This is a genomic window from Sorangium sp. So ce385 (genome assembly GCF_051474135.1).
GTDB lineage: Bacteria > Myxococcota_A > Polyangia > Polyangiales > Polyangiaceae > Sorangium > Sorangium cellulosum_D.
The window spans coordinates 8,709,708-8,767,378 of the sequence record NZ_CP150337.1; the positions used below are offsets into that span (position 1 = coordinate 8,709,708).

Below are 57,671 nucleotides of genomic sequence, written 5' to 3' on the forward strand. Positions count from 1 at the left end.
AGCGAGGGCACGGGGGGCTGCTGGCCGATGAGGTACGCCAGCGCGGGGAGGACCTCGCAGATCACCTGCGCGTTGTTCCCGAGCCCCTGGATCATCGCCGCTCGCCAGCGCGCGATGCGCTCCTCGCTCTCGGACAGGATCTGCCGGAGCAGGGCGTCGAACGCCTGGAGCACCGGGCCGAGGGGCCGGTCGCGGTTGTACTGGTCGTATTTGCCGCTGATGTAATAGCCCTTCTCGCGCGCGAGGGGCTTCAGGATCTCCTGCACGAGGGACGACTTGCCGATGCCCGAGTAGCCCGACACGAGGACGACCTTGCGCGCGCCGCCGAGGACCCCCATGAAGGCCTGGGTGAGCCGCTGGATGCTCTCCTCGCGGCCGTAGAGCCGCTGGTGGATCTGCAGCAGGTACGCGGCGTCGCGCTGGCCGAGCTCGAAGCGATCGAGGCGGCCCTGCGCGAGGCGCCGCCGGCACTCGTGGAGATCGGCGAGCAGGCCGAGCGCGGACTGATAACGGTCCTCCGCGTTCTTGGCGAGCAGCTTCATGACCACATCGCCGGACGGGGCGGGCACGCCGGCGCTCCGCTCCGTGGGGTGCTCGGGGATGAGGGCGATGTGGGCGTGGATGAGCTCGAGCGGGTCGATCGCCTCGAAGGGCAGGCTCCCGGTGAGCATCCGGTAGAACAGCACGCCGAGCGAGTACAGATCCGAGCGGTGGTCGACGCTGCGGTTCATCCGACCGGTCTGCTCGGGCGAGGTGTAGGGGAGCACGTCGGACAGGACGGCATCGCTGTAGAGCAATGCGCCCTCCTGGGTGACCGCGGCGTCTACCCCGTAGTTCAGGATCCGCGCCTCTCCAGCGCTGGAGACCACGAAGCTCTTCGGCCGGATGGCGCCGTGCACGACGCCGTGCCCGTGCAGCACGCGCACCGCCTCGGTCATCGAGATGGCGAGATCGAGGCACAGGCCGAGCTCGAGCCTGCCGCGCGCGGCGAGGAAGCTCCCGAGCTCCTCCCCGGCGGCGTCCTCGAACACCACGACGAGGTTCCCCTCGTGCTCCTCGACGCCGTGGACCTTGACGACACGCTCGGACTCGATCCGCGCGATGTGCTTGTATTCATGCTTGAGCCGGGCGCGGTCGACGACGCGCGACTCGGCCGCGCCGAGCACCTTGAGCACCACGGGGGCGCCGTCGCTCGCACGGACGGCGCGATAGCGGGCGGTGTCGCCCGTGGGATCGAAATGGATGACGGAGTGGTAGCTGGATAGGTTGAGCATCGATGGGTTCGAGAGAGCGTCGCGAAGGCAACGAGGCCCACGCGGGACAGCGCCCCTCCTGGAACCGTACAGGCTCACGGTGGAGCAGAGCAACGGCCTTGCGACGAGGGGAGCTGACGCTGGCAGGCGGGCTGCTCAGGAGGCACGGAGGAGGAGAGCACACCTCGACTGTGTCGCAGCCGACACAGCCACCTCCTCCCACAGGCCATTAGTTAATGGTATTTAACATGGCGGAATCCAGCCGGGCAAGCGAGAACGTGGGCGGCTGCGGGCGGGGTTCGTGGCGTGGTTCGCCGCTGGTCGGCCGTCGCGCTTCAGCGCTTGAGGAAGGCCAAGAGCTCGGCGTTGAACTCATCCGCGCGGGTCTGCGCGAGGCCATGGTCGGCCCCCTGGAAGACCTTCAGCGTCGCGCCCGGCACGAGCTTCGCCGCCTTGATCGCGGAGGCCTGGATCGGCACGATCTGGTCGTCGTCGCCGTGGACGAGGAGCGTCGGCACATCGATCTTCTTCAGGTCCTCGGTGTAGTCGACCTCGGAGAACTCGCGGATGCAGTCGAGCTGACCCTTGATGCCGCCCATCATGCCTTGCAGCCAGAAGGACTCGCGCAGCCCCTCGGAGATCTGCGCGCCAGGGCGGTTATAGCCGTAAAAGGGGATCGTCAGGTCCTTGAAGAACTGCGAGCGATTCGCGAGCGTGCCCTTGCGGATGCCGTCGAACACCTCGATCGGCGTGCCCTCGGGGTTGCCCGCCGTCTTGAGCATCAGCGGCGGGACGGCGCCGACCAGGACCACCTTGGCGGCGCGGCGCGTGCCGTGGCGCCCGACGTAGTGGGCGACCTCGCCGCCGCCCGTGGAGTGGCCCACGAGCACGAGATCGCGGAGATCGAGCGCCTCGATCAGCTCCGCGAGGTCGTCGGCGTACTGATCCATGTGGTTGCCGTCCCAGGTCTGGTCCGAACGACCATGGCTGCGCCGATCGTGGGCGATGACGCGATAGCCCTGCTGGCCGAAATAGGCCATCTGGACGTCCCACGCGTCCGCGCTGAGCGGCCATCCGTGGGAGAACAGGATGGGCTGGCCCTTGCCCCAGTCCTTGTAGAAGATCTTCGTGCCATCTCGGGTGGTGATCGTCGCCATGGTGGACTCCTTGTACGCTCCGCCCGCGCCAGGCGGGCGACACCGAAACACGACCGAAACACGGACAACTTGCAACGCGCAACTTGCAACGCGCAAGGCCGACCTGCCAACGGGTAGGCGGGACTTCGCTCTTGGCTTCTACGGAGCGTGGCCATAGAATACCCGATCGGAGCAGAACGCCCACCTCCAGACGTCCTGAAGGGACTCTCAGAACGTAACCTGTACCTGCGCTACCGAGCGCGTGGCGCCGGGATAGCCCTCCCCGCGCCTCCCCGGCGTGACCCGAAGCGCGCGCCCATCGTCAGAACGCGAAGCACTCGCACCCGCCGTCGAGCAGCCCGCGCAGCCCCGAGAGCCACCGCGGGAGCTCCGTCGAGCACCGGCCGGCGGCGGCTCGCGCCTGCGCCCGGGCCGCGGCCGGCGCGCCGGCCGGCGAGGGCCGATACGCGCCGGGGTAGCGGTGCAGCGGCGACCAGTCGGGCATCACGGGGAGGTCCCCCGGGTCGAGCGGCTTGAACTCGCCCGCGGCATACACCGGCTCGCCGCCGAGGATCGTGAGCACCGATTCGAGCCACTTAATCTCCTCGTCGGGAACACGGAAGTAGTCGCCGCTCAGGACGGCCATGTCGGCGAGCTGGCCGGCCGCGATCGCGCCGCGCTTGCCCTCGTCCCGCGACATCCACGAGCTCCCCTGCGTGTACAGCCGCAGCGCCTCTTCCCGCGTGAGCCGCGCCTCCTCGGGATAGAGGGAGAGCCCTCCCAGGGTCCTCCCCGTGGTCAGCCAGTACAGGGCGACGAACGGGTTGTAGCTCGCCACGCGCGTGGCGTCCGTCCCTGCCCCGACCGGAATGCCCATCTCGATCATGCGCCGGATCGGCGGCGTGCGCTCCGCCGCCTCGGCCCCGTACCGATCCACGAAGTACTCCCCCTGGAAGGCCATCCGATGCTGAACCGCGATGCCGCCGCCGAGGGCCTTCACGCGCTCCATGCTGCGGTCGGAGATCGTCTCGCAATGGTCGAAGAACCAGTGAAGGTCGCCGAGCGGCACATCGGCGTTCACCCGCTCGAAGACGCGGAGGAAGCGCTGGATCGACTCGTCGTACGTGGCGTGGAGCCGGAACGGCCAGCGGTTCTCGGCCAGGAAGCGCACGACGCGCTCGAGCTCGGCCTCGAGCGTCTGCGGGAGATCCGGGCGCGGCTCCAGGAAGTCCTCGAAGTCGGCCGCGGAGAAGACGAGCATCTCCCCGGCGCCGTTGCAGCGGTAGAGGTCGTCGCCCTCGCCCGGCCTCACGGCCTTGGACCACCGGACGAAGTCCTCGAGCTCCGCGCCGGGCTTCTGCGTGAAGAGGTTGTAGGCGATGCGCAACGTCATCTCGCCGCGCTCGTGGAGCTGGCGGATGATCTCGTAGTCCTCGGGGTAATTCTGGAACCCGCCGCCGGCGTCGCACACGCTGGTCACGCCGAGGCGGTTCAGCTCCCGCATGAAGTGGCGCGTCGAGTTGTATTGATACTCCGGCGGCAGCTTCGGCCCCTTCGCCAGGGTCGCGTACAGGAGGGTCGCGTTCGGCCGGGCGATCAGGAGGCCGGTGGGGTTGCCGGCCCGGTCGCGGGCGATCTCGCCGCCGGGCGGGTCCGGCGTCTCCTTCGTGTAGCCGCACGCCCGCAGGGCCGCGCGGTTGAGCAGGGCCTGGCCGTAGAGATGCAGGATGAAGACCGGGGTGTCCGGGGCGGCGGCGTTGATCTCGTCGAGCGTCGGCAGGCGGCGCTCGGCGAACTGGAACTCGCTGAAGCCGCCGACGACGCGCACCCATTGCGGGGCCGGCGTGCGCGCCGCTTGCTCCCGGAGCATCCGCAGGGCGAGCGACAGCGAGGGCACGCCCTCCCAGCGCAGCTCCATGTTGTAGTTCAGGCCGCCGCGGATGACGTGGAGATGGGAGTCGTTGAGCCCGGGGATGACCCTGCGGCCGCCGAGATCGACGACCTTCGTCTCCGGTCCGCGGTGAAAGTCCGAGGCGTTGTCGACGCCGGCGATCCGCCCGTCGACGACGACGACCTCCCGCGCCTCGGGGCGCCGCGGGTCGAGGGTGGTGATGCGTCCGTTGAACAGGATGAGATCGGCGATCATCGTGAATCTCCTTGGTCCGGATGGAGCCACCCCGCCGCCAGCTTCACGAGGAGCGGCATCGCCGCCCACGTCAGCGTCGCGACGATGCCGGCCGCGATGATCCCCGCCGAGAGCGCGCGAGGGAGGCGCGCTCCGAGCAGGGGCAAGAGCGCCGCCGGCACCGCCATGCTCACCGGCCAGACCGCGATCCACGTCAGCAGCGCCATCTTCCAGCGGGGCGGGCCCGCCGCGTGACGCGGCGGGAAGAAGGCCTCGAGGCCGCCCAGCTCCCGGGTTTGGGGCTCGCCTTCGACCATCGGCTCGATGGTCGCGAGCCACTCCTTGTAAAGAGGCGTCTGGTAGAACGCCTCTCGATCGGCGGCGCTGGCGAAGCTGCGGAGGATGCCGTACTCCGTCGAGCCGGAGCCCGGCGCGGGGCGCAAGAGGTGCACCCCGAGCGCTCCGTGCTCGGCCACGGAGCGGCGCGCGAACTCCGCCAGGCGCCGCTCGAACGCCTCGGCGTGCTCCCGCCGGACGCGCCGGGTGATGGCGACGTGGATGGTCGGACTCATGGGCGGCCGCCTAGTGACCGCCCTTCTTCGGCACGATCTGCGGCTTCGCCGCGGACTGAGGCGCGCGGTGGACCATACTGTAGGCGTACTCGACGCCCACGCCGTAGGCGCCGGCATGCTGCTTGAGCAGGCCCATGAGGTTGTTGTAGTGCTCGCGCTTCGCCCAGTCGCGCTGCCACTCCAGCAGCGCCGGGATCGTCGTGAGGCGCACCGCCCCGGCCTGGACCATGCGGGACAAGGCTGCTTCCTGGGCCGCGGGCGAGGTGGCGCCGCAGCAGTCCTCGACGACGTAGACGTTGTAGCCGGCGCCCAGCATCTCGATGGTCGGCCAGGTCACGCAGACCTCGGTCCACAGCCCCGTCATGAGGATGTTCTTCTTGCCCGTCGCCTCGATGGCGGCCCGGAACGCGGGGTCGTCCCACGAGTTCATCGAGGTGCGCTCGATGACGGCTTGACCGGGGAACACGTCGAGGAGCTGCGGCCACACGTAGCCGCTGAACGACTCCGTCTCCACCGACGTGAGGACCGCGGGCACGTTGAACTCCTTCGCCACCTTCGCGAGCAGGGTGACGTTGTTGATCAGCGTCGCGCGGTCGATGCTGGCGACGCCGAACGTCATCTGCGGCTGATGATCGATGAAGACGACGGCGGTGTCCTGCGGCGTGTACAGCTTGTGATACGGGTTCATGTCTTACCTATCGCTCCTGCCATGGACGATCGCGTCGGCGAGCTCGCCGACCGCGAGCAATGCGCCCCCCTCGGGCCGATACGCGTGGAACATTACGCGCCCGTGGTGAAGCCGTCTTGAACAAACGTGCCAGAGCTCGATCGGCCGGCGCGCTCGGGATCGCCGGTGATGGCGCGACGAAGAGGACAGGATTGTTCTAGCCGGCGCCGGCGGTCGACGGCGCTTCAACGCGCCCGCCCGAAGGGTCTGCCCTGCCCGGGTCGGCGCACCCTCGCTGTCGCGCGGGCAGCGAGCGCCGCGGGCGGCTCACTTGACGGGGAATTGCTCCGCGACCCAGCCCTGCCAGCCCGGCGGCATGCGCGTGGCCTCGAGGTAGCGGCGGAGCTGCTCGGCGTCGTCGAAGGCGGACATTCCCCACAGGCGGAACGCGTCGACATAGCCCATGTCGTCCTCGAAGGAGTCGGCGAAGTCGGCGAGCGACAGGCCGAGCTGCCAGGGCGCGTCGACGTGCCCGGCGCAGAGCAGCTGGGCGAGCGACAGGAGCCCGCGCTGCGGGTCGATCGCGCCCGCGTCTCCGGTCTCGAGCGCCCGCGCGCACGCTCTCCAGGACGCCGGCACGGCGGGGGGCGCCCATCCGCGGTCTCTCCGGAGCTCGGCGACCTGGCGCGACCAGAACCAGAGCTCGCGGGTGTCGTAGCGGGCCGCCTCCTCGGGGACGGGCTGCCGTTCCCACGGCCAGCGCAGCCCTCCCTGCTGGCCGAGCCAGGTGGTGAATGCGACGTCGGACGCGATGAGCCCCTGTTCCAGGAGCGCGGAGCGGCGCTCGGCCGCCGCGCTCGGGTCGTCCTCGTCGCCGTCATCTTCGTCGCCGTCGTCGTCGCCCCGCGCCGCGGGGTAGAGGACCTCGTGAACGGCGTCTGCCCAGCTGATGGGAGCGGGCGGGTGACGCCGCAGATAAGCGATGCGGGTCTCGGGCTCCGGGGCGAGCTGCTCGAGGAAGACGCTCCACATCCCCATCCAGTCTTCCCCGGCGCCCATGCGCCAGCCGAGGGTGTGGCGCTCGTAACCGGGGAAGCGCGCCCAGGGCGGGGCGAGATCGCCGCGCGCGTCGAGGTGCTCGCGGAGGCGCGAGCGACAGCTCTCTTTCCAGCTCATGACGGCAGCATACGCGAGGACGCGCCAGCTCAGCCCGCCCGAAGCCGGGTCAGAGACAGCCGGACATCGGCGCCGCTTCGCGGCGGCCTCGCGCGGGCGGACCTCGCCTCGTCTCCTCGGGGCTCCGCCCCGCTCCGCACCCCGGCGTCCGCTCCGCGGCCGCCCTCGACTTCCTTGTCCCCGCGAGGCACCAGGCGCCGACAAATTCGCTCGACGCCGCCCTCGAACCGCGGCACGTTCACCGACGGTCGTTTCGGTACGTCCTCCGGACCCATGACCCTGAAAACGAGCGGCCCATGCGGGTGAGGACCGGCGTGCAACAGGCCGCGGACCGCTCGGGCGACATCTCCGATCACGAGCGACGCGACGTCCCCGAAAGCGAAGGAGATCTCATGAAGAGAGCGGCCAATCGTCCTGCAGCAGGCCTCGGACCGAGCTCGCCGGGGGTGGTCTTGCTGTGCGCCCTCCTCGCAGGGTGCGGTGACGGCGAGATGGCGTCCAGCTCCTCGTCCATGTCTTCAGGCACCGGAGGCGGCGGCGGAGGCACGAGCGGCGGAAGCGGTGGTGGAGCAGGAGGCGGCGGCGCGCCGAGCGCCAAGCGCTACCCCGATCGCTTCACCGTCGGCGCCCCCGGCGTGGGCCCCTACGCCCAATCCGATCCCCAGCTCCCGGTGCCGCCCGGGTACACGGAAGTGTGGCCCAGCGACGACGAAAGCAAAGAGTGGGATCTGTACGATTGCGACGGCACCGTCAATCTGGACCACATGTATTTCCACGCGTTCATTTACATCGGCACCAGCTGCCACGGCACGGTCAACATCACCAACTCGATCATCGCGCCGCCGCCCGGCTCCACGAACCGCAGCATCCTGGTCAACGCCGACGAGTCCGCGCCGCTCACCTTGAACATCAGCGATACCACCATTCGCCCCGAGCCGGTCGGCCTCGGAGGTACGAACGCCGCCCTCACCGAGCATGCCGTGAACGCCTGTGCGACGTGCACCATCCGCTTGACCCGGGTGGACGTGGCCAACACCGGCGGCATGTGCCTCTGCGGCCAAAACACCGTCATCGAGCAGAGCTGGCTGCACGACAACTACATCGCGCACTTGGCGGACCCCTCTCTCGCGCATACGGGCGGCGTCTTCCCGTACGGGGGCAGCGGGCCGCTCGAAATCGGCCACAACCGGCTCGAGCCGGGCGTCGACGCCGCTACGGGCGACGAAGTGCCCAACTATTGGCAAGCGATCACCGCCGTGCTCTTCACCCAGAGCGTCGATGGCTCGACGCTGCGGAACTACGATGTCCACGACAACTTCGTCTCGCTCGGCGCCTACGATTTCTACCCCGAGAACGGCGAGGACATGATCCTGCGCAACAACGTCTTCGGCCCGAGCCACTGGGGTTACACGACGTCGTGCGCGACGTGTACGTACGCGGATTGGTCCAACAACGTGGTCGGCGACATCGACGGCAACCCCACGGACGAGGTCGTCCCCCAGCCATGAGGACGCGCTCTCGGCGGCGCCGAGGGGGCGCGCGGCGCTCGCGAAGCCGCTGCGGCCGCCGCTCCCTCGAGGCTAGCCGCCCGGGCGGCGGAGCGCGTACGCGATGCCGCTCCGCAGCGTCCCCATCGTGACGAGGTCGCCGAGGTCGATGTCCAGCGCGACGAGCGCCTGGGCCACCTCGGCGCGCACCCCGGTGAGCACGACCCGGGTGCCGAGCAGCCGGAGGGCCCCCGCCGCCCTGAGCAGCGTGCTCGCGACGCCCGTGTCGACCGCTCGGATCCCCGTGATGTCGATGATCACCACCTCGGCCCGATGCGCCGCCGCTCCCTCGAGCGCCGTCGAGAGCATCTGCTCCGCGCGCTCTGCATCCATCTGGCCGATGAGGGGCATGACCAGGATCCTGTCGGTGATCGGAATGATCGGGCTCGACAGCTCGAGCAGCCTGGCCCTGTGCGCGCGCAGCACCTCCTCCTGGAGCGCGGCCCGCTCCCGCTCGGCCCGCTCCCGCTCGGCGAGCTCGCGCGTGAGCTGCTCGTTGGACGCGCGGAGCTGCTCGGTCTGGGACGCGACCTCCCGCGCGAGCGACGCGTTCGAGCGCTGGAGCTCCTCTCGCATCGCCTCCACGCGGGCATAGAGCTGCGCGTTCTCGATGGCGCCCGCCGCCTGCGACGAGAGCGCCCGGAGGATCTCCAGCCGCGCCGGCGAGAAGGCGTCGCCGAGCGCGTCGTGCTCCAGGTAGAGCACCCCCGCGAGGCGGCCCTGGTGCGCGAGGGGCAGGCAGAGGATCGACCTCGGCCGCCTCGCGGCGATGTGAGGGTCGTCGGCGAAGCGCCGCCCGGCGGCGGCGTACCCCGTGATGACCGGCTCCCGGCTCCGCTGGACGTGGCGCACGACGCTCATGGCCAGCGCGTCGCCCACCCGCGCCGCCGCGTCGGGGCCGACCGCCCGCTCCTCCGGAGCCACCGCGATCACCGCCTCGACGCGCAGCGCGCCCCCCTGCTGGAGGAGCAGGATCCCGCGCTGCGCGCCGGTGTTCTCGACGAGGATCTCGACGAGCCGCTCGAGCAGCCGGTCGAGGACGATCTCGCCCGAGATCGCCTGGGCCGCGCGGAGGACGGACAGGGCGTCGAAGCCGAGCCCCCCGGTGCTGCTGGACGAGCTGGAGACGGTGGCCGACGGGACGAAGCGCGCCGCCGGCTCGCCCGACAGGAGGAGGTGGGCGTGGCGCTGCGCGAGCCGCGCCGCCTTGGCCGTCGCCCCCCACTGGAGGTAGCCGTAGTAGGCGTCGGTCATGTAGACGCGCGCGAGCTTCGGCCTGCCTCGCTCGAGCAGGAGCCTCGCGCACAGCTCGCTCGCGAGCGCCGCGTGGTGCGCGAAGCCGTTCTGCCGGGCCGCCTCGATCGCCTCGTCGTAGAGCGGCAGCGCGGCGTCGAGGCCCTCGCCCGACGCGCGCGCCGCCTCGGCGCGGACGAGCGCGTGCTTGTGCTGGAAGTTCTCGGGGCAGCGCGCGGCCCACGCCGCGACCTTCGCGCGGTGGCGCGCGAGCGCGTCGGCGCGCTCGGCCGGCGCGGCCGGCTCGGGGGGCGCGCCCGCCGCGAGGATCGCGAGGCACACGTAGAACGAGAGCTCGGTCAGGAGGTAGAGGTTGTTGCCGCTCGCGCTCCGCGCCTCGGCCTCCGCGGCCATCGCGAGCGCGGCCTCGTGCTCCTCGTGGAGGTACGCGAGCTCGGCCTTCAGCAGGTAGTAGGCGCAGGCGATGAACTCGGCGTCCGGCCCCCGGTGCGCCTCGACGAAGGCGGCCTCGTCGAAGCCGTCGCCGTTCAGGCTGAGGGGCCCCTCGGTCTCCCCGGCGAGGCTCGCGGCCGCCTGCTTCATGAGGAGCAGCCCGGCCGCGCAGATCGCCACCTGCGTGCGCCGCGTGAGCTCGACGCCCCTGCCCGCGTCCGTGCGCACCGCCCCGAGCTCGTCGCCCGCGCAGAGCCGGATCGCGACCGCGTGGAAGAGCGCGTACGAGAGGTAGAGGAAGTCTCCGGACTCCAGGCCGGCCTGCTGCGCCCGATCGAGGTAGGCGAGCGACGCGCGGACGGGCCGGAAGAAGTGGCTGAAGACGCCGATGAGCTCGTTCAGCTTGCACGCGAGGCCGTCGTTCCTGAAGCGCTCCTGGAGCGCCAGGCCGAGCTCGCTGAACGCGCGGGCCTCGTCGTGCCGCTCCAGGACCATCGCCAGCATGAACCCGAAGGAGATGGCGCCGTACGCCGACAGCTCGGTGTGGCCGTGCTTCAGGAACAGGTTGATCTGCGTGACGTTGAGGAACCCGTAGAGGACGGGGCCGATGAGGGGCCCCGGCTGGATCAGGGTCGAGAGGATCTCGCAGGCGGCGCGCGCGTCCGGATCGGTCATCTCCGGCGCAGCGGCGAGGTCGCTGGGGCTCCGGCCGGCGAGGTTGCGGCTCACCTCCTCGAGGCCCGCGGCGAACGCGGCCCCGAGCGCGCCCTCGCCGTTCGGCACGGCGATGCCGAAGAGCGCGAGGGCCTCGACCCCGGCGCTCACGGCGTCCGCGAACCGGCTCGAGGTGAGGTAGAGGACCGCGCGGAGCCTGAGCACGCGCGCCCGCTCGACGCGGGTCCCCGCGCGCGGCAGGAGCTCCTCGAACAGGCGCTCCGACGCGCGGTGATCGCCGGCGAGGTACTCGCACTCGGCCCGCTCCAGCCGGAGCGCGAACGCGAGGTCGGGCTGAGCCTCCCAGCCCGCCTCCCCCAGCGCCGCGATCCCGGCGCGCAGGTAAGCGGCGGCCGCCTGGTAGGCGGTCGCCGCCTTGGCCTTCCGCCCCGCCGTCAGGTTCCAGGCCGCGAGGCGCCGCCGCTCGTGCGGCGCGTCGAGCCGCGCCGCGACGAGGTTCAGGTGGCGCAGGGCGGCGAACAGGTGGTCCTCGTCGACCTCGCGGTCGCCGCTCGCCAGCAAGAGGCGGCCGATCGTGAGGTGCGCCTCCTCCCGGAGATCGCCCTCGATGAGCGCGTACGCGGCCTGATGGATCCGGTCGTGCAAGAACCGGTACGAGACGTCGAACGACGCCGCGGTGCGATCGTCGTAGAGGAGGCGGTACTCGGGATCCCTCGGCAGGACGAGCCCCTCGCGCAGCGCTCCCCAGAGATCGCGGCCCGTCTCGACCGGGGACTTCCCGTGCAGCGTCGCGAGCAGCTTCAGCGTGAACTCGTGGCCCACGCAGGCGGCGAGCTTCAGCACGCGCTGCGTCTCGGGCGCGAGCCGCTCGATCTTGCTCGCCATGAGCGCCACGACGTCGCCCGCGGGGCCGCGCTCCCGGAGGCGATCGAGGTCCCAGGAGAAGGCGCCCTCGCGCTCGTCGAAGGCGAGCTCTCCCGCCTCGTGGAGCGCGAGCAGCAGCTGGCTCAGGAAGAACGGGTTGCCCCCGGTCCGCTCGAAGACGAGCGCGGCGAGCGGCGCGGCCCGCTCCTCGCCGCAGGCCAGGGTGTCGGCGACGAGCCGGGTGACGTCGGAGAGCGGCAGCGGGCCGAGCTCGATCGTGCGCACGGCGCCGCCCGCCTCGCGCAGCGCCTCGAGCGCCGCCGCGAGCGGGTGCGCCGCGTCGACCTCGCCGGCGCGGGTCGCGCCGATGACGAGCAGGTGCCCGCCGTCCCGCTCCGACGGGCCTCTGGTCCGGCCCGCGAGGAGGAGCGGGAGCAGCTTGAGCGAGGCCGGGTCGGCCCACTGCAGGTCGTCGAGGAACAGGCAGAGCGGCCGCTCGGCGGTGAGCGCCTGGAAGAAGCGCTGCACGACGAGCGCGAAGCGGTTCTGCGCCTCGGTCGGGCCGAGCTCCGGGACCGGCGGCTGGGGGCCGAGCAGGAGCGCGAGCTCCGGGACGAGGTCGACGAGCACCTGGCCGCCCTGGCCGACGGCGCGCAGCAGCGCCGCCCGCTGCCGCGCGATCGCCTCCGCCGGCTCCGCCAGGATCTGCCGCACGACGTCCTGGAGCACGCGGGCGACGCCGACATACGGCGTGCCGCGCGAGAGCTCCTCGAACTTGCCGGCGGCGAGGAGGAACGAGCGCCGCTCGCCGGTGAGGATCCTGGGCAGCTCGCCCACGAGCGCCGATTTGCCGACGCCCGCGTGCCCCGAGATCAGGACGAGCTCGGGCGCGCCCGCGGCGGCCCGCAGGGCGGCGGACGCGAGCGTCGAGAGCTCGGCGTCGCGGCCGTAGAGCTTCTGCGACAGGCGCAGCTCGCCCGACGCGTCCCGCTGGCCGAGCGAGAACGGCGCGGCGCGCCCGGTCGACTCGAGCTTCGCGAGGCATTCCGCGAGGTCGTGCTCGAGCCCCTGAGCGCTCTGGTAGCGGTCCTCCGCGGCCTTCGACAGGAGCTTCATCACGATGTCCGAGACCACCTCGGGCACCTCCGGCGCGAGCGCGCGCGGCGGCGGCGGCGTCCTCGCGATGTGGCTGTGCACGAGCTCCAGCGGGTCCGTGACCGGGAAGGGCGGTTTTCCGGTCAGGAGCTCGTAGAGCGTGGCGCCGAGCGAGTACAGGTCCGTCCGCCGGTCGACGACGCGGTTCATCCGCCCGGTCTGCTCCGGCGCCATGTAGAGCAGCGTGCCCTCGAGGGCGTCGGGCGCCTGGGCGCGCTGGATCTCCTGCGACAGGCGCGTGGCGATGCCGAAATCGGCGAGCTTGACCGAGCGCGGCTCGTCCATCCGGACAAGGATGTTGTGAGGTTTGATGTCCTTGTGGATGACGTTGCGCTGGTGCACCGCGCCGAGGGTGTCCGCGAGCGACACGGCGATCCGGAGGACCGTCTCCAGGCCGAGGCGCTCCCGGGCGATGACCTGGGCCAGCGAGCGGCCGCCCGTGTCCTCGAGCACGAGGGCCACGCCGTGGTGGTGCTTCTCGAGCGCGTGGGCCAGCACCACGCCCGGCAGGACGAGCTGCTTCAGGATGGCGAACTCGTGCCTCAGCTTGGCGATCTCCCGCGGCTCCGGGTACTCGCTCCTCAGGACCTTGGCCACGATCGGGACGCCGTCGGCGCTGCGGCGCCCCCTGTACAGAATGGAGGATCTGCCTTCGTGGATCGGCTCATCGAGCGTGTATCGGGAGAGTAGGGCCATCGTCTCTGCCTGAGGAGCTCTGCCGGGGCGGGGGTGCGCACGAGGCGCCGCTCGCGTCGGACAAGCGGTCTCGTGAGGTGTCGAGCGGCGCGACGAGAGAGCGCAAAAGGCCCAGGAGATGACGGAACAAGGTGCTTCGCCTCTGCCCCCCGCGCCTTCCGGATCACTGTCTCGCCACTTCTATCGCATGCGGCTCGCGGGACCAACCGGCGACGAGGAGGGAAGGGCGCGCCGGCGACGCGCCGTGAGCCACATGCGTATGGCCCAATACCAATTCTGCGGCAGAGCGGGAGCTCTGGGATGATGTGCTGTGGTGTACGGAGCCCTCACCGGCCTCGACGGGCTTCGGGGCGCGCCTACCGGACGCGCACCACCCGCGTGCCGCCCGCGAGCCGGTCGTGCTTGCCCTGGCGGAGCGGGCTCGAGCGGATCGTCTTGGCGATCCACGTCCAGACGGCGAGCGCGAGCAGGGGCCCGAGGACCGGGATCGAGCCGACGAGCGTGAACGCCTCGCGGATCAGCGCCTGCTTCAGCGACGGCCGGCCGCCATCCGGGCCGACGACCCGGAGGCCCAGCGCGAGCTTGCCGGGCGTCGTGCCCGCCGCGGCGTCGAGCAGGGTGAAGTACGCGAGGACGAGCGCGGAGCCGAGGAGCAACCAGTCGAAGCCGTAGCCGATCAGCTGGCCGAGACCGACGTCCATGGCGGCGAGGACGAGGACGTCGATCCCGCGCGCGGCGATGCGGGGGGAGAGCTCGGCGGGGACGGGCGAAGCGACGGACGAGACAGCGGACATGGTGGCCTCCGGAAAAGGGCGGCGTCGAAGCCGTCCGGAGGTAGAGACCCGGCCGCCGGGCGAGACTCATCGGTCCGCGCTAGAAAAAGGAAGAGGCGCAGCCGCCGATGCGGGTCGAGGCCCTCTGCGCCGCGACCGCGGGCGCGGCGCTCCGTTCGATCACGGCGTCAGCCAGTTGCGTGAGACGCACAGCATCGACAGCAGCTTGAGCGTGTCGCCGTAATAGTCCTCGGTGGGCGCGGTGGAGACGATCTCGTTCCACAGGCTGTCCAGCCACGCTTGACCGCCGGCGTCGGTGGTGGCCGCGACCGCGAACGGGGCCATGAACACCATGTCGTTGTAGGGCTCGATGGCGCGGCCGGCGAGGGTGTATCCGGCGCGGATGTTGCTCGGATTCCCCCCGGTCTTGCCGCGGATCCAGCGGCTGATCCGGCTGGCGGCGTTGCGCGAGCGCGCGTCGCCGCTGATGGCGGCGTCGATGCCGAGGCGCCACGGCACGCGGGCCGCATTCCAGGAGTAGCTGCCGTCGTGCGGCGCCTCGAGGAAGTTGGCGTCGGCGGGGCGAGGCGTGGTGTGGGTGTTGACGATGAAGTCGGGCAGCAGGCCGGTCGAGCTGGCGTACCGATTCTGCATCGTCTCGATCAGCGTCTGGTGCGCGCTCAGCACCTGCGACCAGTCGGTGCCTGCGCGGCCGATGAAGCTGCGGAAGTGGCCGAGCATCCAGTCGGAGCTGCGCGTGGCGTAATAATACGTCGGATCGTCCGGCCACCTGGCCCAGTCGCCGAGGTTGACCAGCCGCGTGGTCGGGTTGACGTTGCTCGCCGCGATCGCCTTGAGCACGCGGGTGGCCTCGGCCGCGTAGTCGACCGCGCCGCTGGAGCCCCATTGCGCGTCCGCGAGCAGCAGCGCGTAGGCGATGTCGAGATCGCCGTCCGTGGCCGAGTCGTGGTCGAGGATGTCGCTGCAGCTGGAGTCCTGCGCCCACGCCATCAGGTCGGGGTTGTTCTGGCTGGGGTGACGGCGGTTGTAGCGGTGCAGGCCGTCGAAGATCGTCCGAGCCTGGGCGTCTTGCCCGGCCATCATCGCGGCGATCAGCATGCCGTATCCCTGGCCCTCGGACACGACGTGAGCGCCGTCGCCCGTGCTGGCCCGGATGCGGTATTCGTCCGGCCGACAACCGGGCTCGACGTAGCGACTCTTCCACTGCCAGTAAAAATCTGATGTCGCGCTGTCGGCCGTGGCCTGGCCGGCCGACACGCGCAACGTCGACGCGTGGTAGGCCTGGTGGTGGCTACCGAACGGGTGGTTCTGGGCGTGCGCGCTGCCGGCGATGCAGAGCAAGCTCAGCGTCAGCCCTTGCAGGGCCCGCTTCGACGCTCCGGTCCGTCGTGACGATGAGACCGTCGAGGGTGACATGAACATGGAAGCAGCCTCCGATCGGAGAAGGGTTGTCCGAAACGACAGCGTGAGCGGCGGCGAACGCGATGGAACGGCCGGCGCAGGGCCGTTCCGCTTCGTCAGCCATGTTCCGGGAGAAGCCCAGGAGTCACGCTGCCAGGCTGAATGCCGCCGGAGGCGATGTTCCTTCGGAAAATCTGCCCCTCAATCCACGATCGCGAGCGCTCGCTTCGGGCACGCCCGCACCGCGCGCTCGATCTTCGGGCGCAGCGCCGGGTCCACCTCGGTCAGGAGGACGTGGAGCCGGTCCTCCTCGTCCACGCGGAAGGCCTCCGGCGCGGCCCGCATGCAGGCCTGGTTGGCCTCGCAGAGATCCCGGTCCACGACGATCCGGCTCATCGGGCCACCTCGGGCCGCGCCGCGGGCGTCACCGCCGCGCGCAGCGACGCGAGCTTGCGGAGGGTCGGATGCCCCGCGTACGCCGGCTCGCCGACGACCCGCATTGCCGCGTAGCGGCGGAGCAACGTGCCGACGGCGACCTCCCCCTCGAGCCGCGCGAGCGACGCGCCCAGGCAGTAGTGGGGCCCGAGGCCGAAGCTCAGGATCTCCTCGTGCTGCCGCCGCGGGTCGTAGCGATCCGCATCGGGGATGGCGCGGGGATCGCGCAGCGCCGCCGGGAGGATCGCGACGATGATCGACCCCCTGGCCATGTTCACCCCGCCGATCTCGACGTCCTCCGTGCAGTACCGCACGACCCCTCCCTTGCCGAAATTGTCGAAGCGCAGGAGCTCCTCCATCGCGCTGCGCAGGAGCGCGGGCTCGGCCCGCACCGCGGCCGCGCGCTCGGGCACGCAGAGCAGCGACATGACGCCGAAGCAGATGAAATGCACCGTGGTCTCCGAGCCGGCAGCGATGATGGCGGCGACGAGCCCGAGCATCTCGTCCTCGCTCAGCCGGTCCCCCTCGGCCTCGGCGCGGATGAGCGTGCTCAGCAGATCGTCGCCCAGGCGGCCGCGCCGCTCGGCGATGAGCTCGCGGAGGAGCGCCATGCCCGCGGGCACCGGGGCGACGACCGCCGCATACGCCTCGGGGGTGAGGCGCGGATCGACGGTCTTGATGAGCGCCTCGCCGAAGTCCCGGAAGGTCTTCTCGTGGTCTCCCGGGATGTCGAGCATCGCGGAGATGACGCGCAGGGGGATGAAGTCGGCGAACTCCGCGACCTCGATCTCGCCCTTGCCCTCGAAGGGCGCGAGCGCCTCGTCGACGATGCGCTGGATCATCGGCCGCAGGCGGTCGCACGCGCGCGGGGTGAAGGCGGGGCTCACGGCCCGGCGGACGCGCGCGTGGTCCTTGGGGGCGAGGCGGAACAGCGACCGCTCGAACGGCCCGCGGATCGCCTCCGGCAGCGCCGCGTCCGGCGCGGGCAGCCCGGCCGCCGCGGGGTCGGTCGCGAGGCGCGGATCGCGCAGCACGGCCGCCACGTCGTCGAAGCGGCTGACCACGTAGGACTGCGCGTCCGGCCAGAAATACACCGGCGCGGACTCGCGCAGCTCCGTGTATGCGGGGTAAGGGTTCGCGTCGAACCCGGGCGCGTCCGGCTTGAAGTGGAGCACCGGACATCCCTTGGCGGCTTGATTCGGCGTCATCATCGTCGCTCCTTCGCCTGCAGAGACGGGCGCCCTCCGGCCTCCGCCGGCGCCCCTCGCAGCCAGCGTGGCCGGCGAGCGAGCCCGCCGTCCCGGCGGCCAGCATACTCAGGAATCGAGCGGGGAACGCGGCTCGAAGACCCCTGAGCAGCGCTTCGACGCGGCACGGCAGCTGTCCTCCCACAGGAGATTTCTCCATGGGCGGAGCGAGCGGATGGCGCCCGCCGGCGGAGGGCCGTGCCCCTCGCGGACGCGGGGGGTCGTGCCTCGCCTGCGCGGCGCGCGGCGCTGCGTCACCAGCTCTCCCATTGCTGGTTGCTGCCGCCGTTGCAGGCGTACTGCTTCACGGCCGCGCCGTCGGCGGTCGAGCCGCTGACCACATCGAGGCACTTGCCGCTGTGCCGCGCGACCATGCGGTAGTAGCCGCCGCCGGCGTCCTGGAACTGGAACTGCTGGTTGCTGCCGCTGTTGCAGGTGTACTGCTTCACGGCCGCGCCGTCGGCGGTCGAGCCGCTGACCACGTCGAGGCACTTGCCGCTGTGCCGCGCGACGACGCGGTAGTAGCCGCCGCCGGCGCTCTGGAGCAGCCACTCCTGGTTGCTGCCGCCGTTGCAGGTCCACTGGTGCACGACCGCCCCGTCGGCGGTCGAGGCGCCGTTCACGTCGAGGCACTTGCCGCTGTGCCGCGCGGCGAACCGGTCGTACGTGGCGCCCGAGCCCTGGACGACCCCGGTGGCGGCGTCGATCGTCACCTGGTCCGAGTAGCTCATGGTCATGCTGGTGTTGCTGGGGAACTGGAGCGGCAGCCAGACGTACTGCGAGTCGTTGACCGGCCCGCCCCACGCCCCGGCCCAGCGGTCGCCCATGTACAGGTACGAGGTGGTCGACGAGCCCTGGATCGGCAGCACGAACGCCGTCTGCGAGCCGTAGGCGGTCGCGTCGCCGATGTTCTGGAGCGCGCTCCAGGTGCCGCCGATGCTGGTGGCGGTGGCGTATTTCTGCTGGTTGGGGTCCCAGCCGGTCGCGCCCGAGGTCAGCAGGAAGTAGACGCCATTGCGCTTGAACATGGCCGGCGCCTCGCGCCACGAGCCGGGCCAGAGGATCTGGACGAGGCTGCTCACGTTCAGGTAGTCGGACGTGAGGCGGTAGATGTGCAGATCGGCGTTCTCGCGCGCGGCCGAGATCATGTACGCGGTGCCGTCGTCGTCCTTGAACAGCGTGATGTCGCGCGACATGTGCCCGAGCGGGCGGAAGCTGCCGCGGTAGGTGTAGCTGCCGTCCACCGTGCTGGAGGTGGCCACGGCCGCGCGGGCCTCGCCGTAGTCCGTGGCGTTCTCCTTGTGCATCCACATGACATACTGGCCGGTCGAGCTGTTGTAGATCACCTTGGGACGCTCGATGTTGGCCGAGCGCAGCTCGGCGTGCGCGCTCGGCGTGAGCACGTGGTTGCGGAACTGCCAGCTCTTCAGATCGGTCGAGCGGTAGACGTCGACGTACTTGGTGGCGCGGTTCTCGCCGAACCAGTAGTAGTAATCGCCGACCTTGATCACGCCGCCGCCGTGCGCGTGGACCACGTTGCCGGAGGTGTCCCGGAACTGCGTACCATTGGTGATCGTCTGGGGCGCGGCGTGGGCCGTGCCGGGGAGCCCTGGATGCGCCAGCGCAGCCAGGCCGAGCGCGAGCGCGAGCGCGAAGCGGACCGAGTCGACATAAGCAAGCTTCCTTGACACTGCGAGTCTCCTTCCCTGCTCGTCCTTCAAAAATACACAGCTATTCTGGACAGAGCCGCAGGATCCAGGAAGTCAGATGCGTTCCGAAAGTCAAGCTCATCGTGGTGGCCATTCCACCGAAAGGGCGCGTCGCAGACACGCAGGTTGAAAGATCGAGCCTTGTGCGATCCGCCGTCATGGCAAAGCGACGCCGTGTCGACGCGTGGGGTGGCCCGGGGGACGCACGTACTGTGCCGGATCGCGAACTGGGTCGTCGGGATCGGTGCCCCCCACCCCAACCTGGGTCGGTCGCCTCAACCTGGGTCGGTCGCCTCAACCTGGGTCGGTCGCCTCAACCTGGGTCGGTCGCCTCAACCTGGGTCGGTCGCCTCAACCTGGGTCGGTCGCCTCAACCTGGGTCGGTCGCCCCGCCCAACCCGGCCCCTCTCGACCTGGAAGATCCGAAAAATCTCTATTGTCCCCAGAGCGCACGCGCGTCACCACAGTCCCATGGAGGTGAAGATGACCGCGAGCGGACGGCGTGAGAGCGAGGCGATTCGCGCCCACGTGGCCCAGACCTCCCCGGCCCTCCAGGCCTTCTTCCAGGCCGAGCTCGCGCGGGCCAAGGAGGTGCTGGCGGGCGGCGCGGCACCCCCCAGCGTCCTCGGCGTGAACGCGGCGGCACGCGTCGCGCACCATCTGGAGCAGCTCGCCGTGGCCAACGCGCCGGCATGCGCTCCCGGTTGCTCGTGGTGCTGTCGCGGGCGCGCGGTCGAAGTCCTGGCTCCCGAGGCGGTCGCGATCGCAGCCTTCCTGGCCGGGACCCGATCCGCCGACGACCTGGCGGGCCTGCAGGCCCAGATCGCCCGCGCGTCGCACGGGACGCGCGCGCTCGACGAGGCGCAGCGCTGGCGTGAACAGACGCCTTGCTTCTTCTTGAACGCCGGCACCGCGGAGTGCTCGATCTACCCCGTGCGCCCGCTGGTCTGCCGCCTCCACAACTCGGTCGATCGGGATCAGTGCCGGCGCGCGTCCGAGGACGCAACGCAGAACACGCCCGTCCCCAGGCATGCTGCCTTCGAAATCCTCTATGGCCTCGCCCAGTCCGCGATCATCGTCGCGTGCCTGGAAGCGGGGCTCGACGCGCGCTCCCTCGAGCTCACGACCGCGGTCGACGTCGCCCTCCGCGAACCGGAGGCGAGCGCGCGATGGGCGTGCGGCGAGAGGCTCTTCGAGCCCGCAGCGACGCGGAGCGAGCCGGCGCGCGCGTCTCCCACGGCGCCTCGGGCGATCCAGCCCGGCCTTGTGCCGTCCGAGCGCCTCGTCGCGAACACGAGCAGCGTCGCCAGAAACGCACGCAAGCGTGAGCGGCGAGCCCGTCGGGACGGCAAGTGACCCGCCTGGTGGGCGCCTGCTCGCGCCTGCGGACTTGCGCCTGCAGCCGGTCGGTCGGTCAGCGCCGCGCTGCTTCGTTGGTGCAGGCGCCGCGCCATGTGGCGCCCGACCCGGGTTGAGCCCTCGGCGCGCCCGACCCGGGTTGAGCCCTCGCCGGCGCCCGACCCGGGTTGAGCCCTCGCCGGCGCCCGACCCGGGTTGAGCCCTCGCCGGCGCCCGACCCGGGTTGAGCCCTCGCCGGCGCCCGACCCGGGTTGAGCCCTCGCCGGCGCCCGACCCAGGTTGAGCCCTCGCCGGCGCCCGACCCAGGTTGAGCCCTCGCCGGCGCCCGACCCAGGTTGAGCCCTCGCCGGTTGAGCCCTCGCCGGCGCCCGACCCAGGTTGAGCCCTCGACCCAGGTTGAGCCCTCGCCGGCGCCCTCGACCGCGGCGGACCGCCCCCGCTTCATTGCGCAGCGCTGGTGCCAGATCGTCTGGCGATGCCCCCCGCGTGTGACACCTTCGACAGAGGTGACGCAGGACGGCCGCTCGCACGCGCCACGAGGCGCTCACCGAGCGCTCGGCACAACCCTTGCGCTGCCGCCATCCGTGACTCTTGCTCGCCGTCGCTTGGTTCTCTGCCTGGGCCTGATCGCCGTCCTCTCCTTGGCCGTGTGCGTCGCGTGGACGGCGCGACGCTCGGGAGCTGCCGGCGCCTCCGCCCAACCTCGGTCGACGCCGTCGGCCGGGAGCTCCGGCGCTCCGGCGCCCGTGCCGCCCCCCCTCCGCGCGCACCGGCCCCACCCCATCCCCACGCTGACACCGATCCGGCCAGCCCCCGGCTCCCCTTCCGTCGAGCCCCCCGCGCGGACGGCGCCGGGGCCGGAGCCCCCCATCCCGCCCGGACCCCCGCCTGCGCCCGTCGATCAGGGCTCGTCCGAGCGCCCCCTCACGGAAGCCCCCGCCCACGCGAGCGCCGCCCCACACCGCGCACGCCGGCTGGACCAGTCCGTGTTCCGGCGGCGGTTGCAGCCTGGCCTGTGCCCGGACCCGACCGAGGCAGCCCAGATCCGACAGACGTTGATCGCGCGCTTCCGCAACGCGGACTTGCCCGGCGCCGGCCGGCTGTACGTCGATCCCAGGCTGCCGGAAGGCGCGCATCTCCCTCTCCTGCATCACCTCCAGCAGGCGGAACGCGAGGTGCTCGCGCAGCTGGGCCTCGCTCCCGAGCCTCCGGACGTCTTCGCGTACTTCGACAAGGAGCTGCTCGTGGCCGCCGCGTGCACCAACCGCAACGTGGTCGCCTACTACGACGGCGCCCTGCACGTGGTCCTCGATAACGACGACGTGCAGGCCAGCGTCGTGCACGAATACACGCACCACGCCCTGATGAGCCAAGGAATCCTGGGGCCGGCCTGGGCGCAAGAAGGCATCGCCATGCTCGTCGCGCGCGAAGCCTGGTGGCTCGATCCGGCCCGACTCGAACAGGTGAGGGATGCCCCCATGCCCCTCGAGGTGATGGAGCAATCGATCCCGTACACGCTCCTCCCGGATCAGGCGGTCCTGTTTTACGTGCAATCGGCCACCATGGTGGCCTGCCTCGTGCGCGGCACCGACGCGGGCCTGCGCGGCCTCATGGAGGCCCTGGGCACGCCCGCAGGAGCTGCGCCGGGCGCGGGATCGTACGATCCCTCGGAGCTCCTCGACCCCTCCGCATGGCCAGCGTGCGTCGACGGGTTGATGAGGTCAGCTCACGGCGAGCGTTAGCGCCGCCCCCAGGCGCGCCCGAGCGGCGCTCAGAAGAAGCTGTAGAGCGACAGCTTGAAGCGCTCGTTGGTCGCGGTCACGTCGTCGGCGAAGGTCTGCTCCGAGCGCTGGAACGAGAGGCCCGCGCGGAGGGCCGGCATGATGTCGACGAACAGGTTGCCATCGATGTAGCGCGACTCGCGGAAGGCGGTGCGAAGGTCCCTGTAGCCGTGCTCCGCCGTGATCCGATCCGACCAGCCCTGGGTATAGTTGGCGGAGACGGAGACGCGGCCCGACGGCGGCAGATAGTACTGGAGACCGACCATCATCCCGCGCCAGCCGATGGTCTTGAGGTTGTTGTTCGCGTCGTACACCGCGAGCCCGTTGTCGATGTCCGGCGTGTACACGGCGCCGTCCGGGAGCGGCGGGTTCGGCACGTTGCTCGCGACGCCCACGATGTCCGCGATGCCCGTGCCGGAGAAGAACGAGCCGGTCAACGTCAGCGCATTGCCCGGATCATCGAGCGCGCTCGCCGGGATAATCGGGATCAGCGCGTCGACCGAGATCGCGTATCCGTTGGCCGACCTCGAGTGGAGCGGGGCGGCGGTGTGCTCGGCCACCTTCAAATGGCGGAACGTGCCGGAGACGCCGAGGGACAGCGGATCGATCAACATCCCGCCCGCGCCCAGCGTGTGAATCCCCTTCCAGCCGTTGACGCCGAAGCGCATCCCCGCCTGGATGTCCGGGATCTCGGAGTCGCGCTGCGGCGGCTTGACGGCCGCCGCCGCGAGCTCGAAGTTCAACGGCTCCGACTTGAAGGTGTGGCCGACGCGCAGCTGCGGCATCCTGCCGAAGACCTGGTTCATCACCGGGAAGAACGACGTGGTGGCCGGGAAGAAGAACGGCTGCCACCCGAACAGGTGATAGGTCTGGCCAATCACCACGTCGACGTAATCCGACTCCACCTTGATGTACGCCTGGCGCAGGCGGAAGGTCCCGCTGCTCACCAGCGCCGCCTCCGAGACGTTGGGCGGCTGGCTGCCGAAGAAGTCGAGCTCCAGGGCGGCGGTGGTCTTGAACCCCTCGTACTCGGGCGCGCTCACCTTGACGCCGAGCCGGGAGTTCCGCGTCGTGAAATGCGTGCGGGCGTGCCTGCCCGCATAGGTGTCCTCGCGCTGGATCACCGTCGCCCCCACCGACTCGCCGAAGCTCTGGGTGGAGTCGTGCATGATGTCGAACTCCGCCATCCCGTAGATCGTGGCCTTCCACTTGGAGGTCACGGGAACGGGCGTCGCGGCAGGCGCCTTCGCCAGGTCCGCGGGGGGAGCCGGCGGCGGGGCCGCGGCCGCAGGCCCGGTGCCCGGCATCGGCGGCGGTGTGGCCGGCGCCTGCGTGCCGGTCGGCAGCTGCGTCATGCCGGCGTCCGGCGGCTGAGCGGCCGGCGCCGCTGCCGGCGCGGCCGCCGCCGGAGCAGCCGCCGCCGCCGGAGCAGCCGCGGCCGCCGGGGCGGGCGCAGCCGCCGCGGGCGCAGCCGCCGCGGGCGCAGCCGCCGGAGCAGGCGCACCCGGAGCAGGCGCAGCGGGCGGAGGCGCCGCGCCCCGCGGCGGCGCCGGCGGGGGAGCCTGGCCGTGCGCGGCCGCCGCCGCGAAGAGAATCGACGCACCCAACAGGTTCGCAACCTTCGATTGGTTCATGTCCGAAGCCCCTGGTGTTCGACGGCGCCGGGAATCCTCACTGGCGCCGCAAGTGATTGATTTTATTGACATTTTTATTGAACTACACCGGACGGATCACGGCCCGGCGTCGCGTCGATCTCTGCCCGGCAGCGCGGGAGAGCTCGACGCGGCGAACGGCGCTTACGTTTCCTGTTGCCGCTTCAGGCCTGGCGGGCCGCTTCGCGGAACGCGCGGGCGCGGGCGACGAGCTCGTCGCGCCGCCCCTCGCGCAGCAGCTTGAGATCCACGAGGTTGCTGCCGACGCCGACGGCCACCGCGCCCGCGGCGAGGAACGCGCCGAGGTTCTGCAGCGTCGCGCCGCCGGTGGGCATGAGCGGGATGTGCGGCAGAGGCGCCTTGAGCGACTTGAGGTACGAGGCGCCGCCGAGGGCGTCGCAGGGGAACACCTTCACGACGTCCCCGCCCGCCCGGTGCGCCGCCACGACCTCCGTCGGCGTGAGCGCGCCGGGCGCGCTCACCACGTTCATCGCGAGGCACGCCTTCACCGTCCCCTCGTCGAGCGCGGGGCTGACGACGAAGCGCGCCCCGGCCTCGACGCACGCCTCGGCGGTGCGGGCGTCGAGCACGGTGCCCGCGCCGACCAGGGCCCGCTCGCCGTGGCGCGCCGCGACCTCGCGCACGACCTCGACCGCGCCGGGCACGGTCATCGTGATCTCGAGGACGTCGATCCCCCCCTCGAGGAGGGCCTCGACCGCCTGGAGCGCCTCCTCGGCCGAGCCCGCGCGCACGACGGGCACGACACGCGTGCGACCGATCCACCCCAGCACGTCTTGCTTGTTCATCGATCCACCCGGGCCGTGCCCATCTTCATCGCCTTGAGGACCTCGTCGAGCGACGCCATCGTGGTGTCGCCGGGCGTCGTCATCGCCAGCGCCCCGTGCGCCGCGCCGCAGTCGACGGCCCACTGCGGCCCCTTGCCCGCGAGGAAGCCGTAGATCAGGCCGGAGGCGAACGAGTCGCCGCCGCCCACGCGGTCGTAGATCTCCAGATCCTTGCGCTCCGGCGCCTGGTAGAGCCGGCCGCCCTGGTACAGCACCGCGCTCCAGTCGTTGCGCGTCGCCGACGTCGCCACGCGCAGGGTCGTCGCGACCGCCTGGATGTTCGGGAACGCCTCGATGACGCGCCGGATCATCGCCTCGAACGCGCCGACATGGAGGTTCTTGTGCCCCTCGTCGAGGTCCTCGACCTCGAAGCCGAGGGCCGCCGTGAAGTCCTCCTCGTTGCCCAGCATCACGTCGACGTACGGCGCGAGCGCGCGGTTGACCTCCCGCGCGCGGGCCTGGCCGCCGATCGACTTCCAGAGCGAAGGGCGGTAGTTCAGATCGTAGGAGACGACGACCCCGTGCCGCCGGGCCGACTCCATCGCCTCCTTGGCGACGCCCGGCGTGGTCTCGGAGAGCGCGGCGAAGATGCCGCCGGTGTGGAACCACCGCGCGCCCTCCCGGCCGAAGATCGCGTCCCAGTCGATGTCGCCGGCCTTCAGCTGCGACGCGGCGGTGTTGCCGCGGTCCGAGACGCCGACCGCCCCGCGGATGCCGAAGCCCCGCTCGGTGAAGTTCAGGCCGTTGCGCACGGTCCGCCCCACGCCGTCGTGGGGCACCCAGCGCAGGTGCGAGAGGTCCACGCCGCCCTGCAGCATGAGGTCCTCGATGAGCCGCCCCACGGGGTTGTCCGCGAGGGCGGTCACGATCGCCGACCGGAGCCGGAAGCACCGGCGGAGGCCGCGCGCGACGTTGTACTCGCCGCCGCCCTCCCAGGCGTGGAAGCCACGGGCGGTCGAGATCCGACCGTCGCCGGGATCGAGGCGCAGCATGACCTCGCCGAGGGAGACGAGGTCCCAGCGGCAGTCGGCAGGATCGCGGAGCGTGAAGGACATGGTTTACCGGTTTAGGAGGGCTGGCCCCGCGACGGAAGGGCCAAATCGAGGAGGTGGACCCGAGGGGCCGAGCAGGGCCGATGAGGCGCGCCGAGGGCGGTGATCACGGGCTGCCTCCCGGCGCGCGCGTCGACTGCACCTCGGTGGCGGACGGGCCCATGTACCCCTTGGCGTTGGCGCCCTTCGACTCGACGATGGGCCGCCCGTCGCGGTCGAGCTTGACGAGCTCGGCCTTGGTCCCCTGGGCCGTCGGCCAGAGGTACCAGCGCGCGTCCATCCAGCCCACGTGCGCCGCGGGGCCCTCGACCGGCGCGCCCGTCGCGCCGAGCTGGCCGGCCCGCGTCGCGCGGTAGTCGTCGACGGAAGCGTACGGAGGACGGTTGAGGGCGAGCTGCAGGCCCGCGATGCTGGCGAGCATCGCCAGGCCGCCGGCGACGATCGCCGCCTGCGGCACGCGCCGCTTGGGCGTGACCGGCTCGACGCGCGGCAGGAGGAGGTGCAGCACGAGCAGCCCGACGAGGTACAGGCTCCCCGCGAGCAGGAACGGCAGCGCGTACGAGCCGGTGAGCGTGAGCGACCGGCCCACGAAGATCTGGAAGATCGCCCCGCCGACGACGCCGAAGGCGGTCTTGATGCCGACCACCGTCGCCATCGCCGGGCGAGGCAGGGTGTCCGAGACCAGCGTGTAGAGGTTGCTGCTCCAGCCCTGGTGCGCCGCCGCGGCGAGCGACAGGAGCGCGACCGCGACGTACACCGACGGGATGCCGCCGACGCTCGGCACGTCGACGAGCTGCCCGACGGCCATGACCGGCACCGCGGCGAGCGCGCAGGCGAGCATCGCGAGCTTCCGCGCCGTGCCGACCGAGCGGCCGCGCGCGATGAGCTTCGAGGAGAGCCAGCCGCCGCCGATCGCGCCGACGTCGGCCACGATGAACACGACCGGGATCGCGTAGGCCATGAACGTCGGCGTCAGCTTGAACTCGCTGACGAGGAACTTCGGCAGCCAGGTGAGGTAGAACCACCACGGCGCGTCGGTGAAGAACTTCGCCATCGCGACCGCGTAGACGGGCCGCATCCCGAACACCTCGCTGACGCCGAGGGACTCGGTCGACTCCTTCGCGTCGGAGCGGATGTGCGCGAGCTCCTCGGGCGACACCTTCGGGTGCTCCTCCGGCCGCCGGTAGAGGCGCGTCCAGAAGAAGATCCACACGACGCCGATCCCGCCGAGGACGAGGAAGCAGGCCCGCCAGCCGTACGCCTCCGCGATGCGCACCGCGAGGAGCGGGGCGAGGATGGCGCCCACGTTCGAGCCGCAGTTGAACAGGCCGGTCGCGAGCGCCCTCTCCCTCTTGGGGAACCACTCGGCGACGGTGCGGACGGCGGACGGGAAGTTGCCCGCCTCGCCGACCCCGAGCAGGAAGCGGATCGCGGCGAAGCCGCCGAAGCTGCCGACAAAGGCGTGCGCCGCAGAGGCGATGTTCCAGAGCAGGAACGTCGCGCTGAGCCCCTTGCCGGTGCCGACGCGGTCGATCCAGCGCCCGACGAAGACCATGCCGAAGCCGTACGCGAGCAGGAAGCTCACGTTGATGAGCGCGAGGTCCGTGGGCCCGAGGCGCAGCTCGTTCTCGAAGAACGGGACCAGCAGCGAGAAGAGCTGCCGATCGAGGTAGTTGATCGTCGTCGCGAAGAAGAGGAGCGCGCAGATGGTCCAGCGGGTGCGCGTCATCACGCCGCCGCTCGCCGGCACCACGGGAGAGGCCGCGGTCATTGGTTCACCCCCGAAGCCAAGAAGCCACCGTCGACTGCGATGCTCGTGCCGGTGATGAAGCTCACCGCGTCAGAGCAGAGGAAGAGGGCCGCGCCGATCAGCTCCTGGGTCTCGCCGAAGCGGCCGAGCGGCGTGCGGGCGAGCAGCTCCCGCCCGCGCGGGGTGCCGTCGAGGAGCGCGCGGTTGAGGTCGGTCACGAAGACGCCGGGCACGAGGGCGTTCGTGCGGATACCGTGCTTGGCCCACTCGGCGCCGAGGCTCCGGGTGAGCGCCATGACGGCCGCCTTCGACGCGCCGTAGGCCGCCACCTCGTGGAAGGCGACGAAGCTCGACAGCGAGGCGATATTGACGATGCGGCCCCGGCCGCTCTCGCACAGCGGGTGATAAAACGACTGGCAGGCGCGGAGCATGCCAGTGACGTTCGTGTCGAGCAGGCCGTTCCACTCGGCGTCTCCGACCTCGGCCGTGGGCGTGCGGAACGTCCTGCCGGCGCAGTTGACGAGGATGTCCACGCCGCCGAGCGCCTCCACCACGCTGTCGCGCAGGGCGTCGAGGGACGCCCGGTCGCTCACGTCGCACGTCGCCTCGAGCGAGCGGACGCCCCGCTCGCAGATCTCGCCGTAAACCGCGCGGGCCCGATCGGCCCGGGTGCCCGAGGCGACGGTGTGGACCCCCGCCTCGGCGAGGCCGAGGGCGATCGCGCGGCCGATGCCGGAGGTGCCGCCGACCACGACGGCCCTGCGGCCCGCGATGTCGAAGAGGTTGCTCATGCTCCCAGCCATTCCCCGGCGATGCCGCCCAGGAGCGCGCGCGCGTCGCGCTCGATCTGCGCGTCGGTCGGCGGGACGGGCATCGCCCCATAGCGTCGCGAAAGCGCGCTCGCGATCGATCGCCGCGAGTGGCGCCATTTGTAGATCAGCTGATCCAGGACGCGCGCGTCGGAGTGCTGCGGCACGAAGGTCGGCCCCAGCATCTCCAGGCGCATCGAGGTCGTCTCCTCGATGAGGCTCGGGTTGTTCATGAACCACCAGCACCCGAACGGGAGGACGTTGGCGAACTTGCGCGCCACGACGCAGAGGCTGTGCGTGTTCTCGCGCGAGAGCGTCGTGACGAGGAAGCGGACGTCGGGGTTGTCGCCGGCGAGCCGCTCGAGCGGGGTGAGGTCGACGGTGCTCACGCCGTCGCCGGCCACGCCGAGGCGGGGGTTCACCGCGCGCCGCACGCCGATCATCATCGCGAACGGCAGGCCGTGCGCGCGGCACGCGTCCAGCACGGCCCGGGGCGGGGGCGCGACCTCGTTGACGGAGATCGCGAGGTAGCGCGGCCGCATGCGGGCGATCCACCGGTCGAGCTCGGCCGCGAGGTCGTTCGCGGAGACGAGGCGGTCGATGCGCAGCGCCGTGTAGAACCGCGGATCGGGCGCGACGCCCGCCTCCCAGATCGCGCGCTCGGCGGGGTCGGTCGGGTCGTTCGTCATCGCCAGCGCGCTCACCCCGGCGAGGCGCAGCACGTCTTCCAGGTGATCCTCGGCCTTGCGGCTGGCGAAGAAGGCGCGCGCGTCGCGCAGGTCCGGCGCGGCGGGGTCGAGCCCGAACGCGTCGAGCACGGTGGCGACCCCCGCGGTCGCCTCGGACAGCGGCGATCGGCGGACGAAGAGCGCCTCCCACACGAGGTCGGCCTGCGCCTTCTTGTCGAGAGCATAGAACGCCTCGGGCGTGACCTTCGGCTCGGCGCGCAGGGTCTCGGCGACGAGGTAGTGGTACGTCAGGAGCTCGTCGACGCCCCAGAGGTTCAGCGCCTGGAACTGGGGGGCGAAGAGGTGGGTGTGGAGATCGATGATGGGCGCGGCGTCGATCGCCTTGGTCACGCGCTCGGCGAGGGTCATCTCGGCACCTCGGGGATCCGGTCGTCCTTGGGATCGGCCCAGCGCTCGTTCGGCACGGTCGCGCACCAGGCCGGGCGCAGGGGATCTTTGTCGTAGGGATAGGGGCCCAGGCGGCGGTATTCCTCGGCGTAGCGGGCGACCTTCTCGCGATCGAGGCGGACGCCCAGGCCGGGGCCGTCGGGCACGCGGATACGGCCGTTCTGGTAGGGGAGCGGGCCCCCGCGGATCACGTCGTCTTTCAGGTGGTGGTAGTGCGCGTCGGCGGCGAACGAGAGGTTCGGGATGACGGCGCCGAGGTGCAGCATCGTCGCGAGCTGCACGCCGAGCTCGCCCGAGGAGTGGACGGCGACGCCGAGCCCGAAGGTCTCGCAGATGCCCGCCGCCTTCACGCACGGCCGGATGCCGCCCCAGAACGTCGTGTCGAGCAGGATGACGTCCACCGCCGTGTCGAGCACGTTCGCGGCGAGCTGCTCGAAGTTCACGACGACGGTGTTCGTCGCGAGCGGCATCCGCACCTTCTCGCGGGTGCGCCGCATCGCGTGCAGGCCGAAGACGGGATCTTCCAGGTAATCGTTGTTCAGGTCCTCGATCGCCTGACCGAAGCGGATGCCCTGCTCCGTCGACCAGACCGCGTTCGGGTCGAAGCGGACGCGGTCGTCCGGGAAGGCGTCGGCCACCGCGCGGTAGCACTCGAGCTCGTAATCCGGGTGGAACACGCCGCCCTTGAGCTTGTGCGAGGTGAACCCGTGCTTCTTCTTCAGCGCCCTCGCCTCCTCGACCAGCTGCTTCGGGGTGCGGACCTCGCCAGAGCCGTCCGCGTTCGGGTAGCGGAAGAAGAGGTAGGACGCAAAGGGCACCTCGTCCTGCAGCTTGCCGCCGAGCAGGTCGTAGACCGGCACGCCGTAGGCCTGTCCGAGCAAGTCCAGGCAAGCGAACTCCAGCGCGGCGAGGATCTGGGTGCGGTTGTTGTAGAGAGAGGCCGTCGGGTTCGCGATCTTGAACCGCATCTCCTCGAGGCGGGCCGGATCGTGGCCCGCGAGGTAACCCTTCATGGCGCGGAACACGGCCTCGGCCGACTCGCCGCCGCCGCCCATCTCACCGAGGCCGACCAGCCCGTTATCCGCCTCGACCTCGACGAGCGTGCGCACGAAGCGGCCCCAGTGGCAGCCGTTGGCGTGGCGCAGGGGCGCCTCGAGGGGGACGGTGACGGTGGTGGCGCGAATGTCGACGATTCTCATGCAGGACGGGGCTCCCGGGGCCCCAGCGTTTCGATGGGTTGGACTAGAAGCTCTCGAGGGTCAGTGACACCTGCATGACCCGGCATCGCCCGATCGGCGGAAGCGTAGAGCGACCCGATCGGCGGCGATGACGGCAAAAATTGCAACGAACCCGTGATTCACGAAGGCTTGCTGCGGGGCGCCGGTGAATTCCCTGACCTCGGAGGTTTGATCACGCTTTTATCCGAAACGTGCGAGCTCCGCTACCTCGCCGGCGACAGCGCGCGAAGAGCTCTCCGGGAGGCGCTCTGCGGCGGTGCGATGAGGAGCCGCCAGGGACGCCAAGAGAAGAAATTTTTAACCTCTCGACGTCGACTCCCCGGCTTCGCGGAGATGGGGTAGGCCCTCAGCGAGGGTGTTCGTCGCGCGGCGGCAGCGCGAGGCGCGCGATGTCGTCTTCGAGGCTGTTCGTCGTCCTGTACGGCTGCCAGCCGAGCTCGCTCCGCGCCCGCTCGTTCGACATCCGGTGGTCGAGCGCGAGCAGCATGGCGAAGAACGGCCCCCACAGCGCGCCGGCCTGCTCGCGCGACGCGCTCGCGACAGGCACCTTCAAGGCGCGGCCGACCCACCGCGCCACATCGCCCGTCGCCACGTTCGCCCCGTTCCCGTTGTAGATCCGGCCCGGCGGCGCCTTCTCCAGGGCGAGAACGTAGAGCTCGGCCAGATCGTCGACATGCACGCAGGTGACCTGGTTCTCGCCCGCGCCGATGTGGTGGGCGGCGCCCTGCTGGCGCGCGGCCGAAACGAGCCTCGACGCGACGCCGTGAGGCGTGTCGCTGTGCGTGAGGATCGACGGGCGGACGACCGCGCTGCGGATCCCCCGCTGCGCCGCGGCCACGTAGTCGCCCTCGGCCTCCCGACGCAGCGCCCCGGGGTGGCCGGGCTCCGACGGGTGGTCCTCCCCCACGGGCACCGGCCCGGTGTTGCCCACGACGCCGGTGGCGGTCGTCCCGATCAGGCACTTGCCCGTCCCGGCGAGCGCCTCGATGAAGGCCTGCGCCACGCGCCGCTCCTGCGCCACCGCCGCCCGGAGATCGCCCCCCCGCATCTCGAAGGCGATGTGCACGGCCGCGTCCGCCGAGCGGGCCGCCTCGGCCAGGATCTCCACGTCGTCGAGCGACCCGAGGAGCGGCTCGGCCGGGACCTCCATCTCCCGCAAGCGCCGCGCGCTCGCCTCGTCGCGCACCGCCGCGACGACCGCGTGCCCCTTCGCATGAAGCCGCCGCGCCACCCTCGATCCGATGTATCCCGTCGCCCCGGTGACCAGGATTCGCATGAGCACCTCCCTCGTCCTCATAATCTCGCGCCGGCGAGCGCTCAACACCGCTCGCAGTTCGGGCGCCGCCCCTGCTCCGCGGCGCAGCGATCGCCGGAGAACGCCGCGAGCACCTCGAGGTCGCCCCCCGGCAGCGTCCGGTCGAGGGCGCCGAGCTGCGCGCGGGTCCTCGCCCCGATCGCCGGGACGAACGACGGCTGCCGCGCGAGCCCCCACGCCCACCTCGCGGCGCTCGTCGACGCCGCCCTCGCCCCGGCGGCCCTCGACGCAGCGGCGAGCGGGCGCGGAGCTCGAGCGCGCGTGCTCCCGCGCTCGCACCGCGTCAAGCCTTCTCGTAAATATGTAGCGGGCGTTAGAAAGAAGAAGTACGTCCACGCCGTTATGGCGTGCGCCACTACGTATTCGCCATTCGGCGCATGATCCTGGCCGATTCTGTTCTTGCGCAGCCATCCCCGATGGCTGATAACGAGAGGCTAGCCGGGGGGAGATCGGCTTATCGGCATGGCGTTCACGCTCCCCTGCATCGACGTCTCGGACTGGAAGACATTCGAGCTCCTCCAGCTCGTCATCGACACCATCCCGGATCCCATCTTCGTCAAAGATCGACAACACCGCTGGATCGCGTGCAACCCGGGCTTCTGCCGGCTGATCGGGCAGCGCTACGGGGACCTGCTCGGCCGGAGCGATCCGGATTACTGGCCGAAGGAGCAGGCCGATCTCTTTTGGAGCTACGACGATCTCGTCTTCAACTCCGGTGAGCCGAGCGAGAACGAGGAGCACGCCACGGGCGCGGACGGGGTGGCGCGCACGATCTGGACCCGCAAGTTCCCCATGAAGAACGCGCAAGGCGAGGTCGTCGGCCTCTGCGGGCTGATCACGGACATCACCGATCTGAAGCGGCGGCACATGGAGGCCGAGCGGATGGCGGCCGAGAACCGGGAGCAGCGCGCGATCATCGACGCGCAGGCGGAGCTGCTCGATCGCATGGCGATGCCGGTCATCCAGATCTGGCAGGGGATCCTGCTGATGCCGCTGGTCGGGGAGATCAACGACCGGCGCGCCGCCCAGGCGCTGGAGAGCATGCTCGTCGCCATCGGGGAGCGAGGCGCGGAGTTCGTGATCCTCGACATCACCGGCGTGCCGGTGATCGACACCGCCGTGGCGCGCCACCTGATTCGCGCCGTGCAGGCGGCGGAGCTGCTCGGCTGTCGGAGCGTGATGGTGGGCATCGGCCCGGACATCGCCAGGACGCTGGTGAGCCTCGACATCGACTTCAGCCGGATCACCACGCAGGGCACGCTCCAGGGCGGGCTCGCCTTCGCGATGAGCCGCCTCGGCGCGCAGCGCGCGGCGATCGCGCCCGCCCGCTGACCCTGGACCGGAGCGGGCGCGACCGGCGGCGTCAGCTACCGCGCGCGGGCGTCGCTCTCGTGCATGTGGCGGGCCCCCTCCTCCATCGTCACCTCGTCGGTCCCGGCGGCCTCCCAGTGGGTGACCGCATAGTTCGGCTGGACCAGCTCGTTCACGGCGTCCATCGCCGCCAGGTGAGCGGGGCTCATGACGAACTCGTACATCGCCTCGGCCGACGACCAGACGGCCAGCGTTCGCCCGGAGCCGCAGGACGGCGACTGCGCCAGCTGGATCGCCACGAGGCCGGGCTGAGACGCGAGCTGCGCCTGGATCGCCCCGAAGTACTGCACGTATTTCTCCATCACGGCGTCTCCCGGCCTCGGGATCCCGTAGGTCGCGCTGACCGTGTACGACGAGCCCTCCGGAGGAGGCTGGAGCTCCCCGGTCGCGGGATCGACCCCAGGCCCGCTCAGCGGGTCGGCCTCCAGGTCGGCCTCGAGCACGCCGCCCGTGCACCCGGCGGGGGGCGCGTCGGAGGGCGCGTCGGAGGGCTTTGCGCCGGTGTCGGATCCACACCCCACAAGGAGCGCCGCGAGGACCGCGGCGGCGAGCGCGCGTGAGGGGCGCTGGTGGGTCTCGTTCAACGTACGTGTCGTCGTGGTCATGGTCAGGGTCCTTTCTGATTCGGGCGCTGCGCGGGGCTCAGTCGGCGCGCGAGACGACCCCGAAGACGAGCTCGGGGAACGTCCGCGCGAGGCGGCTTGAATGGAAGTTCGTCCTGCGTCCCATGCTCCGCACCTGCACCGGGGTGCCGGGCGGCGGGGCATCGCCGACCGTGACCGCCCACGTGAGGGCCTCGCCGGCGCGCACGGCGAAGTAGGTGTACGAGCCGGCCGGGAGGCGCTCCTCGACGCGGCCCACGAGGAGCGCGCGATCGGCGGCGGACCGGGAGAGCTGGCCGAGCGGGCTCGCGGCCACCGCCGCGAGGGGCCCCGCCGCCGTGGAAGGCCTGTCGTCCAGCGCCCACGCGAGCGCGAGGAAGAGCGCCGCGAAGACCATGAGACCGAGGAGCGGCTTCACGAGCCGGCGAAAGGCGGATCTCGGCGCAGAGCTCCGCGCCAGAGGGGCAGAGGAGACGAGCGTCATCGGTGACTCCTTGTGGGCGCGCCCCGGCGCCCCTCCGCGGGGCCGCCGCTGCGTTGGCCGAACGAACCTCCGTTCCCGGACGCCCGCGGAACGTTCAATCGACGCCGCGCTTTCGCTCATGGCGGTTCCCCAGGCGCAGAGCGCGGCGACAACGCGTCGCGTCAAATCCGTTTTACGACATGTCCAGGCCGGGGGACGGCGCGGGAATGTGCGGTGGTCCCCTCCAGCGCAGCCGCCGTTCGCACGCGGCTTGCAAAGCGTGTCGCACGCGTCGAGGCGCGTCGACGTGCGTCGTCAGCCCCGGCTGGACAGGGGCCGTGGTTGCAGCGAGCGCCCGCCGGGGAGCCGAGCGCCGTGGGAGGGGGAAACCACATGAAGAGCGCGGTGGTGGACGAGGAGCGCGGCGCCGGGCAGGCGCCCGCTCCGGGGGCCGGGATGGCGCGAGCGCTGAACAAGAAGCTGAACCTCGTGCTCGAGGGCGGCGGCGTGAAGGGGATCGCGCTGGTCGGCGCGCTCAAGGCGCTCGAGGCGCGGATCGCGGAGTTCAACCGGGAAAACGCGCGCGGGCTCACGCTGTCGCTCGACGAGTCCCAGTACGCGGGGACCTCGGCCGGCGCCGTCGTCGCGGCGTTGCTCGCGGCCGGCTACACGCCCGCGGAGCTCGAGACCATCATCGCCAGCACGGAGTTCTCGCGCTTCGCCGACCACGGCGTGCTCGCCCGGATCCCGATCGTCGGCAGGCCGCTCAGCATCGTCCACGGGGTGCTGTGGAAGCTCGGGATGTTCCAGGGAGACTACTTCCTCGATTTTCTGCGATCCAAGCTGCGCGACAAGGGGGTGAGGACGTTCGGCGACCTGCTCGCGGATTACAAGGAGCCCGAGGGGTCGCTCCGGCGATACAAGCTCTACGTCACGGCGTCGGACATCACGCGCGGACGCATGCTCTTCCTGCCCTCCGACCTGAACTGGCGGCAGTATGGAGTCAGCCCGGACGAGATGGATGTGGCGCTCGCCGTGCGCATGAGCATGGGCGTGCCGTTCGTGTTCCGGCCCGTGACGACGATCGGGGAGAACGGGGTCGTCAGCTACCTCGTCGACGGCGGTCTCCTCAGCAATTTCCCCCTGGAGGTCTTCGATCCCAGCATCGCGCGGGACGAGCCGCTCCCGCTGGAGCGGCCCGCGACGGTCGGCATCCGCATCCTTCGCGACCGGTACCACAGCATCCGGTACCCCGGGAAAGCGCTGCGGGCGGTCTACGCGCTCGCCTCCACGGCCGTCGAGGCGCACGATTACCGCGTCTCGCGCAACGCCGTGGACGAGCTCAAGTGGGCGAGGGCCATCGAGGTCAACACGGAGGCGGTCCCGGTCTTCAAGTGGGACATCTCGCAGCTCGAGAAGGAGATCCTCTTCAACGAGGGGTACCAGGTGACGTATCGAACGGCCACCGCGGAGTACCTCGAGCGGCTGCTCGACGTCGACGAGATCCTCCGCGAGACGTACCGCGCGGCCATGGGCGGCGGAGGGCGCGCAGAGCGGCCAGTCGATCTGCTGCAGCACCTCCGGAGGCCCTAGGGAGGCGCCGCGGCGCGCGGCGCGCTACGGGGCCGGGGCGTGCACCGAGCGCGCGGCCTCGCCGCGGCGGGCGGCCTCGCCCGGGCGCGCGGCAGCTCCGGGGCGCGCGGCCCCGCCGGGGTGCGCGGTCTCCGCCTCGTCGAATGCCGCGCTCGGCGCCTCGACCTGCGCCGCCGGGGCCGGCTCTCCCCGCAGGAGCCGCCGCACCTTCTCCCTCAGCGCGAAGCGATCGAGGCCCTTCCTGATCAGCGCGGCGCCGGACCAGCAGGCCGCGTGCGTGACGTACGGGACGACCATGGAGGCCGACTTGCGGACCAGCCGGACGGTCAGCTCGTCGTAGGAGCGCGTGGAGAACAGCCGCTTGTACTCGCTGTCTCCGTAGCCGAAATCGAGCGTCCTCGGGACGCCGTCGGCGCACAGGTCCTCGAGGATCATGAGGAGCAGGACGGTGCCTGGCTGATACGCCGCCCACGCGGGATCGTAGCCCACGCGCTCGTAATAATAGGTGCCCTCGTCCAGCAGCCCGATGACGAAGGCGACAGGAGCGTCGCCGTCCAAGAGGAGGTAACCGCGCAGCCAGCCGCGCTCCGCGAACGCCTCGAGCTTGCGCAGCGCGGCCTCTTCATCGACCGATTGTCCGAGACACCGGCCCTGCCAGCTCCGCGCCGCGACGATCCCCGCCTGCTCGAGGAAGCGCGGCAGCTCTTCCTTCCGCGTGACGCGCTGGAGCCTCAGGCCGTGGGTCATGGCGCCCCGGAGGCGCTTCACCTTGTACCTCAGCGTCCGGCGCGTGCGGCCGCTGAACTTCGCGAGGTAGGCCTCGAAGCTCCCCGGCAGGTCGACGAGCCGGCGCGGCGTCACCCCGGCCAGCGTGTCGACCCAGAACTCCCGGCGCACCTGCGGAGAGCTCTGGAGGAGCCGCAGGAGATCGGACGCGACCGGCAATCCCTCGATGAAGATCATCTGGTAAGGCACCTCCGCGGAGAGGAACGCCTGGAGGAGCGCCTCCTGCTCGGCCGGCGCGTCCGGCGCGAGCCAGTCGGTCCCGCAGAGCACCGCCCGCCGGACCGGGAACGCGCCCACGGACAGGTAACCGAGGCGGCAGCGCCAGGTCCACTCCTGGAGGAGGAACGGCGCCGCGCCGACGAGCGTCCCGCGCTCGAGGTCGAACAGGGCCGCGACCATCATGCCCTCCTCCCCCGCCCCCCCCGACCCCGCGCCCCCCGACGAGCGTGTCCGGGCCATCTCCTCTGCCTCGATGGCGATATGCTCCAGTCGATGTTGCAGCTGCCGCTGCGCCTGCGCGTGACGGCAGCGCTCCCACACGGCCGCGAGCTCGGCGAGCTCCGCCCTCCTGCACAGGATTCGTGTCTGATACCGCATAGGGTCCCCCTCCCCTGGATCAACAGCGCTCGACGCCCAGCGCGGACGTCCCGCGCGCACCCCGGTCGCGACGGCGAGAGCCATCGCGCGTCGAGGCGCGCCGGCCGCTCGGCAGATCACGGCGCGATCGAGCGCGCCGGCCACGTCCAGCCACCCCCTCGATCCCGTTCTAGACACCGAGAAAACGCCAGCGACGAGCGCGGCCCCGGCGCTGGCTCCGGCGCGAAGGAGCGCCGGGCCGAGAGGCCTCAATTCATGAGAGAACGCACGGGGTACGCCGCGTGGCAACGACAGGCCCTGTCATTCGCGTCGTTCACGTCGTCGATGTCGTCGACGTGAGTCGCCAGTGACAGAAGCCTGATGTTTATCAGGAAAGCGAGTATATGTCGGAGCAGACATCGCGCAAGGGAAAGCGCGGCTTTCTGGTGCGGGCCTGTCAGCGCATCAGCGCATCAGCGCATCAGCGCATCAGTGCATCAGCGCATCGACGTGAGATTCCTCGCTCTAGACCACCGGCGCCTCGACGTCGGGCACGGACGCCGAGCTGTCCGGCCCGGAGCGGACCGCGCTGAGCTCCGCCACGGTCGAGGCCGTCGACCGCCACCAGCCCTGGCATGACCGGAGGCTGCCCACCGGCGGATTCCAGATCGATGAAGCAGCCGGTGCCGACGAGCACCGGCGCCAGGCCGGCGGCGGCAAGGATACGAGCCCCAATCACCGGCGAGCGCGGCTCCGAAAAGCGGCCGGTCCCGGAGCCCGCGCCCGAGCGCGCCCAGGTGAGCGCCTGCCGCCCCTCGCGCCGCCCCTCGGCGCGAGATACCCATTGATAAGGATGCCTAACGAAGTCATCCATGCGCGCCGCGCCGGCTCCATGACACGATCGCGCCGCCCCTCCGCCTTGCCAGCCCCTCGGGTGACGGTGCATCCTGCCCACTCATGCTGCCCGGCAGGCTGCTCGACGACCGCTTCGAGCTGGCGGAGGTCGCCGGCTCCGGAGGGATGGGCACGGTCTACCGGGCCCTCGATCGCGCGAGCGGCGAGGTCGTCGCGGTCAAGCTGCTGCGCAGGCTCGACGCGCGCGCCGAGGCGCGCTTCCTGCGCGAGGCCGCGGCGCTGTCCCGGCTCTCGCACCCGCACATCGTGAGGTACGTCACGCACGGCGTGGCGCCGACGGGGGAGCCGTACCTCGCGATGGAGTGGCTCTCCGGCGAGAGCCTCGCGGACCGGCTGTCACGGCAGGAGCTGCGCGTCGACGAGAGCGTCGCCCTCACCCGGAGGGTGGCGGACGCGCTCGGCGCGGCGCACGCCCGCGGGATCGTGCACCGCGACATCAAGCCGAGCAACCTCTTCCTCGTCGACGGCGCGCTCGATGGGGTCAAGCTGCTCGACTTCGGGATCGCGCTGCTCGCGGACGCCACGTCGCGCCTGACCGGGACGTCGGCGGTGGTGGGCACGCTGGGCTACATGGCCCCGGAGCAGGCGCGGGGCGACCGGGAGGCGCTCGACGGGCGCGCCGACGTCTTCTCGCTCGGCTGCGTGCTGTTCGAGTGCCTCACCGGGCAGCGGGCGTTCCGCGGGCAGCACCTGTCGGTCGTGTGGAAGCTGCTCCTCGAGGACTCGCCGCGGGCGCGGGAGCTGCGGCCCGATCTGCCCGAGGCCCTCGACGCGCTCCTCGCGAGGATGCTGGCCAAGGATCCGTCGGAGCGACCCGAGGACGGCGCGGCCGTGGTGCGCTGCCTCGAGGCGCTCGGCGCCCTGGAGGGGAGCGGCGCCCCCTCGGCCCTGCCCCCGCCCGCGGCGATCTCCCTGCGGGAGAGGCGGCTCGCCTCGGTCGTCGCGGTCCGGTCCGCGCAGCCCTCGTTCTCCGCGACGACCGAGTCCCTGGACGCGCACGCGCCGCCGCCGGGCACGCTCGCCGCGGTGCGCCGCGCGGCCCTGACGCTCGGCGCTCAGGTGGTCGAGCTCGGCGACGGGATCGTGGCGGCCGTCGCGGCGAGCGCGGGCAGCGCGACCGACCAGGCGGCGCTCGCGGCGCGCTGCGCGCTGCAGGTCCGCGCGCTGCTCCCCGGCGCGGCGGTCGCGGTGGTGACGGCGCGGGGCGAGCCCATGGGGGGGTCGCCGTTCGGCGAGGCGCTGGCCCAGGCCGCCGCGCTACTCGACGCGGCCGCCGCGCCCGCCCGCGCGGAAGGCCGGCGCGAGGGCGTCGTCGTCGACGCGGCGACGCAGGCCCTGCTCGACGCGCGCTTCGAGGTCGTGGCCGAGGGCGGGCTCGCGCGGCTCGAGGCGGAGCGCGAGATCGGCGAGGGAGCGCGCCGGCTCCTCGGCGGGCCGAGCCCCTACGTCGGGCGCGAGCGGGAGCTGCAGCAGCTGCTCGAGCTCGTCGACGACAGCTTCACCGAGCGGCGCTCCGCGGCGGCGCTGGTGACCGCGGCGGCGGGCATGGGCAAATCGCGCCTGCGCCGCGAGGCCGTCGAGGCGCTGCGCCAGCGTCACCCCGGCGTGGCGCTGAGCGTCGCCCGCGGCGACGCCCTCGCCGGGGGCGCCGCGCTCGCGCTGCTCGCCGGCGCGCTGCGGAGCGCGCTCGGGTTCGCCCCCGGCGAGGCGCCGGCCGCGCTGCGGAGCGCGCTCGGGAGCGCCCCCGGCGAGGCGCCGGCCGCGCTGCGGGCCAGGCTCGCGCAGGCGCTCGGGTCGCTGCTCGAGGGCGAGGAAGGGCGATCGACGGCCGCGTTCCTGGGCGAGCTGCTCGGCCTCCCCCCGCCGGACGAGCCCCCGGCGGCGCTGGAGGCCGCGCGGCGCGACCCGGCGCGGATGGCCGAGGAGATCCAGCGCGCGTACGTCGACTACGCGCGGGCGGTGACGGGCGCGCGCCCCATGCTCGTGGTGCTCGAGGATCTCCATGGGGGAGACGCATCGTCGGTGGGGATCTTCGACCGAGCGCTGCGGGAGCTCGGCGATCGGCCCTACGCGGTGCTCGCCTTCGCCCGGCCCGAGGTCCACGGGATGTTCCCGCAGCTCTGGGCCGAGCGGGGGCTCTCGGAGCTCCGGCTGCGCGAGCTGCCCGCCCGGGCGGCCGAGCAGCTGGTGCGGAGCGCGCTCGGCGCGTCGCTCGCGCCCGAGGACGTCGCCGCGCTCGTGCAGCGGGCCGCGGGCAACGCGTTCTGCCTCGAGGAGCTCGTCCGGGCCGCGGCGGAGGGGCGCCGCGCGCCGCCGGAGGCGGCGCTGGGGCTCGTGGAGGCGCGCATCGCCGCGCTCGGGCCCGAGGCGCGGCGGCTCCTGCGGGCGGCGAGCGTCTTCGGGGAGGTCTGCTGGGCCGGGGGCGTGCGCGCGCTGCTCGGCGCGCCGGCGCAGGGGCCGATCGAGCGCGCGGCGTGGGCCGAGCTGCTCGATCGCGAGATCCTCGAGCGCCGGCCGGGCTCGCGGTTCCCGGATGAGGAGGAGCTCGCCTTTCGCCATGCGCTCCTGCGGGAGGCGGCGTACGCGATGCTCACCGATCGCGACCGGGAGCTCGGCCACAAGCTCGCCGGCGCGTGGCTGGTCAGGGCCGGCGAGGAGGATGCGGAGGTCCTCGCCGAGCACCTCGCGCGGAGCCGCGAGACCGGGCCGAGGAGCCCGGATCGGTCGTTGGGGTGGAGCGACGGCCGTGGTAGGGGCGTCGCATGAGCGCAGGGTGGGACTGGGCCGAGCCGATCCGACGGAAGCACTTCGGCGCGCCGCTCGGCGGCCGCTACCCGCTCGAGCGGATCGACGGCGGCGAAGCGTACTGGGCGCTGCACGAGGCCGAGATGCGCCGCCATTTCCCGCCCGAGCTCTACTTCAACCTCGCGGCGCTGTCCGGGGAGGAGGGGACCCGCGCCCGCGCCCGCCTGGCGTCGTCGGAGGGCGGCCGGCGCCTCGAGGACTTCTGGGTAGCGCGCGACGGCGAGCGGGTCGCGGCGATGTTCGCGGGCCACCAGAAGGACGCCGAGACGTACCGCATGTGGCACTCGATCGTTCACCCCGATTACCGCCGGCGCGGCCTCTACGGGGAGATCGTCCAGCGCATCCTCGCCTACACGCGCGAGCTCGGCTTCGACTACGTGGTCAGCGAGCACGCGCCGAGCAACAACGCGGTGCTCATCGCCAAGCTGAAGGCGGGGTTCCGCATCGTCGCCATGGAGATCGACGCCGCCGTCGGCCCCGGGTTGAACCTCAGGTACTTCCACAATGAGGCGCACCTCAGGGCGTACGAGTTCCGCTGCGGGCTGGCCCGGCTCGACGAGCGCCTCGTCGGCGCCGGATACGGCGCGATGCCGCTCCTCCAGGAGCAGCTCCAGCGCAGGCCGGCCGCCGAGGCGCAAGCCCCCGAGGCGCCGCCGCCGTCCGGCCGGCCGGCGGGGTGACGCGGGGCCGCGCCCCGGGCCGGCGCGGGCGCCGGGCACGCCCGCGGCCCCGTGCGCGGGCCGCCCGCCGGCCTGGCAGGGCGGCGCCGCGGCGGCTCACCCGGGCGCCGCGTCGCCCCGGGCGCGGGCGATGGTGTGGATGAGCTCGCGCGCGTCGAACGGCTTGCGCAGGCACGTGTACCCGCCCTGGCTCATGATCGCGCCCACCATCTCCGGGACCGAGTGGCCGGTCATGGCGATCACCGTGACGCGCTGCTTCAGCCCCCGCATCTGCGCGCACGTCGCGACGCCGTCCTGGTCGGGCATGACGAGATCGAGCACGCAGACGTCGACGCGCCGCTCGAGGACGTGCTGGACCGCGGTCCGCCCGTCATGGACGGCGTGGGCCGACAGCCCCGCCGCCCGGAGCACCGCGACGATCGAGTCGGCGACCTTCGGGATGTCGTCCACCACGAGGACCGCCGGCGCGTCGACCGCGCGAGCGACGACGCGCGCCAGGTGATCCATCGAGAACGGCTTGTAGATCACGGTGTAGACGCCCTCCGTGATCGCCTCCTCGATGAGCTGCTCGAGCGCGAACGCGGTCATCAGCACGACGGTGAGCTCCGGCTGGATCCGCTTGAGCTCCCGGAACGTCTCGACGCCGTTGAGCCCGGGCATGCGGACGTCGCTGAGGACGAGCGTGAACGCCTGCTGCTCCGCGAGCTCGAGCGCGTGGACGCCGTCCCTCGCCTCCACCACCTCGTACCCCTCGAGCTCGAGGTTGGCGGCGAGCGTCATGCGCATGCCCTCCTCGTCGTCGACCACGAGCACGCGTTTGACCTGCTGCATGGACCCCTGCATGGCTCGACCCCCCTGTCATGTGCCCTGCGCCCCGGAGGGCGCGGCGATGGGCTCCGCGGCCGTCGCGGCCTCGCGCGCCGGCACCCGGACGACGAAGGTCGCGCCGCCGCCGGGCTCGCTCGTCGCCTCGAGCGTGCCGCCGTGCCGGCGGGCGATCCCGGCGCTGATCGCCAGGCCGAGGCCGGTCCCCTTCAGCTTGGTGCTGAAGAGCGGCTCGAAGATGTGGGCGAGCGTGTCCGCAGGGATGCCCGTCCCGTTGTCCGCGACCGAGAGCGTCAGCCCGTCGCTCCCCCACGCCGCGGCGACCCGCACGCGCCCCTCGCGCCCGGCCGGGATCGCCTCGGCCGCGTTCTGGATCAGGTTCACGAGCACCTGCCGGAACTGGTCCCGGTCGAGCTCCACCACGGGGAACGCCGCGGGCACGTCGTTCTCGACGCGCACGTGCGGCGGGAGCTCCACGACCGAGATGGCGTCGTCGACGAGGGCGCCGAGCGCGCACGCCGAGAGCAGCGGCCGCCGCTCGCGCGCGAAGTCGAGCAGGTTGCCGATGATCCGGGCGCACGCCGCGAGCTCCTTGTCGATGATCGAGAGGAACTGCGCGACGCGGGGCTCTCGGCCGAGCTCCGTCGCGGAGAGGCGCTTGCCGAGGTAATGGCTCGCGTTCCGGACGGCGCCGAGCGGGTTCCGGAGGTCGTGCCCGACGCTCGCCGCGAGCTGCCCGACCGCCGCGAGCTTTTCCATGCGCAGCCTGGCCTCCTGGGCGGCCTGGAGGCTCTGCGCCATGTGGTTGAACGCGGCGCTCAGGCGCCCGAACTCGTGCTCATCGAGCTCGGGGAGGCGCAGATCGAGATCGCCGTGGGCGATCCGCCGGGAGCCTTCGACCAGCGCGCTGAAGCCGCGATCGATCGCGCGGAGGAGCCGCCCGAGCAGCGCGACGAGGAGGACCAGCGCCCCGCCGATCGCCGCCGCCCCGAGCGCCGCCACCCGCGCGCGGAGGCGGTGCTCGTCGGCGAGGACCCTGGCGATGTCCCGCTCCGCGTCGTGGACCGCCGCGTTGATGTGCGGGAGGAACCGCTCCTTGTACTCGCGATCGGAGAGCCGCACGAACATGGCGTGCCGATCGCCCGCGCGGTCGTCCGCGACGCGGGCGAGCCCCGCCGTGCTCGCGACGATGTGCTCGAGGCTCTCCCGCATGAAGCGGATGTGGCCGAGCTCCTCCGTCGATTCCTCGTCGCTCTCCCTGACCTCCTCGTCGGCGATCATCCGCCGCTTGAGCGCCTCGATGGCGGCCAGGTCGTGCGCGGCGTCCTCGGCCGCGTCCGCGAGCTCCGCGGTGACGCCGCCGACGAGCGCGGCCTTCGCCGCCTCGTTCATGTAGCGGCTCGCGTCGCTCGCGAGGGTGACGTGCAGCGTCAGGTCCTCGTAGGACGCCTCGGCCCGCCGCTGGAAGATCAGCATCTCCGCGATGGTGAAGTAGAACGCTCCCCCGGCGACGAGGACCGCTGCCAGCGCGACGCCGAAGATGGAGGCCAGTCTGGCTCGAATGCTCATGGGGAGCGGCTCCTGCTTCCGTGCTCCAGGGGTTCATCGCCGCCGCCGGCGAGCTCGATCTCCGTCGTGACGAGGAGCAGGAGCCCGACGTCGGGCGTCTCCCCGGCGAGCCCGAGCTCGAGCGCGGCGCCGAGCTCCAGGCCGGGCGCCGGGTGCCAGAGCACGCCGGACGCGACGGCGAGCGACGCGGCGTCGTCGAGCTCGGCGGCGAGCTCCACGGTCGGCGCCACGGAGCCGACCGGCAGGATCACGGCCAGCGCGACGCCGGGGCTGAGCTCCGCGGCGTCGCGCCGGGCGGCCGGCAGCCGGACCTCCGCCGAGGCGGAGAGGCCCACGTGGACGCCGCCGATCGCCTTGTCGAGGCTCACGAACGGCTCCAGCGCGTAGCCCGGCGGGCCGAGCTCGCGCGCGCCGGCGGGGAGCGCGGCCTCGAGCCCCGCCGACAGCGCGAGCCCGAGCGCCCCGTCGTCGACGAGGTTGACCATCGCCCCCGCCTGGACGGCGCCGAGCCCGGCCGTCGCCCCCCGGTCGTGGCGCACGAGTTCGAGGGGGAGCTCGGCCCCGACCTGGAGGCGCTCGGTGATGCCGAGCTCCAGCAGCAGCGGGACGCCGATGCGGACCCGGCGCCCGTCGCGCTCCCACGCCGGCGCGCTCGTGACCTGCAGCTCGAGCGCCTCCTGCGGGAACGATGCCTCGCCGAGGAACAGCTCCTCGACCGGGGGCTGCGCCCGCCCCCCCGCGGCCTCGGCCCGCTCCCGCTCCGGCGGCGCGGCCGCCGTCGACGCGGCCAGGAGCAGGCCCAGCGCGATCCCGGAGCGCGCGCGCCGCGACGCGGTCGCCGCCGCCGGCTTCCAGGCGGACGGCGGGCGCCTCGGGCGCGCTCGGCCCGCGCTCACGGCGCCGGCTCCGGGCTGGCGCCGCCGGGCTCCGGCGGGGCGGCGAGCGGCAGATCGATGACCGCCGAGGTGCCGCGCGACCGCGGCTCGAGGGCGAGCGTGCCGCTGTAGCGCCGGGCGACCCGCCTCGCGATGTTCAGCCCGAGGCCGAAATGACCCGGCTTCGTCGTGTAGAACGGGCGCAGGATCGCCTCGCCGTCCACCTCGCAGGCGGCGCCCCCGGCGTCCGTGACCTCGATCAGGTACCGCGCGCCGCTCGCGGCGCCCTGCACCGTGACCACGCCGTCCCCCGGGGTCGACTCCACGGCGTTCTCGATGAGGCACCTCACCGCCACGGCGAGCTCGATCGGGTCCGCCTCGACGTCGCCGTCGTCGGCCGAGAGCTCGATGCGGGCCCCGGACGCGCCGACGCGCGCGCACGCCGCCGCGCGCCGCACGCAATCGGCCGCGCTCACGCGCGCGCTCCGGCGGGTGAAGACCCGCGCGGCGTCGACCGACTCGTCGAGCCGCGCGCTCGCCGCGATCACCTCTTCGTCGATGATCCCGAAGAACTCCGCGATCCTCGGATCCGCGGCGTAGGCCGCGTCTCCCGCGACCTTTCGCTTGATGTAGAACGACGCATTGCGGACGATGGCAAAGCGGTTGCGCAGGTCGTGGCGCAGCACGGACAGGATCTCGTCCGCGACCGCGGCCTGCTCTGCTGCGCCCAGGGGATCCCAGCTGATCATACGGTTCCTCGTCCCTCCGCCCTCGGCGCCGGGCGCGACCTCATCGGCGAGAGCGCCCCGGGGCGCCGAGCGCCGCGGGGTCGGCCCTCGTGACCTCCGGCCCCTGCTGCGGCCCGCGCGCCGTGGACCCGACCGCCGCGCGGGCGCCGAACCTCGAGGTGGGGGGCGCGGGCGCGGAGTCCGGCGGCGAGCCGGCGTCGGGAGGCTCGCAGGAGACCATCTCGCCCCCGGCGGCCGCCCCCGTCGGGCCCGACGATCCGAGGGAGTCGGTCATCGAGTGGACCGACCGCTTCATCTCGGCGAGGCGCGAGAGCTGCAGCACGATCCCGATGAGGCGGTCAGGGTCGAACGGCTTCAGGATGACATAGTTGTGGCTGCCGTTCATGGAGCGGATGTACTCGTCGGCCCCGGTGACGAGGAGGCAGCTCGTGTACACGGACATGCCCGACACCCGCCGGAGCAGCTCGTCCCCCTTCATTCCAGGCATCAAGAAGTCGGAGCAGACGAGGTGGAACCGCCTCGCCTCGAGCAGCTTCAGCGCGTGCTCTGCCGACGAGCAGGTCACGACATCCACGTCCGTCGACAGGACAGCGGCGATGCTGCGCAGCGCCCTCTCCTCGTCGTCGACGACGAGCACTCGATACCTTCGTCGCGAGATGAGATGGACGTCGCTCTCGTCCGGCCCCTGCGAGAGTGTGCGATGAGCTCTTAGAGACATGGGCACAACTACCGTCTCCTCTGGCTATCGCGCGGCGAAGCCTCGTACCGCTGCGTCGCGGGCGTACGAGAGCGCGCTTGGTGATTCCTGCTGTCCCGTGCGACGCCCCCCTTCGGCCAGCGTCACCCCTTGGTAAAGCTACGTGACAAATTCCGCGTCAGTCAACGGCATAATACTGCCATTTACGGCTCGCGGCGGAAGCGTGGATTCTGTTCGGAGCGCCAGCGACTTGGCCCATTTCCGTCCGTGCACCGCCGTGCGTCGGGAACGAACCCCGGCGCTCTCGATGTCTGCTCACGTCTCGTCACCTCGTCTCTCCCCGCAGCGCAACGGTTCGTCCATGTCGAGGGGCGGCCGCGGAGCGCCGGAGCTCGCACGGGCTCGATTCCGACGCTGTTTCAAAAATGCGGCGACGAGGCCCTTGGAGCGCGCCTTGGTGGGCAGCCCCGAGGAAAAAGCGCCCGTCAAAGCGCCCGTCCGTGATTGATTGGAAGGCGTCCAGGACACAGGGATGCAGGAGGAAGGCATGTTCATGCACTTGGACTTACGATCTGCCGCTCGTCGGCGGGCGGCCCGCGCGTCGGGGGTCGCGCTGCTCGCCCTGGCCTGTTGCACGGATGCGGAGGGCTCGGGCGGCGACCCCGGCGCTGGGACGGGAGGAGCGGGCGGGGGCCAGCCGCCGGGAGCGAGCAGCGCGAGCGCGGGCGCCGGGAGCACGGCGGCTTCGTCGGGCGCCGGGAGCACGGCGGCTTCGTCGGGCGCCGCTGGCGGCGGCGGCACCGGCGGCGGCGCGCCCGACGGCGCGGGGGGCTCGGGCGGCGCGCCCGGAGGCGGCGGCGCCGGCGGAATGGAGCCGCTGCCGGACACCACGATCTGGATCGCGGGCGACTCCACGGTCGCCAACGGGCAAACCCCCTGCCCGGCGGGCTGGGGCGGCCAGATCGCGGCGCTCTTCGACGAGCGGGTCACCGTGGTGAACAGCGCGGTCGGCGGCCGCAGCGTGCGCACGTGGCTCTACCACGTGCAGAGCACCATGGATAGCACGGGGGAGTGCGCGCTCGAGCGCGACGCGAGCGGCGAGCCCGTGCTTCAGGACAGGTGGGTTCGGATGCTCGACGGCATGAAGGCGGGCGACACCCTGTTCATCCAGTTCGGCATCAACGACGGATCGCGCACGTGCGATCGGCACGTGGGGCTCGACGCCTTCAAGAGCAGCTACGGGATGATGGCGCGCGCCGCGCAGGAGCGGGGCGCGCATCCCGTGTTCGTGACGCCCGTGAGCGCGATCGCCTGCAGCGGCAGCACGGCCCGGGGGACGCGCGGGGAGTACGTGACCGCGACCCACGAGGCGGGCGAAGAGCACGGCGTGCCGGTGATCGATCTCCACGAGCGCAGCGTCGCGCTCTACAACGAGCTCGGCTTCTGCCCGGTGCCCGGGGGAGACGTGAGCGCGACGACCGGAGGGCCGGTCGGCGAGTTCTTCTGCGATGATCACACGCACTTCTCGCGCTCCGGCGCGGAGCGGATCGCCAGGGTGGTCGCCGACGCCATCCGCGATCAGGGGCTCGGCCTGGCCGCGTACCTCCGCTGAATCGGCGCCGCCGCGCCGGATCGCGCCGGGGCGCCCCCGCGCCGCCCGGGCCGCGGCGCGGCGCGGCGCCGCGGGGCGCCCTCAGTAGCCGATGTCCTCGCGGATGGCGACCACCATCTTGCAGTGGTTCACGAGATCGTCCGTCGTCTCGACCTCGCTCGTGTAATTGAGACCGTACGGCCAGAAATGCTGGTTGTCCGCGTGCACGACGTCGCTGTCGTTCCCCGTGATCGCCCTGAGCTGGCTCGTCGCCGCCTCGCCCGTGAAGACGCCGTCCCTCACCATCGCCGCGAACTCGAAGCTGCCGACCCCCAGCGTGTGGGAGATCTCGTGCATGGCGGTGATGTAATTCATCGAGCTGAACGCGCCGAACCGGATGGATCCGTTGACGTTGCCGTCGGCCGTCGCGACCGACGGCACGTAGGACACCGACAGGCTCTTCTCGATGCTCGTGTAACAGTTGTAGTGCGACAGCGCTTCATCCATGGCGCTCGTGATCATGGCGTACGCGGACTGCTGCTCTGCGGTCGGCGCGGGGGCCATCGCGAGCGTGTAGGTGATCCCGCCCATCCCCACGCAGCCGTCCCCAGCGCCGCCCTCGCCCCCGCCCGCGCCGCCCTCGCCCGCGCCGCCCGTGCCCGCGCCGGCGCCGCCCGTGCCCGCGCCGCCCGTGCCCGCGCCGCCGCCCCCGTCCGCGCCGGCTCCCGCGCCGCCGTCGCCGCCCGCGCCGCTGCTGGCCGAGGTCTGCCCGACGGACGCCGCCGCGCCGCCGCTCCCGCTGGCGACGGCGCTGCCGCCGGCGGCCCCAGGGCCGTCCCCGGATCCCGAGCACGCGATCGGAAGAGCCGCCGCGAACGCGAGCAAAACGATGTTCGTCGCCAGTTGCCTCAGCATGCCTCGCACTCCTTCAAGGGACCTCGCGCCGTCGCTCACCGGCCGTGGGGCGCTCGCGGCGCACCTCGCGACAGGTCGCCGGCGGAGCCGGCGCCATCGCCCTCTCACCGGCGGCGTCAGGGGTCAATTCGCTGCAGATCGAAGCGATGGACTCGATAGCTCCAGCAGAACATTCTCGCGACCTCGGACAGCGCCGAACGAGCTCCGCCGCCGCCGGGCGAGCGGCGCTGCGCGCGCTCCCGTCCGCCTCTCCGCCTCTCCGCGTGCCGCCTCTCCGCGATCTCCGCCCCGAGGCGCCGGACGGGCGCGGGCGAGATCCAGAGTTTGTTCACCAGGCGCACCGGAACCGGACGGCCATCGACGGACGTCCACGGGTCCACACCTTATATGAGCTACCGTGAACAGCGAGGTCGGCCGTGGGACAGCCGCAACGACGAGGTCGACGGCCGCCGTGCGCGAGCGCTCCATCGGCCAGGCGAGCCGTTCGGCGCCGCGCTCCGCGCCTCCCGGGGCGCGCCCGCTCGGCCGGTCCCGCGGCGCCGCCCGGCGGAGGGAGCGGCGATGACCCCGACCGCGATCGCCCCGGGCGCCGTGTTCCAGGAGCGCTACGAGATCGTCTCCGCGCTGCGGGAGAGCGGGTTCGCCGACGTCTACAAGGGGCGCCAGCTCGCCACCGGACAGATGGTGGCCATCAAGGTCATGCGGCCGGCCCGGGGCGGCAAGCCCGCCGACGTCGCCCGGCGCTCCGCCCGCTTCCACCAGGAGACGCGGTTCTGCGCGCAGCTCCACCACCCCAACATCGTCCGGCTCATCGACGCCGGCCAGACGGACGAGGGCACGCTCTACACCATCTTCGAGTTCGTGCCCGGCAAGAACCTGGCAGAGGTGCTGGCCGAGGAGACCGCCCTCGATCCGCCCGAGGCGCGGCACCTGATGCTCCAGGTCCTCGACGCCCTCGGCTGCGCCCACGGGCAGAGCGTCGTCCACCGCGACCTCAAGCCCAGCAACATCATGATCGTCTCCACCGGCGCGCGCCGCAACGCCTTGGTGCTCGACTTCGGCATCGGCGCGCTCATCGCCGGCGCCATGGAGGGCGTCGACGCGAAGCTCACCCCGAGCAACGAGATCCTCTGCACGCCCGCCTACGCGGCGCCGGAGCAGCTCCTCGGACAGCCGGTGAGCGTGCGATCGGACCTGTACGCCTGGGGGCTCGTCTTCCTGGAGTGCCTCACCGGGCGGCCGGCGATCTCCGGCAGGTCGCTGCAAGAGGTGCTGTTCCGACAGGCCAGCTCCGAGCCGATCCCGATCCCCGCGGCGCTCCTCGGGCACCCGCTCGGCACCCTCCTCAGGCGCGCGACCCTGAAGAACGTGGCCGAGCGCGTCGCCACCGCCTCCGGCCTGCTGCGCGAGCTCGAGGCCTGCGACGTGGAGGGGCTGAGCCGCGAAGATTTCGTGGCGCGCGCGCGAGGGCTGGCGTCGGCGCCGGAGCCGGACCCCGGCGCGCCGGACGAGGGCCGGTGGGCCTACGGCGCGAGCGCGACGACGCCGCTCGACCGGCCCCCGCGGGAGGGTCGGTCGACGCGCAGCGACCGCGCGGCGGCCGACACGCTGCCCTCTCCGGCGACGACCCGGCTGGAGGACACGCCCTCTCCCCTGGACGGGGAGCGCGCCGGCGGCGCCGGGTGCCTCGACGCCGAGCGGCGGCCCCTCACCGTGGTCTGCTGCGCCTTCACGACCTCGGGCCCGGGCCTGGAGGGCACCGACGTCGAGGAGCTCGACGATCTGCTCGGCGAGCAACAGGACGTCTGCGACGAGATCGCCCGCCGCCACCGCGGGCGCTTCGCCGGCGCGCTGGGGGATCAGATCCTGCTGCATTTCGGCTATCCGTCCGCGCAGGAGGACGACGCCCGGCGCGCCGCGCGCGCGGCGCTCGAGATCGCGGAGGACGTCCGCGCGCGCAGCGCGCGCCTCACGGCGACGCGGGGCCTCGCGCTCGAGGTCCGGATCGGGCTGCACACCGGCCTCGTGGTCGCCGGCCAGCCGCAACGCTACACGCAGCACCTCGGGACGACGCCGCGGATCGCGGCCCGGCTGAGCGCGCTCGCGGCCCCGGGCACGATCGCGGTGAGCGGCGACGCCTTCCGGCTGCTCCGGAGCCGGTTCACGTTCGAGCCGATGGCGTCGCGCGACCTCTCGGGCGCGGACCGGCAGAGCGCCATCTACCGTATGGGGCGCGAGATCCCGCGCTCGACGCAGGACCAGGACACCGCGGGCCGCGACACGGAGCCGCTGATCGGCCGGAGCCAGGAGCTCGAGCTCCTGCTCCAGCGCTGGAGCCAGGTCCGGCAGGGCATCGGGCAGAGCATCCTCGTCACGGGCGGGCCCGGGATCGGCAAATCCCGCCTGACCTGGGAGCTCGCGCGGCGGCTCCACGGCGACGGCCACAGCTGCCTGGAGTGCCGCTGCACCCCCGACCGGCGCAACAGCGCGCTCCACCCCCTCATCGAGCTGCTCGAGCGGCTGATCGACCCCGGCCGGGACGACGCGCCGGGGCGCCGGCTCGCCCGGCTCGAGGCGCTCCTGTCCCGCCGCGGCTTCGATCTGGCGGAGACGGTGCCGCTGTTCGCGGCGCTCCTGTCGATCCCCCTCGACGCGCGCTACTCCGCGCCTCAGGACCCGCCGCCGCGGCAGAAGGAGAGGACGCTCAACGCGCTCGTGACCATGCTCTTCGCCATGGCCGAGGAGCGGCCCGTCCTGTTCATGATCGAGGACCTGCACTGGGCCGATCCGACGAGCCTGGAGTGGCTCGGCATGCTGATCGTCGACGTGCCCTCGGCGCGGCTCATGATGCTGCTCACCGCGCGGCCGGAGTTCTCGCCGCCCTGGTCGACGTCGGGCATGCTCCAGATCCAGCTCGGCCGCCTGGATCGCGAGCACGTCGAGCACATGGTCGCGCGGCTCACCGGCGGCCGCTCGCTGCCCGAGCCGCTGCTCGGGCAGGTGGTCGACCGGACCGACGGCGTCCCCCTCTTCGTCGAGGAGCTGACGCGGATGGTGCTCGAGTCCGGGGCCCTCGTCGACGAGGGGGACCACTACACGCTCTCCGAGCCGATCTCGGAGCTGGCGATCCCCTCGACGCTGCGGGGCCTCTTGATGGCGCGCCTCGACCGGCTCGGCAGGGCGAAGGAGACCGCCCGCATCGCCGCGGTGCTCGGGCGGGAGTTCAGCCTCGAGGTGCTGAGCGCCGTGACCACGCTCGACGGCGAGCTCGTCCAGGAGGATCTCGATCGGCTGATGGCCGCGGACCTCATCCACAGGAAGCGCCGGCTGAACCACCCGACGTACCTGTTCAAGCACGTGCTCATCCGGGACGCGGCCTACGAGTCGCTCTCGAGGCGGAGCCGGCGGAGGCTGCACGCCTGCGTGGCGCGGGCGATCGAGGAGCGCTTCCCCGAGCTCGTCGCGGCGCGGCCCGATCTGCTCGCGCACCACCACGCCGCCGCCGAGCAGAAGCAGCAGGCGATCGCCTACGCGGAGATCGCGGCGGAGCGCGCGCTGAAGCGGCCGGCGAACGCCGACGACACCGAGGCCATCGGCCACGTGAGGCAGGCGCTCGGCTGGCTCTCGGCCATCGCGGACGACCGGGAGCGCGCGCTCGCCGAGCTGCGGCTGAACAGCCTGCTGATCATCGCGCTCCTCGACCGCCTCGGGTACATGCCCCGCGAGCTCGAGGCGGCGGTGAAGCGCTGCGAGGAGCTGATCGACGCGTTCGGGGACAGCCCGATGACCGCGCCGACGCTGTGGGCGATGTTCTGGTACCACAACTTCCGGAGCCATCGCATCGAGGCGCGCGCGCTGACGGAGCGGATCCTCGGGATGGCGACGCGATCGCAGGACACCCGCCAGCGGGCCGCGTCCATGGTGGTGCTGGGGACCTGCTTGTTCTTCGAAGGAAAGCTCGCGGAGGCGCGCCCGCACCTCGCGCGCGGCGTCGAGCTCTACGATCCCGCGAATCGGGAGCACGTCTCCCTCTATGGCTTCGATCCGAAGGCCTGCGGCCAGTACACGCTCGCGCTGCTGCTCTACCTGATGGGCTCCCCGGCGCAGGCGTTCGCGCACGGGGAGGCCGCGGTGGCGTGGGCGCGCGAGCTCGATCACCCGAACACCCTCGGGATGGCGCTGCTCCACCTGGCAGGCGTCCATCATTACGGCCGCCAGCGGGAGAAGGTCGCCGCGCTGACCGACGCCCTCATGGAGCTGACGAGGAGCCATCACCTCTGGTTCAAGGAGCTCTGCTGGGCCCTGCACTCCTGGGCGCAGCGCGACCTCGAGAAGCTGAGGCAGGACGTCGAGGCGATCCGGCACACCGGCCAGACGATGGGGTTGCCCTACTGGCTCTCCCTCGTGGCGGAGATCGAGGCCGAGCGCGGGCAGCACGAGGCCGCGGTCGAGCGGCTCGCGGGCTGCTTGGGGCTCGCCGCGGAGCTGGGCGAGGTCTACTACGTCCCGGAGCTTTACCGCCTGAAGGCGCTGTCGCTCCGCGCCCTGGGCGGAGGCGCGGAGCAGGAGAGCGAGCGCTGCCTGCGGGAGTCGATCGCGATCGCGCGCGGGCAGGGCGCGCGGACGATCGAGCTGCGCTCGACGCTCTCGCTCTGCCGTACGCTCGCGCGGCAGGACCGGCGCGACGAGGCGCGCGCCCTGCTCCCGGAGAGCAGCGGCTGGCCCGCCGAGTGCGCCGATCTGCCCGAGTTCGCCGAGGCGCGAGCGCTGCACCAGGAGCTCGGCGGTTGAGCTGCCGCGGCGCCCTCTCGACGCGAATCCCGCGCCGGGGCTCGACGGTGCGGGGCGGCGGCTCCATGAACCATGCGTGCCAGAAGCGCCCGCCACCGCGATGGAGGCAGCCATGTTTTCCCGTCAACCCTCCAATTACCTGCCTAGGACTTCGGAGACCGAGAACATCCCCGCGCAGCTCGGCGGCGCCCCCGTCGAGGCGCCTGCCGGGGGCGAGCGAGGCGCGGCGGAGGACGAGCTCCAGGCGCTGGAGTCGGCGTGGCTGCGCGCGGTCGCGCTCAGCTGGGAGGACCCGGCGCAGCTCGCTCGGTTGAAGAGGGATCCGCGGGAGTTCTTGAGGGTCTGTTGCGGCTACGCGCTGCCGCCGGGGATCGAGCTCACCGTCCGCGAGGCGCGGGAGCCCGGCGCGCCGAGCGGCGAGGGGTGGCGCTTTTGCGAGCAGCGCAAGGGCTGGGATCTGTCGGCGGGCGTCATCACGCTCCATGTCCCGCCGGCGCCGGAGCTGCTCGATCGCCCGGTCGCGCTGGCCGAGCTCGCGAGCGACGCGCAGCTCTCGGTCCTCATCTGCTGAGTCATTCCTCCATCCCGTAAAACCGGGCGCCGTTGTCCCAGAGGAGCTTGCGGAGCGCGTCGCCGGGGAGCCTGCCGCGGAGCGCGAGCGCCCGCTCCACCATGCCCGCGTCGTGGTCGATGTGCGGGAAGTCCGTCCCGAAGATCGCGCTGCCCTCCCCGAGCCACGGGATCGCCTGCTCCAGGAGCGGCTCGTCCGGCTCGATCTCGACGAAGCACTGGCGGCGGAAATACGCGGACGGCTCGCGGCGGACGTGCGGCGCGACCTCCTCGGCCAGGCCGCGATACTCGATCTCGTCGAGGCGATAGAGCCAGTAGGGCAGCCACCCGCAGCCGGCCTCGAGGAAGGCCACCCGCAGGCGGGGGTGGCGCTCGAGCACGCCGCCCTCGATCAGCGCGAGCAGCGCCATCATCTGCTCCATCGGGTGCGAGCACGCGTGCAGGGCGAAGCGGCTGCGGAAGCGATCGGCGCCGGCCGCCGGAAGGGAGGCGTGCGCGCCCTCGTGGACGGCGACCGCGATGGAGCGCCGCTCGCACTCGGCCCAGAATCCCTCGTAGGCGGGGTCGCCCAGGGTCCGGCCCGCGACGGGGTTCGGCCGGAGCACGACGGCGCGGAAGCCGAGCGCCGCCGCCCGCGCGAGCTCGGCCACCATCTGCGCGGGATCGTGGGGGCTCATCAGCGCGACGCCCCGGAGGCGCCGGGGCTCGTGGTCGCAGAAGCCGCGGAGCCAGGTGTTGTAGGCCCTCGCGAAGGCGCTCGCGAGCGCCGGCTCCAGCGGGGCCATGCCGAGGAGCATCAGCGCGAGGGTCGGGTACAGGAAGGCCACGTCGATGCCCTCGCGGTCCATGTCCTCGATGTGCGCCTGGGGCAGCTCCAGGGGGCCGAGCCGCGCGAGCTGCCCGGAGCGCCGGCGGCTGGCCGAGGCGACCGCGCGCCACGTCCGCGCGCTCGTCCGGTGAAGGAGCGGCCGCCCGTCCATCATCGGCTGCGGCGGGAGCGAGAGCAGGCCCTCCGGTCCGGGATACGCCACGCGGTCGGCCAGCGGCTCGCCCTCGCCGACGTACGCGAGGTACGGCGCGTGATCGCGGAACTCCGGCTCGAGGTGGGCCTGCCACAGATCGAGCGGCTCGGTGACGTGGCGATCCGCGTCGAGGATGCGATAGCCGTCGCGCATGGGAGGTCTCCTCGGCCGAGCGCGGCCTGGATGCAGAGGGGCACCGGGCTCAGGCCCCCTTCCCGGTTCGCCCGGTCGAGCCCCCGAGGCGGACCGGCACATCGTGGAGCCCCCGGCCCGGAGCGTGGCGCCCGCGGAGCCTGAAGCGCTCGCGCTCGCCGATCGGGAGCGCGGCGTCGTTGTCACCGGCGGGCTCGACGCGGAGGTGGTGCTTGAATTGCAAGATGCGCCACTGGAGCGACATGAACACCCAACCCCGGTGAACCATCTGGTGCGTCGCGGCGCGCGGGAGACGCCCGTGGCGGTGCGCAATTCAGCGTCAGCGAGCGCCTGCCCGCGGGGCGGGCGGGCTCCGCCCGGTGCGCGTCGCGGACGCGGGCGGCGCGGCGCCCGGACCCGGGACAGGATCTTGTGAGAGGGGGGTTAACAGAGTGTCAGTGATTCGCGAGGACAGCGGAATGGAAACGACGCCGCTGTCGAGCAGCTTCATCGATGCGATGCAGCGTGTCAGGCAGGACGACCGGCGCGTGGCCCTGCTCGTGTATCACCGCGACGGCGCCGAGCGCGTCGTGCTGCGGCCGAGCGCGCCGGTCGTCATCGGCCGCGCGCCGCCGTCGCAGGTCCAGATCCGCGACGTCAGCCTGTCGCGCGAGCACGCCCGCTTCACCGCGTCCGGCGACAGCGTCCTCATCGAGGATCTGCGCTCCACCAACGGCACCTGGCTCGGCGGGGCGCGCGTCGCGCGCGGCGAGGCGAAGCCGGGCGACGAGGTGATCCTCGGCAAGGTGGTCGTCGCCGTCCGCTCGATCACGGCGGACGAGGGCGAGCTGCCGGGCCTGATGAGCCACGAGCAGCTCCGCGTCGCCCTCGAGGAGGAGGTGAGGCGCGCGCGGTTCTTCGGGCGGAGCTTCGCCATCGTCATGGCCCGGCCCGCGCGCCAGCAGGGCGGTCACGTGAGCCACCTGTTCCCACGCGTGCGGGCGCTGCTGCGCCCCGTGGACCGGATCGCCCTGTACAGCTCGGACGTGGTGGCGGCGCTGCTCCCCGAGGCCGGGGCCGACGCGGCGCTCGATCTGGCGCGCGCGCTCGCCGCGACGGGCGCGGACGGGGCGCCGGCCGTGCTCTCGGGCTTCGCGATGTTCCCCGACGCGGGGACCGTGGCAGAGGACCTGCTCTGTCGGTGCTGGAACGCGGTGCGCAGCGCGACGGAGGATCAGCCCGTGCGGTCGGCGCCGGGCGGGGCGTGGAAGAGCCATGCGGGCGCCCCGCACGCCGATCTCGTCGTCGAGAGCCCCGCGATGCGGCGCGTCTTCGAGATCGTCACGCGGGTGTCGCGATCGTCGATCCCGGTGCTTTTGCTGGGCGAGACGGGGACGGGCAAGGAGGTCGTGGCGCGCGCGGTCCACGACCGCGGCCCGCGGAGCGGGAAGCCGATGGTGTGCGTCAACTGCGGGGCGATCCCGCAGCAGCTGGTCGAGAGCGCGCTCTTCGGCCACGAGCGCGGCGCGTTCACGGGCGCGTGGCAGCAGCAGCGGGGGGTGTTCGAGGCGGCGGACGGGGGGACGGTCTTCCTCGACGAGATCGGCGAGCTGCCGGCCGCGGCGCAGGCCGCGCTCCTGCGCGTCCTGGAGACCCGGCAGGTGACCCGGGTCGGCTCGAACAAGCCGATCGACGTCGACGCGCGCGTGATCGCGGCGACCCACCGCGACATCGAGGCGATGTGCGCGTCCGGCGCGTTCCGCTGCGATCTCCTGTACCGGCTGAACGCGATGACGGTGACGATCCCCCCGCTCCGGGCGCGACCGGAGGACATCGAGCCGCTCGCGCGCCGCTTCCTCGAGCAGGCGAACCAGGCGAACGGCCGCTCCATTCGCGGCTTCGACGCCGGGTCGCTCGCGCGCCTCCGGGCGTACGCGTGGCCGGGGAACGCGCGGGAGCTGCGGAACGCGATCGAGCGGGCGGTGGTCATCGCCGAGGGGGAGTGGATCGCGGAGGAGGATCTGCCCGAGCGCGCGCGAGCGGCGCCCCCGGCCGCGCCGGCCGTGGAC

Annotated in this window: 43 protein-coding genes (2 of these 43 cut by a window edge); 11 read left to right on the forward strand and 32 right to left on the reverse strand. The window is 72.2% G+C overall.

Going from position 1 to position 57,671, the window contains the following annotated elements; all coding sequences use genetic code 11:
• The 6 genes from WME83_RS31655 to WME83_RS31680 all read right to left on the reverse strand — a co-directional run.
• Positions 1–1,274, reverse strand: partial view of an AAA family ATPase gene (locus tag WME83_RS31655; protein WP_437313432.1) — the 5' end (the start) only. 3,637 nt of this gene lie to the left of the window's left edge; only the first 1,274 of its 4,911 coding nucleotides appear in the window; the start codon lies at positions 1,272–1,274; its stop codon lies off the left edge, out of view.
• Between the two features lie 314 nt (positions 1,275–1,588).
• Positions 1,589–2,410 (reverse strand): alpha/beta fold hydrolase, encoded by an 822-nt coding sequence (locus WME83_RS31660; RefSeq protein ID WP_437313433.1) that lies wholly within the window; start codon positions 2,408–2,410, stop codon positions 1,589–1,591.
• A 301-nt stretch (positions 2,411–2,711) separates the two neighbouring features.
• Complete coding sequence (locus WME83_RS31665) at positions 2,712–4,535, reverse strand: amidohydrolase (protein WP_437313434.1); 1,824 nt, start codon at positions 4,533–4,535, stop codon at positions 2,712–2,714.
• Positions 4,532–5,086 carry an antibiotic biosynthesis monooxygenase gene (locus tag WME83_RS31670; RefSeq protein WP_437313435.1) on the reverse strand — a complete coding sequence of 185 codons (555 nt, stop codon included), beginning with the start codon at positions 5,084–5,086 and terminating at the stop codon, positions 4,532–4,534. Before WME83_RS31670 ends, WME83_RS31665 begins: the two co-directional genes overlap by 4 nt.
• 10 nt (positions 5,087–5,096) lie before the next feature.
• A complete protein-coding gene (locus WME83_RS31675) occupies positions 5,097–5,774 on the reverse strand; it encodes a hydrolase (protein ID WP_437313436.1) in 678 nt (225 codons plus the stop codon).
• 306 nt (positions 5,775–6,080) lie between these two features.
• Positions 6,081–6,929, reverse strand: a complete 849-nt coding sequence (locus WME83_RS31680; RefSeq protein WP_437313437.1) for a hypothetical protein — start codon at positions 6,927–6,929, stop codon at positions 6,081–6,083.
• Positions 6,930–7,321: 392 nt separating this feature from the next.
• On the opposite strand from WME83_RS31680, the gene WME83_RS31685 reads away from it, so the two are divergent.
• The gene (locus tag WME83_RS31685) at positions 7,322–8,437 is read left to right on the forward strand and encodes a hypothetical protein (protein ID WP_437313438.1); all 1,116 of its coding nucleotides are present in this window, start codon (positions 7,322–7,324) and stop codon (positions 8,435–8,437) included.
• A gap of 72 nt (positions 8,438–8,509) precedes the next feature.
• On the opposite strand, the gene WME83_RS31690 is transcribed toward WME83_RS31685, so the two are convergent.
• From WME83_RS31690 to WME83_RS31715, 6 genes are all read right to left on the reverse strand, one after another.
• Complete coding sequence (locus WME83_RS31690) at positions 8,510–13,552, reverse strand: protein kinase domain-containing protein (RefSeq protein ID WP_437313439.1); 5,043 nt, start codon at positions 13,550–13,552, stop codon at positions 8,510–8,512.
• Positions 13,553–13,908: 356 nt separating this feature from the next.
• Positions 13,909–14,346, reverse strand: coding sequence for an RDD family protein (locus tag WME83_RS31695; RefSeq protein WP_437313440.1), 438 nt, complete (start codon positions 14,344–14,346; stop codon positions 13,909–13,911).
• 159 nt (positions 14,347–14,505) lie between these two features.
• Positions 14,506–15,768 (reverse strand): glycosyl hydrolase family 8, encoded by a 1,263-nt coding sequence (locus WME83_RS31700; protein WP_437313441.1) that lies wholly within the window; start codon positions 15,766–15,768, stop codon positions 14,506–14,508.
• 180 nt (positions 15,769–15,948) lie between these two features.
• Positions 15,949–16,143 carry a ferredoxin gene (locus WME83_RS31705; protein WP_437313442.1) on the reverse strand — a complete coding sequence of 65 codons (195 nt, stop codon included), beginning with the start codon at positions 16,141–16,143 and terminating at the stop codon, positions 15,949–15,951.
• Positions 16,140–17,393, reverse strand: a complete 1,254-nt coding sequence (locus WME83_RS31710; RefSeq protein ID WP_437313443.1) for a cytochrome P450 — start codon at positions 17,391–17,393, stop codon at positions 16,140–16,142. The genes WME83_RS31705 and WME83_RS31710 overlap by 4 nt, the downstream gene beginning before the upstream one ends.
• Before the next feature lie 290 nt (positions 17,394–17,683).
• Positions 17,684–19,060 (reverse strand): RICIN domain-containing protein, encoded by a 1,377-nt coding sequence (locus WME83_RS31715; protein ID WP_437322073.1) that lies wholly within the window; start codon positions 19,058–19,060, stop codon positions 17,684–17,686.
• 219 nt (positions 19,061–19,279) lie between these two features.
• Here WME83_RS31715 and WME83_RS31720 point away from each other — a divergent pair, with 219 nt between their 5' ends.
• Positions 19,280–20,494 (forward strand): YkgJ family cysteine cluster protein, encoded by a 1,215-nt coding sequence (locus tag WME83_RS31720; RefSeq protein WP_437313444.1) that lies wholly within the window; start codon positions 19,280–19,282, stop codon positions 20,492–20,494.
• A gap of 1,058 nt (positions 20,495–21,552) precedes the next feature.
• Positions 21,553–22,239, forward strand: coding sequence for a translation initiation factor IF-2 (locus tag WME83_RS31725; RefSeq protein WP_437313445.1), 687 nt, complete (start codon positions 21,553–21,555; stop codon positions 22,237–22,239).
• Between the two features lie 29 nt (positions 22,240–22,268).
• On the opposite strand, the gene WME83_RS31730 is transcribed toward WME83_RS31725, so the two are convergent.
• The 9 genes from WME83_RS31730 to WME83_RS31770 all read right to left on the reverse strand — a co-directional run bounded on the left by WME83_RS31730 (position 22,269) and on the right by WME83_RS31770 (position 32,362).
• Complete coding sequence (locus WME83_RS31730; RefSeq protein WP_437313446.1) at positions 22,269–23,633, reverse strand: hypothetical protein; 1,365 nt, start codon at positions 23,631–23,633, stop codon at positions 22,269–22,271.
• Positions 23,634–24,094: 461 nt separating this feature from the next.
• Entirely contained in the window at positions 24,095–24,736 is a 642-nt protein-coding gene (locus WME83_RS31735; protein WP_437313447.1) for a bifunctional 4-hydroxy-2-oxoglutarate aldolase/2-dehydro-3-deoxy-phosphogluconate aldolase, read from the reverse strand.
• A complete protein-coding gene (locus tag WME83_RS31740; RefSeq protein WP_437313448.1) occupies positions 24,733–25,830 on the reverse strand; it encodes a PfkB family carbohydrate kinase in 1,098 nt (365 codons plus the stop codon). The genes WME83_RS31735 and WME83_RS31740 overlap by 4 nt, the downstream gene beginning before the upstream one ends.
• A gap of 103 nt (positions 25,831–25,933) precedes the next feature.
• Positions 25,934–27,598, reverse strand: coding sequence for an MFS transporter (locus WME83_RS31745; protein WP_437313449.1), 1,665 nt, complete (start codon positions 27,596–27,598; stop codon positions 25,934–25,936).
• Positions 27,595–28,368 carry an SDR family NAD(P)-dependent oxidoreductase gene (locus tag WME83_RS31750; protein WP_437313450.1) on the reverse strand — a complete coding sequence of 258 codons (774 nt, stop codon included), beginning with the start codon at positions 28,366–28,368 and terminating at the stop codon, positions 27,595–27,597. The genes WME83_RS31745 and WME83_RS31750 overlap by 4 nt, the downstream gene beginning before the upstream one ends.
• Entirely contained in the window at positions 28,365–29,483 is a 1,119-nt protein-coding gene (locus WME83_RS31755; RefSeq protein ID WP_437313451.1) for a hypothetical protein, read from the reverse strand. Before WME83_RS31755 ends, WME83_RS31750 begins: the two co-directional genes overlap by 4 nt.
• Positions 29,480–30,721, reverse strand: a complete 1,242-nt coding sequence (locus WME83_RS31760) for an enolase C-terminal domain-like protein (RefSeq protein ID WP_437313452.1) — start codon at positions 30,719–30,721, stop codon at positions 29,480–29,482. The genes WME83_RS31755 and WME83_RS31760 overlap by 4 nt, the downstream gene beginning before the upstream one ends.
• A gap of 385 nt (positions 30,722–31,106) precedes the next feature.
• Positions 31,107–32,036 carry an NAD-dependent epimerase/dehydratase family protein gene (locus WME83_RS31765; RefSeq protein WP_437313453.1) on the reverse strand — a complete coding sequence of 310 codons (930 nt, stop codon included), beginning with the start codon at positions 32,034–32,036 and terminating at the stop codon, positions 31,107–31,109.
• A gap of 41 nt (positions 32,037–32,077) precedes the next feature.
• Positions 32,078–32,362, reverse strand: a complete 285-nt coding sequence (locus WME83_RS31770) for a hypothetical protein (RefSeq protein WP_437313454.1) — start codon at positions 32,360–32,362, stop codon at positions 32,078–32,080.
• 175 nt (positions 32,363–32,537) lie between these two features.
• Between WME83_RS31770 and WME83_RS31775 the strand changes: the two genes are divergently transcribed.
• On the forward strand, positions 32,538–33,407 hold the full coding sequence (locus WME83_RS31775; protein ID WP_437313455.1) for a PAS domain-containing protein: 870 nt from the start codon (positions 32,538–32,540) through the stop codon (positions 33,405–33,407).
• 35 nt (positions 33,408–33,442) lie between these two features.
• On the opposite strand, the gene WME83_RS31780 is transcribed toward WME83_RS31775, so the two are convergent.
• Together WME83_RS31780 and WME83_RS31785 are read right to left on the reverse strand one after the other, a co-directional pair.
• Positions 33,443–34,051, reverse strand: coding sequence for an antibiotic biosynthesis monooxygenase family protein (locus WME83_RS31780; RefSeq protein WP_437313456.1), 609 nt, complete (start codon positions 34,049–34,051; stop codon positions 33,443–33,445).
• Positions 34,052–34,088: 37 nt separating this feature from the next.
• Entirely contained in the window at positions 34,089–34,532 is a 444-nt protein-coding gene (locus WME83_RS31785; RefSeq protein WP_437313457.1) for a hypothetical protein, read from the reverse strand.
• A 372-nt stretch (positions 34,533–34,904) separates the two neighbouring features.
• On the opposite strand from WME83_RS31785, the gene WME83_RS31790 reads away from it, so the two are divergent.
• A complete protein-coding gene (locus WME83_RS31790; RefSeq protein ID WP_437313458.1) occupies positions 34,905–36,104 on the forward strand; it encodes a patatin-like phospholipase family protein in 1,200 nt (399 codons plus the stop codon).
• Positions 36,105–36,128: 24 nt separating this feature from the next.
• Here the strand turns inward: WME83_RS31790 and WME83_RS31795 are convergent, their stop codons facing one another.
• Positions 36,129–37,487 (reverse strand): GNAT family N-acetyltransferase, encoded by a 1,359-nt coding sequence (locus WME83_RS31795; protein ID WP_437313459.1) that lies wholly within the window; start codon positions 37,485–37,487, stop codon positions 36,129–36,131.
• A 936-nt stretch (positions 37,488–38,423) separates the two neighbouring features.
• Between WME83_RS31795 and WME83_RS31800 the strand changes: the two genes are divergently transcribed.
• Both WME83_RS31800 and WME83_RS31805 read left to right on the forward strand, forming a co-directional pair.
• Entirely contained in the window at positions 38,424–41,147 is a 2,724-nt protein-coding gene (locus WME83_RS31800) for a serine/threonine-protein kinase (protein WP_437313460.1), read from the forward strand.
• Positions 41,144–41,866: a GNAT family N-acetyltransferase gene (locus WME83_RS31805; protein WP_437313461.1), complete on the forward strand. Its 723-nt coding sequence runs from the start codon at positions 41,144–41,146 to the stop codon at positions 41,864–41,866. The genes WME83_RS31800 and WME83_RS31805 overlap by 4 nt, the downstream gene beginning before the upstream one ends.
• 96 nt (positions 41,867–41,962) lie before the next feature.
• Here the strand turns inward: WME83_RS31805 and WME83_RS31810 are convergent, their stop codons facing one another.
• From WME83_RS31810 to WME83_RS31830, 5 genes are read right to left on the reverse strand one after another with little or no spacing between them, the layout of a single operon-like run.
• Positions 41,963–42,697: a response regulator gene (locus WME83_RS31810; protein ID WP_437313462.1), complete on the reverse strand. Its 735-nt coding sequence runs from the start codon at positions 42,695–42,697 to the stop codon at positions 41,963–41,965.
• 27 nt (positions 42,698–42,724) lie between these two features.
• The gene (locus WME83_RS31815) at positions 42,725–44,260 is read right to left on the reverse strand and encodes a sensor histidine kinase (protein WP_437313463.1); all 1,536 of its coding nucleotides are present in this window, start codon (positions 44,258–44,260) and stop codon (positions 42,725–42,727) included.
• Positions 44,257–45,156, reverse strand: coding sequence for a hypothetical protein (locus WME83_RS31820; RefSeq protein WP_437313464.1), 900 nt, complete (start codon positions 45,154–45,156; stop codon positions 44,257–44,259). Before WME83_RS31820 ends, WME83_RS31815 begins: the two co-directional genes overlap by 4 nt.
• On the reverse strand, positions 45,153–45,884 hold the full coding sequence (locus tag WME83_RS31825) for a sensor histidine kinase (RefSeq protein ID WP_437313465.1): 732 nt from the start codon (positions 45,882–45,884) through the stop codon (positions 45,153–45,155). The genes WME83_RS31820 and WME83_RS31825 overlap by 4 nt, the downstream gene beginning before the upstream one ends.
• A gap of 40 nt (positions 45,885–45,924) precedes the next feature.
• A complete protein-coding gene (locus WME83_RS31830) occupies positions 45,925–46,521 on the reverse strand; it encodes a response regulator (RefSeq protein ID WP_437313466.1) in 597 nt (198 codons plus the stop codon).
• Positions 46,522–47,128: 607 nt separating this feature from the next.
• Between WME83_RS31830 and WME83_RS31835 the strand changes: the two genes are divergently transcribed.
• Entirely contained in the window at positions 47,129–48,193 is a 1,065-nt protein-coding gene (locus WME83_RS31835) for a GDSL-type esterase/lipase family protein (protein ID WP_437313467.1), read from the forward strand.
• A gap of 81 nt (positions 48,194–48,274) precedes the next feature.
• Here the strand turns inward: WME83_RS31835 and WME83_RS31840 are convergent, their stop codons facing one another.
• Positions 48,275–49,087, reverse strand: a complete 813-nt coding sequence (locus tag WME83_RS31840; RefSeq protein ID WP_437313468.1) for a hypothetical protein — start codon at positions 49,085–49,087, stop codon at positions 48,275–48,277.
• 561 nt (positions 49,088–49,648) lie between these two features.
• Between WME83_RS31840 and WME83_RS31845 the strand changes: the two genes are divergently transcribed.
• Both WME83_RS31845 and WME83_RS31850 read left to right on the forward strand, forming a co-directional pair.
• Positions 49,649–53,878: a TOMM system kinase/cyclase fusion protein gene (locus tag WME83_RS31845; protein WP_437313469.1), complete on the forward strand. Its 4,230-nt coding sequence runs from the start codon at positions 49,649–49,651 to the stop codon at positions 53,876–53,878.
• A 112-nt stretch (positions 53,879–53,990) separates the two neighbouring features.
• The gene (locus tag WME83_RS31850; protein ID WP_437313470.1) at positions 53,991–54,449 is read left to right on the forward strand and encodes a BMA_0021/BMA_0022 family TOMM bacteriocin; all 459 of its coding nucleotides are present in this window, start codon (positions 53,991–53,993) and stop codon (positions 54,447–54,449) included.
• Between the two features lies 1 nt (position 54,450).
• Here the strand turns inward: WME83_RS31850 and WME83_RS31855 are convergent, their stop codons facing one another.
• A complete protein-coding gene (locus tag WME83_RS31855) occupies positions 54,451–55,623 on the reverse strand; it encodes an amidohydrolase family protein (RefSeq protein WP_437313471.1) in 1,173 nt (390 codons plus the stop codon).
• Positions 55,624–55,672: 49 nt separating this feature from the next.
• Positions 55,673–55,891, reverse strand: a complete 219-nt coding sequence (locus WME83_RS31860; protein WP_437313472.1) for a hypothetical protein — start codon at positions 55,889–55,891, stop codon at positions 55,673–55,675.
• Positions 55,892–56,081: 190 nt separating this feature from the next.
• Here WME83_RS31860 and WME83_RS31865 point away from each other — a divergent pair, with 190 nt between their 5' ends.
• A protein-coding gene (locus WME83_RS31865) for a sigma 54-interacting transcriptional regulator (protein ID WP_437313473.1) crosses the window boundary here: on the forward strand, positions 56,082–57,671 show its 5' portion. 234 nt of this gene lie beyond the right edge of the window; the window shows 1,590 of its 1,824 coding nt (coding positions 1–1,590); it begins with the start codon at positions 56,082–56,084; the stop codon falls past the right edge of the window.

Excerpts from the sequence above, each read along its gene's own strand:
- WME83_RS31670 (WP_437313435.1), bottom strand. The coding sequence starts at position 5,086 with ATGAGTCCGACCATCCACGTCGCCATCACCCGGCGCGTCCGGCGGGAG.
- WME83_RS31755 (WP_437313451.1), bottom strand. The coding sequence starts at position 29,483 with ATGACCCTCGCCGAGCGCGTGACCAAGGCGATCGACGCCGCGCCCATC.
- WME83_RS31775 (WP_437313455.1), top strand. The coding sequence starts at position 32,538 with ATGGCGTTCACGCTCCCCTGCATCGACGTCTCGGACTGGAAGACATTC.
- WME83_RS31760 (WP_437313452.1), bottom strand. The coding sequence starts at position 30,721 with ATGAGAATCGTCGACATTCGCGCCACCACCGTCACCGTCCCCCTCGAG.
- WME83_RS31675 (WP_437313436.1), bottom strand. The coding sequence starts at position 5,774 with ATGAACCCGTATCACAAGCTGTACACGCCGCAGGACACCGCCGTCGTC.
- WME83_RS31680 (WP_437313437.1), bottom strand. The coding sequence starts at position 6,929 with ATGAGCTGGAAAGAGAGCTGTCGCTCGCGCCTCCGCGAGCACCTCGAC.
- WME83_RS31710 (WP_437313443.1), bottom strand. The coding sequence starts at position 17,393 with ATGATGACGCCGAATCAAGCCGCCAAGGGATGTCCGGTGCTCCACTTC.
- WME83_RS31815 (WP_437313463.1), bottom strand. The coding sequence starts at position 44,260 with ATGAGCATTCGAGCCAGACTGGCCTCCATCTTCGGCGTCGCGCTGGCA.
- WME83_RS31785 (WP_437313457.1), bottom strand. The coding sequence starts at position 34,532 with ATGACGCTCGTCTCCTCTGCCCCTCTGGCGCGGAGCTCTGCGCCGAGA.
- WME83_RS31740 (WP_437313448.1), bottom strand. The coding sequence starts at position 25,830 with ATGTCCTTCACGCTCCGCGATCCTGCCGACTGCCGCTGGGACCTCGTC.
- WME83_RS31835 (WP_437313467.1), top strand. The coding sequence starts at position 47,129 with ATGTTCATGCACTTGGACTTACGATCTGCCGCTCGTCGGCGGGCGGCC.
- WME83_RS31860 (WP_437313472.1), bottom strand. The coding sequence starts at position 55,891 with ATGGTTCACCGGGGTTGGGTGTTCATGTCGCTCCAGTGGCGCATCTTG.
- WME83_RS31705 (WP_437313442.1), bottom strand. The coding sequence starts at position 16,143 with ATGAGCCGGATCGTCGTGGACCGGGATCTCTGCGAGGCCAACCAGGCC.
- WME83_RS31660 (WP_437313433.1), bottom strand. The coding sequence starts at position 2,410 with ATGGCGACGATCACCACCCGAGATGGCACGAAGATCTTCTACAAGGAC.
- WME83_RS31855 (WP_437313471.1), bottom strand. The coding sequence starts at position 55,623 with ATGCGCGACGGCTATCGCATCCTCGACGCGGATCGCCACGTCACCGAG.
- WME83_RS31850 (WP_437313470.1), top strand. The coding sequence starts at position 53,991 with ATGTTTTCCCGTCAACCCTCCAATTACCTGCCTAGGACTTCGGAGACC.
- WME83_RS31765 (WP_437313453.1), bottom strand. The coding sequence starts at position 32,036 with ATGCGAATCCTGGTCACCGGGGCGACGGGATACATCGGATCGAGGGTG.
- WME83_RS31805 (WP_437313461.1), top strand. The coding sequence starts at position 41,144 with ATGAGCGCAGGGTGGGACTGGGCCGAGCCGATCCGACGGAAGCACTTC.
- WME83_RS31800 (WP_437313460.1), top strand. The coding sequence starts at position 38,424 with ATGCTGCCCGGCAGGCTGCTCGACGACCGCTTCGAGCTGGCGGAGGTC.
- WME83_RS31730 (WP_437313446.1), bottom strand. The coding sequence starts at position 23,633 with ATGACGCAGCTGCCGACCGGCACGCAGGCGCCGGCCACACCGCCGCCG.
- WME83_RS31700 (WP_437313441.1), bottom strand. The coding sequence starts at position 15,768 with ATGTTCATGTCACCCTCGACGGTCTCATCGTCACGACGGACCGGAGCG.
- WME83_RS31750 (WP_437313450.1), bottom strand. The coding sequence starts at position 28,368 with ATGAGCAACCTCTTCGACATCGCGGGCCGCAGGGCCGTCGTGGTCGGC.
- WME83_RS31845 (WP_437313469.1), top strand. The coding sequence starts at position 49,649 with ATGACCCCGACCGCGATCGCCCCGGGCGCCGTGTTCCAGGAGCGCTAC.
- WME83_RS31780 (WP_437313456.1), bottom strand. The coding sequence starts at position 34,051 with ATGACCACGACGACACGTACGTTGAACGAGACCCACCAGCGCCCCTCA.
- WME83_RS31795 (WP_437313459.1), bottom strand. The coding sequence starts at position 37,487 with ATGCGGTATCAGACACGAATCCTGTGCAGGAGGGCGGAGCTCGCCGAG.
- WME83_RS31695 (WP_437313440.1), bottom strand. The coding sequence starts at position 14,346 with ATGTCCGCTGTCTCGTCCGTCGCTTCGCCCGTCCCCGCCGAGCTCTCC.
- WME83_RS31840 (WP_437313468.1), bottom strand. The coding sequence starts at position 49,087 with ATGCTGAGGCAACTGGCGACGAACATCGTTTTGCTCGCGTTCGCGGCG.
- WME83_RS31685 (WP_437313438.1), top strand. The coding sequence starts at position 7,322 with ATGAAGAGAGCGGCCAATCGTCCTGCAGCAGGCCTCGGACCGAGCTCG.
- WME83_RS31745 (WP_437313449.1), bottom strand. The coding sequence starts at position 27,598 with ATGACCGCGGCCTCTCCCGTGGTGCCGGCGAGCGGCGGCGTGATGACG.
- WME83_RS31810 (WP_437313462.1), bottom strand. The coding sequence starts at position 42,697 with ATGCAGCAGGTCAAACGCGTGCTCGTGGTCGACGACGAGGAGGGCATG.
- WME83_RS31825 (WP_437313465.1), bottom strand. The coding sequence starts at position 45,884 with ATGATCAGCTGGGATCCCCTGGGCGCAGCAGAGCAGGCCGCGGTCGCG.
- WME83_RS31665 (WP_437313434.1), bottom strand. The coding sequence starts at position 4,535 with ATGATCGCCGATCTCATCCTGTTCAACGGACGCATCACCACCCTCGAC.
- WME83_RS31735 (WP_437313447.1), bottom strand. The coding sequence starts at position 24,736 with ATGAACAAGCAAGACGTGCTGGGGTGGATCGGTCGCACGCGTGTCGTG.
- WME83_RS31790 (WP_437313458.1), top strand. The coding sequence starts at position 34,905 with ATGAAGAGCGCGGTGGTGGACGAGGAGCGCGGCGCCGGGCAGGCGCCC.
- WME83_RS31690 (WP_437313439.1), bottom strand. The coding sequence starts at position 13,552 with ATGGCCCTACTCTCCCGATACACGCTCGATGAGCCGATCCACGAAGGC.